Origin of the sequence: Sideroxyarcus emersonii, assembly GCF_021654335.1 — a bacterium.
Lineage (GTDB): Bacteria > Pseudomonadota > Gammaproteobacteria > Burkholderiales > Gallionellaceae > Sideroxyarcus > Sideroxyarcus emersonii.
The window spans coordinates 2,429,485-2,483,670 of the sequence record NZ_AP023423.1 but is presented as its reverse complement, the minus strand read 5'-3'; the positions used below and the strand labels follow the sequence as shown (position 1 = coordinate 2,483,670).

Annotated in this window: 65 protein-coding genes, 1 other RNA gene and 1 pseudogene (2 of these 67 cut by a window edge); 47 read left to right on the top strand and 20 right to left on the bottom strand. The window is 56.1% G+C overall.

The features are described from left to right. The 4 genes in view from L6418_RS12045 to L6418_RS12030 are tightly spaced (each overlapping or abutting the next) and all read left to right on the top strand, a layout consistent with a single transcriptional unit that may run on beyond the window. Positions 1-362: the 3' end of a branched-chain amino acid ABC transporter permease gene (locus L6418_RS12045; RefSeq protein ID WP_237247166.1), read on the top strand. The gene continues 562 nt to the left of window position 1, outside the view; the window shows 362 of its 924 coding nt (coding positions 563-924); the start codon falls outside the window, past its left edge; it ends in the stop codon at positions 360-362. Continuing rightward, positions 359-1,456, top strand: a complete 1,098-nt coding sequence (locus L6418_RS12040) for an ABC transporter permease subunit (protein ID WP_237247165.1) — start codon at positions 359-361, stop codon at positions 1,454-1,456. The genes L6418_RS12045 and L6418_RS12040 overlap by 4 nt, the downstream gene beginning before the upstream one ends. Next, positions 1,440-2,228 (top strand): ABC transporter ATP-binding protein, encoded by a 789-nt coding sequence (locus L6418_RS12035; RefSeq protein WP_237247164.1) that lies wholly within the window; start codon positions 1,440-1,442, stop codon positions 2,226-2,228. The genes L6418_RS12040 and L6418_RS12035 overlap by 17 nt, the downstream gene beginning before the upstream one ends. Then, positions 2,228-2,941, top strand: coding sequence for an ABC transporter ATP-binding protein (locus L6418_RS12030; RefSeq protein WP_237248740.1), 714 nt, complete (start codon positions 2,228-2,230; stop codon positions 2,939-2,941). The genes L6418_RS12035 and L6418_RS12030 overlap by 1 nt, the downstream gene beginning before the upstream one ends. Before the next feature lie 115 nt (positions 2,942-3,056). Here the strand turns inward: L6418_RS12030 and L6418_RS12025 are convergent, their stop codons facing one another. The 4 genes from L6418_RS12025 to L6418_RS12010 form a co-directional block, all read right to left on the bottom strand. Beyond that, positions 3,057-3,521 (bottom strand): EVE domain-containing protein, encoded by a 465-nt coding sequence (locus tag L6418_RS12025; protein ID WP_237247163.1) that lies wholly within the window; start codon positions 3,519-3,521, stop codon positions 3,057-3,059. Positions 3,522-3,567: 46 nt separating this feature from the next. Further along, positions 3,568-3,746: non-coding RNA, 6S RNA (gene ssrS, locus L6418_RS12020), on the bottom strand. A gap of 3 nt (positions 3,747-3,749) precedes the next feature. Beyond that, positions 3,750-4,064 (bottom strand): cell division protein ZapA, encoded by a 315-nt coding sequence (locus L6418_RS12015; protein WP_237247162.1) that lies wholly within the window; start codon positions 4,062-4,064, stop codon positions 3,750-3,752. Next, a complete protein-coding gene (locus tag L6418_RS12010) occupies positions 4,061-4,261 on the bottom strand; it encodes a hypothetical protein (protein WP_237247161.1) in 201 nt (66 codons plus the stop codon). The genes L6418_RS12015 and L6418_RS12010 overlap by 4 nt, the downstream gene beginning before the upstream one ends. Before the next feature lie 309 nt (positions 4,262-4,570). On the opposite strand from L6418_RS12010, the gene L6418_RS12005 reads away from it, so the two are divergent. Continuing rightward, positions 4,571-5,155 carry a hypothetical protein gene (locus L6418_RS12005; RefSeq protein WP_237247160.1) on the top strand — a complete coding sequence of 195 codons (585 nt, stop codon included), beginning with the start codon at positions 4,571-4,573 and terminating at the stop codon, positions 5,153-5,155. A gap of 27 nt (positions 5,156-5,182) precedes the next feature. Continuing rightward, on the top strand, positions 5,183-6,934 hold the full coding sequence (msbA, locus tag L6418_RS12000; protein ID WP_237247159.1) for a lipid A export permease/ATP-binding protein MsbA: 1,752 nt from the start codon (positions 5,183-5,185) through the stop codon (positions 6,932-6,934). Between the two features lies 1 nt (position 6,935). On the opposite strand, the gene L6418_RS11995 is transcribed toward msbA, so the two are convergent. Continuing rightward, positions 6,936-7,439, bottom strand: a complete 504-nt coding sequence (locus L6418_RS11995) for a bacteriohemerythrin (RefSeq protein ID WP_237247158.1) — start codon at positions 7,437-7,439, stop codon at positions 6,936-6,938. Positions 7,440-7,837: 398 nt separating this feature from the next. Between L6418_RS11995 and L6418_RS11990 the strand changes: the two genes are divergently transcribed. Beyond that, the gene (locus L6418_RS11990; RefSeq protein WP_237247157.1) at positions 7,838-8,440 is read left to right on the top strand and encodes a peroxiredoxin; all 603 of its coding nucleotides are present in this window, start codon (positions 7,838-7,840) and stop codon (positions 8,438-8,440) included. A gap of 96 nt (positions 8,441-8,536) precedes the next feature. On the opposite strand, the gene L6418_RS11985 is transcribed toward L6418_RS11990, so the two are convergent. Together L6418_RS11985 and trxB are read right to left on the bottom strand one after the other, a co-directional pair. Next, positions 8,537-9,052 carry a Smr/MutS family protein gene (locus L6418_RS11985; protein ID WP_237247156.1) on the bottom strand — a complete coding sequence of 172 codons (516 nt, stop codon included), beginning with the start codon at positions 9,050-9,052 and terminating at the stop codon, positions 8,537-8,539. A gap of 9 nt (positions 9,053-9,061) precedes the next feature. Continuing rightward, positions 9,062-10,012, bottom strand: a complete 951-nt coding sequence (gene trxB, locus L6418_RS11980) for a thioredoxin-disulfide reductase (RefSeq protein WP_237247155.1) — start codon at positions 10,010-10,012, stop codon at positions 9,062-9,064. Between the two features lie 100 nt (positions 10,013-10,112). On the opposite strand from trxB, the gene mltB reads away from it, so the two are divergent. Continuing rightward, positions 10,113-11,069, top strand: coding sequence for a lytic murein transglycosylase B (gene mltB / locus L6418_RS11975; protein ID WP_237247154.1), 957 nt, complete (start codon positions 10,113-10,115; stop codon positions 11,067-11,069). Here mltB and L6418_RS11970 read toward each other — a convergent pair. After that, positions 11,062-11,520 carry a C40 family peptidase gene (locus L6418_RS11970; protein WP_237247153.1) on the bottom strand — a complete coding sequence of 153 codons (459 nt, stop codon included), beginning with the start codon at positions 11,518-11,520 and terminating at the stop codon, positions 11,062-11,064. The genes mltB and L6418_RS11970 overlap by 8 nt on opposite strands. A gap of 132 nt (positions 11,521-11,652) precedes the next feature. Here L6418_RS11970 and apbC point away from each other — a divergent pair. The 11 genes and pseudogenes from apbC to mog form a co-directional block, all read left to right on the top strand. Next, positions 11,653-12,753: pseudogene (gene apbC, locus L6418_RS11965) on the top strand (iron-sulfur cluster carrier protein ApbC); the annotation flags it as partial. A 54-nt stretch (positions 12,754-12,807) separates the two neighbouring features. Then, the gene (gene tatA, locus L6418_RS11960; protein WP_237247151.1) at positions 12,808-12,987 is read left to right on the top strand and encodes a Sec-independent protein translocase subunit TatA; all 180 of its coding nucleotides are present in this window, start codon (positions 12,808-12,810) and stop codon (positions 12,985-12,987) included. Positions 12,988-13,082: 95 nt separating this feature from the next. After that, positions 13,083-14,174 (top strand): GTP 3',8-cyclase MoaA, encoded by a 1,092-nt coding sequence (gene moaA, locus L6418_RS11955; protein WP_408641578.1) that lies wholly within the window; start codon positions 13,083-13,085, stop codon positions 14,172-14,174. 20 nt (positions 14,175-14,194) lie between these two features. After that, complete coding sequence (locus L6418_RS11950; RefSeq protein WP_237247149.1) at positions 14,195-14,980, top strand: HesA/MoeB/ThiF family protein; 786 nt, start codon at positions 14,195-14,197, stop codon at positions 14,978-14,980. Then, positions 14,980-15,480: a cyclic pyranopterin monophosphate synthase MoaC gene (gene moaC / locus L6418_RS11945; RefSeq protein ID WP_237247148.1), complete on the top strand. Its 501-nt coding sequence runs from the start codon at positions 14,980-14,982 to the stop codon at positions 15,478-15,480. The genes L6418_RS11950 and moaC overlap by 1 nt, the downstream gene beginning before the upstream one ends. Next, positions 15,477-15,716: a MoaD/ThiS family protein gene (locus L6418_RS11940; RefSeq protein ID WP_237247147.1), complete on the top strand. Its 240-nt coding sequence runs from the start codon at positions 15,477-15,479 to the stop codon at positions 15,714-15,716. The genes moaC and L6418_RS11940 overlap by 4 nt, the downstream gene beginning before the upstream one ends. Before the next feature lie 214 nt (positions 15,717-15,930). Next, a complete protein-coding gene (locus tag L6418_RS11935) occupies positions 15,931-16,356 on the top strand; it encodes a molybdenum cofactor biosynthesis protein MoaE (protein ID WP_237247146.1) in 426 nt (141 codons plus the stop codon). Positions 16,357-16,364: 8 nt separating this feature from the next. Then, complete coding sequence (gene mobB / locus L6418_RS11930; protein WP_237247145.1) at positions 16,365-16,868, top strand: molybdopterin-guanine dinucleotide biosynthesis protein B; 504 nt, start codon at positions 16,365-16,367, stop codon at positions 16,866-16,868. Then, positions 16,865-17,443: a molybdenum cofactor guanylyltransferase gene (locus L6418_RS11925; RefSeq protein WP_237247144.1), complete on the top strand. Its 579-nt coding sequence runs from the start codon at positions 16,865-16,867 to the stop codon at positions 17,441-17,443. Before mobB ends, L6418_RS11925 begins: the two co-directional genes overlap by 4 nt. Positions 17,444-17,446: 3 nt before the next feature. Beyond that, the gene (glp, locus tag L6418_RS11920) at positions 17,447-18,685 is read left to right on the top strand and encodes a gephyrin-like molybdotransferase Glp (RefSeq protein WP_237247143.1); all 1,239 of its coding nucleotides are present in this window, start codon (positions 17,447-17,449) and stop codon (positions 18,683-18,685) included. Beyond that, complete coding sequence (gene mog / locus L6418_RS11915) at positions 18,685-19,230, top strand: molybdopterin adenylyltransferase (RefSeq protein WP_408641563.1); 546 nt, start codon at positions 18,685-18,687, stop codon at positions 19,228-19,230. Before glp ends, mog begins: the two co-directional genes overlap by 1 nt. Positions 19,231-19,239: 9 nt before the next feature. On the opposite strand, the gene L6418_RS11910 is transcribed toward mog, so the two are convergent. From L6418_RS11910 to L6418_RS11890, 5 genes are all read right to left on the bottom strand, one after another. Continuing rightward, positions 19,240-19,701, bottom strand: coding sequence for a hypothetical protein (locus L6418_RS11910; RefSeq protein ID WP_237247142.1), 462 nt, complete (start codon positions 19,699-19,701; stop codon positions 19,240-19,242). Between the two features lie 50 nt (positions 19,702-19,751). Beyond that, complete coding sequence (locus L6418_RS11905; protein ID WP_237247141.1) at positions 19,752-20,249, bottom strand: thioredoxin family protein; 498 nt, start codon at positions 20,247-20,249, stop codon at positions 19,752-19,754. Further along, positions 20,246-20,764, bottom strand: coding sequence for a cbb3-type cytochrome c oxidase subunit I (locus L6418_RS11900; protein WP_237247140.1), 519 nt, complete (start codon positions 20,762-20,764; stop codon positions 20,246-20,248). The genes L6418_RS11905 and L6418_RS11900 overlap by 4 nt, the downstream gene beginning before the upstream one ends. Then, positions 20,748-21,329 carry a c-type cytochrome gene (locus L6418_RS11895; RefSeq protein WP_237247139.1) on the bottom strand — a complete coding sequence of 194 codons (582 nt, stop codon included), beginning with the start codon at positions 21,327-21,329 and terminating at the stop codon, positions 20,748-20,750. Before L6418_RS11895 ends, L6418_RS11900 begins: the two co-directional genes overlap by 17 nt. 158 nt (positions 21,330-21,487) lie before the next feature. After that, a complete protein-coding gene (locus L6418_RS11890; protein ID WP_237247138.1) occupies positions 21,488-22,228 on the bottom strand; it encodes a c-type cytochrome in 741 nt (246 codons plus the stop codon). On the opposite strand from L6418_RS11890, the gene L6418_RS11885 reads away from it, so the two are divergent. The 17 genes from L6418_RS11885 (at position 22,227) to L6418_RS11805 (ending at position 34,930) form a co-directional block, all read left to right on the top strand. Further along, positions 22,227-22,514, top strand: a complete 288-nt coding sequence (locus L6418_RS11885) for a hypothetical protein (protein WP_237247137.1) — start codon at positions 22,227-22,229, stop codon at positions 22,512-22,514. The genes L6418_RS11890 and L6418_RS11885 overlap by 2 nt on opposite strands. Before the next feature lie 162 nt (positions 22,515-22,676). Then, positions 22,677-22,859: a hypothetical protein gene (locus tag L6418_RS11880; RefSeq protein WP_237247136.1), complete on the top strand. Its 183-nt coding sequence runs from the start codon at positions 22,677-22,679 to the stop codon at positions 22,857-22,859. Between the two features lie 9 nt (positions 22,860-22,868). Then, complete coding sequence (locus L6418_RS11875) at positions 22,869-23,150, top strand: hypothetical protein (protein ID WP_237247135.1); 282 nt, start codon at positions 22,869-22,871, stop codon at positions 23,148-23,150. 185 nt (positions 23,151-23,335) lie between these two features. After that, on the top strand, positions 23,336-24,742 hold the full coding sequence (locus tag L6418_RS11870) for a cbb3-type cytochrome c oxidase subunit I (protein ID WP_237247134.1): 1,407 nt from the start codon (positions 23,336-23,338) through the stop codon (positions 24,740-24,742). A 33-nt stretch (positions 24,743-24,775) separates the two neighbouring features. Continuing rightward, on the top strand, positions 24,776-25,732 hold the full coding sequence (locus tag L6418_RS11865; protein ID WP_237247133.1) for a cbb3-type cytochrome c oxidase subunit II: 957 nt from the start codon (positions 24,776-24,778) through the stop codon (positions 25,730-25,732). A gap of 16 nt (positions 25,733-25,748) precedes the next feature. Next, entirely contained in the window at positions 25,749-26,366 is a 618-nt protein-coding gene (locus tag L6418_RS11860) for a hypothetical protein (protein ID WP_237247132.1), read from the top strand. Positions 26,367-26,691: 325 nt separating this feature from the next. Then, a complete protein-coding gene (locus L6418_RS11855; RefSeq protein ID WP_237247131.1) occupies positions 26,692-27,012 on the top strand; it encodes a hypothetical protein in 321 nt (106 codons plus the stop codon). 24 nt (positions 27,013-27,036) lie between these two features. Continuing rightward, positions 27,037-27,321 (top strand): hypothetical protein, encoded by a 285-nt coding sequence (locus L6418_RS11850; RefSeq protein ID WP_237247130.1) that lies wholly within the window; start codon positions 27,037-27,039, stop codon positions 27,319-27,321. Next, entirely contained in the window at positions 27,318-27,800 is a 483-nt protein-coding gene (locus L6418_RS11845) for a cytochrome c (protein WP_237247129.1), read from the top strand. Before L6418_RS11850 ends, L6418_RS11845 begins: the two co-directional genes overlap by 4 nt. Then, complete coding sequence (locus L6418_RS11840) at positions 27,797-28,243, top strand: hypothetical protein (RefSeq protein ID WP_237247128.1); 447 nt, start codon at positions 27,797-27,799, stop codon at positions 28,241-28,243. Before L6418_RS11845 ends, L6418_RS11840 begins: the two co-directional genes overlap by 4 nt. An 8-nt stretch (positions 28,244-28,251) precedes the next feature. Next, the gene (locus tag L6418_RS11835; protein ID WP_237247127.1) at positions 28,252-29,301 is read left to right on the top strand and encodes a formylglycine-generating enzyme family protein; all 1,050 of its coding nucleotides are present in this window, start codon (positions 28,252-28,254) and stop codon (positions 29,299-29,301) included. Continuing rightward, positions 29,294-29,569 carry a hypothetical protein gene (locus L6418_RS11830; protein WP_237247126.1) on the top strand — a complete coding sequence of 92 codons (276 nt, stop codon included), beginning with the start codon at positions 29,294-29,296 and terminating at the stop codon, positions 29,567-29,569. The genes L6418_RS11835 and L6418_RS11830 overlap by 8 nt, the downstream gene beginning before the upstream one ends. Positions 29,570-29,575: 6 nt before the next feature. Next, a complete protein-coding gene (locus L6418_RS11825) occupies positions 29,576-29,956 on the top strand; it encodes a hypothetical protein (RefSeq protein WP_237247125.1) in 381 nt (126 codons plus the stop codon). Between the two features lie 125 nt (positions 29,957-30,081). After that, positions 30,082-32,721: a fused MFS/spermidine synthase gene (locus tag L6418_RS11820; protein ID WP_237247124.1), complete on the top strand. Its 2,640-nt coding sequence runs from the start codon at positions 30,082-30,084 to the stop codon at positions 32,719-32,721. Positions 32,722-32,744: 23 nt separating this feature from the next. Further along, positions 32,745-34,064, top strand: coding sequence for a 4Fe-4S dicluster domain-containing protein (locus L6418_RS11815; RefSeq protein WP_237247123.1), 1,320 nt, complete (start codon positions 32,745-32,747; stop codon positions 34,062-34,064). Between the two features lie 11 nt (positions 34,065-34,075). Further along, complete coding sequence (locus L6418_RS11810; protein WP_237247122.1) at positions 34,076-34,510, top strand: hypothetical protein; 435 nt, start codon at positions 34,076-34,078, stop codon at positions 34,508-34,510. A gap of 3 nt (positions 34,511-34,513) precedes the next feature. Beyond that, positions 34,514-34,930, top strand: a complete 417-nt coding sequence (locus L6418_RS11805; protein WP_237247121.1) for a hypothetical protein — start codon at positions 34,514-34,516, stop codon at positions 34,928-34,930. Between the two features lie 19 nt (positions 34,931-34,949). On the opposite strand, the gene L6418_RS11800 is transcribed toward L6418_RS11805, so the two are convergent. The 3 genes from L6418_RS11800 to L6418_RS11790 all read right to left on the bottom strand — a co-directional run bounded on the left by L6418_RS11800 (position 34,950) and on the right by L6418_RS11790 (position 37,560). Further along, entirely contained in the window at positions 34,950-35,453 is a 504-nt protein-coding gene (locus L6418_RS11800; protein WP_237247120.1) for a cbb3-type cytochrome c oxidase subunit I, read from the bottom strand. Between the two features lie 443 nt (positions 35,454-35,896). Continuing rightward, complete coding sequence (locus tag L6418_RS11795) at positions 35,897-36,097, bottom strand: hypothetical protein (RefSeq protein ID WP_237247119.1); 201 nt, start codon at positions 36,095-36,097, stop codon at positions 35,897-35,899. Beyond that, complete coding sequence (locus tag L6418_RS11790; protein WP_237247118.1) at positions 36,097-37,560, bottom strand: hypothetical protein; 1,464 nt, start codon at positions 37,558-37,560, stop codon at positions 36,097-36,099. The genes L6418_RS11795 and L6418_RS11790 overlap by 1 nt, the downstream gene beginning before the upstream one ends. 393 nt (positions 37,561-37,953) lie before the next feature. On the opposite strand from L6418_RS11790, the gene L6418_RS11785 reads away from it, so the two are divergent. The 8 genes from L6418_RS11785 (at position 37,954) to L6418_RS11750 (ending at position 47,892) form a co-directional block, all read left to right on the top strand. After that, positions 37,954-38,184 (top strand): hypothetical protein, encoded by a 231-nt coding sequence (locus L6418_RS11785; RefSeq protein ID WP_237247117.1) that lies wholly within the window; start codon positions 37,954-37,956, stop codon positions 38,182-38,184. A 161-nt stretch (positions 38,185-38,345) separates the two neighbouring features. After that, the gene (locus L6418_RS11780; RefSeq protein ID WP_237247116.1) at positions 38,346-38,576 is read left to right on the top strand and encodes a PP0621 family protein; all 231 of its coding nucleotides are present in this window, start codon (positions 38,346-38,348) and stop codon (positions 38,574-38,576) included. A gap of 5 nt (positions 38,577-38,581) precedes the next feature. Continuing rightward, a complete protein-coding gene (locus L6418_RS11775; protein ID WP_237247115.1) occupies positions 38,582-40,207 on the top strand; it encodes a nitrogen regulation protein NR(II) in 1,626 nt (541 codons plus the stop codon). Next, positions 40,204-41,565: a sigma-54 dependent transcriptional regulator gene (locus L6418_RS11770; RefSeq protein WP_237247114.1), complete on the top strand. Its 1,362-nt coding sequence runs from the start codon at positions 40,204-40,206 to the stop codon at positions 41,563-41,565. The genes L6418_RS11775 and L6418_RS11770 overlap by 4 nt, the downstream gene beginning before the upstream one ends. Further along, entirely contained in the window at positions 41,562-42,098 is a 537-nt protein-coding gene (gene ampD, locus L6418_RS11765) for a 1,6-anhydro-N-acetylmuramyl-L-alanine amidase AmpD (RefSeq protein WP_237247113.1), read from the top strand. Before L6418_RS11770 ends, ampD begins: the two co-directional genes overlap by 4 nt. A gap of 234 nt (positions 42,099-42,332) precedes the next feature. Next, complete coding sequence (locus tag L6418_RS11760; RefSeq protein ID WP_237247112.1) at positions 42,333-45,170, top strand: ribonucleoside-diphosphate reductase subunit alpha; 2,838 nt, start codon at positions 42,333-42,335, stop codon at positions 45,168-45,170. A gap of 113 nt (positions 45,171-45,283) precedes the next feature. Beyond that, positions 45,284-46,429 (top strand): ribonucleotide-diphosphate reductase subunit beta, encoded by a 1,146-nt coding sequence (locus tag L6418_RS11755; RefSeq protein WP_237247111.1) that lies wholly within the window; start codon positions 45,284-45,286, stop codon positions 46,427-46,429. Positions 46,430-47,307: 878 nt separating this feature from the next. Beyond that, a complete protein-coding gene (locus L6418_RS11750) occupies positions 47,308-47,892 on the top strand; it encodes a histone H1-like DNA-binding protein (protein ID WP_237247110.1) in 585 nt (194 codons plus the stop codon). 389 nt (positions 47,893-48,281) lie between these two features. On the opposite strand, the gene L6418_RS11745 is transcribed toward L6418_RS11750, so the two are convergent. Beyond that, positions 48,282-48,998, bottom strand: coding sequence for a trans-aconitate 2-methyltransferase (locus L6418_RS11745; RefSeq protein ID WP_237247109.1), 717 nt, complete (start codon positions 48,996-48,998; stop codon positions 48,282-48,284). After that, the gene (locus L6418_RS11740; RefSeq protein ID WP_237247108.1) at positions 48,995-49,855 is read right to left on the bottom strand and encodes a polysaccharide deacetylase family protein; all 861 of its coding nucleotides are present in this window, start codon (positions 49,853-49,855) and stop codon (positions 48,995-48,997) included. The genes L6418_RS11745 and L6418_RS11740 overlap by 4 nt, the downstream gene beginning before the upstream one ends. Positions 49,856-49,914: 59 nt before the next feature. Here L6418_RS11740 and L6418_RS11735 point away from each other — a divergent pair, with 59 nt between their 5' ends. From L6418_RS11735 to L6418_RS11725, 3 genes are all read left to right on the top strand, one after another. After that, positions 49,915-51,654: a serine hydrolase gene (locus L6418_RS11735; RefSeq protein WP_237247107.1), complete on the top strand. Its 1,740-nt coding sequence runs from the start codon at positions 49,915-49,917 to the stop codon at positions 51,652-51,654. A 1-nt stretch (position 51,655) separates the two neighbouring features. Beyond that, positions 51,656-52,336 carry a hypothetical protein gene (locus L6418_RS11730; RefSeq protein WP_237247106.1) on the top strand — a complete coding sequence of 227 codons (681 nt, stop codon included), beginning with the start codon at positions 51,656-51,658 and terminating at the stop codon, positions 52,334-52,336. A 75-nt stretch (positions 52,337-52,411) separates the two neighbouring features. Continuing rightward, complete coding sequence (locus L6418_RS11725) at positions 52,412-53,482, top strand: GGDEF domain-containing protein (protein ID WP_237247105.1); 1,071 nt, start codon at positions 52,412-52,414, stop codon at positions 53,480-53,482. Positions 53,483-53,511: 29 nt separating this feature from the next. Here L6418_RS11725 and L6418_RS11720 read toward each other — a convergent pair whose 3' ends face one another. Both L6418_RS11720 and L6418_RS11715 read right to left on the bottom strand, forming a co-directional pair. Next, positions 53,512-53,913: a hypothetical protein gene (locus L6418_RS11720; RefSeq protein ID WP_237247104.1), complete on the bottom strand. Its 402-nt coding sequence runs from the start codon at positions 53,911-53,913 to the stop codon at positions 53,512-53,514. A gap of 4 nt (positions 53,914-53,917) precedes the next feature. Further along, on the bottom strand, positions 53,918-54,186 hold the final stretch of the coding sequence (locus L6418_RS11715) for a S41 family peptidase (RefSeq protein WP_237247103.1). The gene runs 1,129 nt beyond the window's last position; 269 of the gene's 1,398 nt are visible here — the last part of the coding sequence; the start codon falls outside the window, past its right edge — the gene reads right to left on this strand; its stop codon occupies positions 53,918-53,920.

The window sequence follows — 54,186 nt, the reverse complement described above, 5'->3', positions numbered from 1 at the left end:
TGGGTGTGGACATCAATCGTGTCATTTCCGCCACCTTCATGCTCGGCTCGGCACTTGCTGCCATCGCCGGCTTCATGGTCAGCGCCAACTACGGCATCGTGCATTACTACATGGGCTTCATGCTCGGCCTGAAAGCCTTTACCGCCGCAGTGCTCGGCGGCATCGGCAACCTGCGCGGCGCGATGCTGGGGGGGGTGCTGCTGGGGCTGATCGAGAGTCTGGGGGCGGGTTACATCGGCGATCTCACCGGCGGCTTCCTCGGCAGCAATTATCAGGACGTGTTCGCCTTCCTCGTCCTGATCGCGGTGTTGATCCTGCGTCCGTCCGGCCTGCTCGGCGAGAAACTGGCGGAGCGCGCATGAGACTGCATCGTTCATCGCCGGGCCGTTTTGTGTTCGCCGCCATATTGCTGGCGCTGCCCTTCGTCATCGATGCGCTGCTAGGTCATGGCTGGGTGCGCATCGCCGACTTTGCCCTGCTCTATATCATGTTGGCACTGGGGCTGAACATCGTGGTCGGTTACGCAGGCCTGCTCGACCTTGGCTACATCGCGTTCTTCGCGGTGGGTGCGTATACCTACGCCCTGCTCGGTTCACCGCAGTTCGGGCTGCACTGGCCGATGTGGGTGGTGCTGCCGCTGGGTGCGCTGATCGCCTGCGGGTTCGGCGTGTTGCTTGGCGCGCCCACGCTCAAGTTGCGTGGCGACTACCTCGCCATCGTCACCCTCGGTTTCGGCGAGATTATCCGTATCTTCCTCAACAACCTGAATGCACCGGTCAACATCACCAACGGACCGCAGGGCATCAGTGCCATCGATCCGTTGCAGATCGGCGGCTTTTCATTCGGTAACTCATACCAGTGGCTGGGCATGCGTGCAGACGACGTGCACCTGCATTACTACCTGTTCCTCGCCTTCACCCTGCTGGTGATCTTCATCTCGCGCCGCCTCGAAGATTCGCGTATCGGCCGTGCCTGGGTGGCGATACGCGAAGACGAGGTCGCCGCCTCGGCGATGGGGATCAACACGCGCAATATCAAATTGCTTGCCTTCGCCATGGGTGCCACCTTCGGCGGTATTTCCGGCGGCCTGTTTGCCGGCTTCCAGGGTTTCGTCAGCCCCGAGAGTTTCAGCCTGATGGAATCCGTCATGGTGCTGTGCATGGTGGTGCTGGGTGGCATGGGCAACGTCGGCGGCGTGGTACTGGGCGGCGTGCTGCTGGTGATATTGCCGGAACTGTTCCGCAATGCGGCGGGACCGGTGCAGCAGGCGCTGCTGGGAAAAGTGGTGGTTGATCCGGAAAGTCTGCGCATGCTGATGTTCGGCATGGCGCTGATTCTGGTGATGCTGTGGCGACCCGCAGGATTGTGGCCTTCCACGCAGCGCCGCCGCGAATTCGCTGCCGAGAACAGCGTGTTGCAACAAGAGCAGGAGACGGTGTATGACGCCAGCAAGTGAGCGCCTGCTCGAACTCGCCGATGTGGGCAAGCACTTCGGCGGCGTGACCGCACTGGCTGGCGTGTCGCTACACATCCGGCGCGGCGAAATATACGGCCTGATCGGCCCCAACGGCGCCGGCAAGACCACGCTGTTCAACGTCGTCACCGGGCTGTATCAGCTGGACAGCGGTTCATTCGATTTCGCCGGCCAACGCTATACGCGCTGCAAGCCGCACTTGCTGGCGCAAGCCGGCATCGCGCGCACCTTCCAGAACATCCGCCTGTTCGCCAACATGAGTGCGCTGGAGAACATCATGGTTGGCCGCCATGTGCGCACGCGCACCGGTATCTGGGGTGCGCTGACGCGGCATGCTGCAGCCCGGGCCGAAGAGCGTGACATCGTGCAACGTGCCCGTGAACTGCTGGACTACGTAGGCATCGATTGCGCACACCAGACCCTTGCCAAGCATCTATCCTACGGCGAGCAGCGGCGGCTGGAGATCGCGCGTGCCCTGGCAACCGATCCCAAGCTGCTCGCACTGGACGAACCCGCAGCCGGCATGAACGCGACCGAGACGGCCGCGCTGAAAGCGTTGTTGCAGAAGATTCGCGCCAGCGGTACCACTGTTCTGTTGATAGAGCATGATGTCAAACTCATCATGGGCTTATGCGACCGGGTGGCCGTGCTGGATTACGGCAAGAAGATCGCCGAAGGCGTGCCCGAAGAGGTGCGTCGCGATCCGGCAGTGATCGCGGCTTACCTGGGCGGCGGCACCGGAGGGGGGGCGTGATGAAGCCATTGCTGGAAGTGGAGAACCTCAAAGTCTCCTACGGTGGCATCCAGGCGCTGAAAGGGATCAGCCTGAATATCGCCGCAGGGGAATTGGTCACGCTCATCGGCAGCAATGGTGCCGGCAAAACCACCACACTCAAAGCGCTGGCCGGACTGCTGCACCCGGCATCCGGCAAGCTGCACTATCGCGACAGGTCGTTGCTGCCTGTCCCGGCACACCGGAGAATCGCTGCAGGCATCGCGCTGGTGCCGGAAGGGCGCGGCATCTTTGCCCGACTCAGCGTGGAAGAGAACCTGTTGATGGGTGCTTATATACGCAACGACAAGGCCGGGATCGCCGTCGACCTGGAACGCCAGTATGTCTTGTTCCCGCGCCTGGCGGAACGTCGCGCGCAACTTGCCGGCACACTCTCTGGCGGCGAACAGCAGATGGTTGCCATGGCGCGCGCGCTGATGGGCAATCCGGCCCTGCTCATGCTGGACGAACCCAGCATGGGGCTTGCTCCGCTGATGGTGGAGCGGATCTTTGAGACTATCCGTACCATCTCGGCGCAGGGCGTCACTATCCTGCTGGTGGAGCAGAATGCCAGGCTGGCACTTGAGTCTGCACAACGCGGGTATGTATTGGAGAGCGGTGCGATCACCATGTCGGGCAAGGCGGAAGAGCTGCTCGGCAGCGATGCGGTGCAACAGGCTTATCTTGGGGCGTAAGCTGGGGGTAATGAGGGTCGCTGTGGCGTAGCCTGGTTGTGTTACGGGGCCCTGTTCCGATTCCCCGCTTTCTGGCGAGCCGGTCCGGCATCGCTCGTCGTCCTGCTGTGCTGGTTCAGTCCTGTACCAGTTTAGTGGTGATGAATTTCCATTCCGCAGGATCGAGCGGCGTGATGGACAGTCGATTGCCGCGCTGCAAGGTGCGCATGTTCTCCAGTTCTGGGTGGCTGCGCAGTTCCTCGATGGAAATCAGTGCGATCTTCTTCACCAGCTTCACGTCCACATTGAACCAGCGCGGCGTCTCCTGCGTTGCCTTGGGGTCGAAGTATTTATTTTTCCTGTCGAATTGTGTGGCATCGGGATAGGCGGTGCTGCTGACCTTGGCGATGCCGGCGATGCCAGGTTCCTTGCAGTTGGAGTGATAGAACAGCACGCCATCGCCGACTTGCATCTGGTCGCGCATGAAGTTGCGCGCCTGGTAGTTGCGTACGCCGTACCAGGCCACAGTTTGGTCCGGCAATGCGGCAAGGTCGTCTATGCTGCAATCGCCGGGTTCGGATTTCATCAACCAGTATCTCATGTCGAACTCGCTGCAAAGAAAATGCGGCTTGCGCCGCATTTGAATGGAGTCCCCCGCCTGTGCCGTTGACTCAATATCTTGAACCGGGGTTCAAGAGGGTCGGTTCCCGGTCACATCAGGTGCGTCCGCTGGGGACGCTCACAACAGTAACTTTAATGGGGCGCAACCTAAGCATTAGCTCATTGGTTCAAAGAATTATGAATCTGACGAACACCGCAGGGGACAAACCTAGAACAACTCATCCTGTTCCGCCAACGCGGCATCGATGGTTGCCTGCATGGATTGCATTCTACGCTTGAATTCGGCAAGGTCAAACCCGCCGCCGATGCGCGTGGTAAGCAGTTCGTGGGTGATGTTGAGGGCAGCCATGATGGCGATGCGCTCGATCGAGGCGATCTTGCCCGCATCGCGTATTTCGCGCATCTTTTTATCCAGATAGGCAACGGCGTCGAGCAATTCGGCGCGTTCGTCTTCGGGGCAGGCGACGCGGAGTTCGCGATCAAGGATGGTGACATCCAGCGAACTGACCTTGGCAGTGCTCATTGTATATCCTCGGGAAGTTGGGCCAGGAGTTTTTCCAGGCGCTGTGCCGCTTCGCTGACCTTGTCCTGGCTTTTGCGCTGCTGGCTCAATGCCGAGGCAATTTCCTGGCGCAGCTGCATGTTCTCCGCGCGCAGGCGTTGAGTGAGTTGTACCAATTGGGCCAATTTCTGGTCGAGGGCGTCGAGTTCGCTATCCATGAACGAACTATAAAATTAAAAAGCCTGTTAAGTCAATTGGTAACAAGGTATTTTGCAAGTGTTTTGGAATTCCTGGGCGCAAGTGCCGGTAAAACGGGTCTTGCCGCAATTTGCACGAGTAAGCCAAACCGCCGGTCGGTGTGCGGCCATTCGAAGGTGGGGATTGTGGTGACATGCAGGGCGCAACATTTCTGGATGCGGTCTGGCGGGTAGTTGCAGGCCTGCAACGGTAGGGCGCAGTCGCTTGCCCCCGCCTTTTCTGTTAAAGTTCGAGCCAGTTCTGGATTGGTGTTATATGGGGAGGGCAATATGAAAAAATTGCAGAATCGAGCGGTATGGATCGTCGCAGCGCTGATGTCGCTCATGGCGTTGACGCGCTTCAACCACTTCGGCTCTTCCGCGATGTTGCCCGACGCGTCTTATGCCGTGTTTTTCCTGGGGGGATTGTTCCTCGGGCGTCTGCGCAACGGTTTTGCGATACTGACGCTGTTGCTGGTCGAGGCGGCCATGGTGGATTATTTCGCGACCACTTTCCTCGGCGTCAGCGCATGGTGCGTGACGCCGGCATATGGTTTCCTGGCTTTCAGTTATGCCAGCTTGTGGTATGTGGCGCGCTGGTATGCACCGCGCCATGATTTGTCCGCTCAGGGCCTGCTCGGTTTGTTTGCCGCTGCAATCGCGGCAAGCAGCCTGGCTTTCGTCGTTGCCAATGTCAGCTTCTATATGCTGGCAGGATATTTCGGCAATATGAGTGCTTCCGAATATGCCACGCGTGTCGCGCAATACTACGGCTCCTACCTCGGAGTGGCGTTGCTTTACATCGGGTGCGGCGTCATTGCCCAAATGATATATACCTTGGTGACCGGCAAGCGGCACGATGCAAATGCAGTTTGAGTGCCGCTCGGGCGTAGTCGCTATTTGATGACCAGCCTCCAACTCTATCTGCGCCTGATGGGCTATGTACGCCCTTATTGGCGGGCGTTCGCGGTCTCGATACTCGGTATGGCGGTGGCTGCGGCCACCGAGCCCCTGCTGCCGGCATTACTCAAGCCTTTCCTGGATGGTACGTTTGTGCAGAAAGACGACTTGGTGATGCGCTGGGCGCCGGGGCTGATCCTGCTGATCTTCTTTGTGCGCGGCGTTGCCGGTTTCTTCGGCTCGTATGCGATCCACTGGGTGGGCAACAAGCTGGTGATGGATCTGCGCGCCGAGATGTTCGGCAAGCTGCTTGCGCTGCCTACGCGTTTTTATGACGACCACGCCACCGGTTCCCTCATCTCCAAGCTTACCTACGACGTGACCCAGGTGACTGCCGCAGCGACCAGCGTAGTCACGATCACGGTACGCGACTCCATCATCATCGTTGGCTTGCTTGCATGGCTTTTCTACTTGGATTGGAAGTTGACGCTGCTGTCCTTGCTGGTTGCTCCCGTCGTAGCCTGGGTCATCAGTACCATCAATCGCCGTCTGCGTTCATCCAGCCGTGACTCGCAACGGGCGATGGGCAGCATCACCCAGGTAATCGAGGAGAGCGTCACGGCGCACAAGGTGGTCAAGCTCTTCGGCGGGCAAAGCTACGAGTCGGCGCGCTTTGCGGTCGAGATCAACGGGGTTCGCCGGCATATGATGCGGCAAGCCGCCGCTGCGCTGGCCAACGTGCCCATCGTACAGATGGTCGCGGCGATCGCGCTGGCGGTCATCGTCTATCTTGCAACCATGCAGGCCAGGAGCGATGCCACCACGGTAGGCGGCTTCCTTTCGTTTGTCACGGCCATGCTGATGTTGACGGCACCATTGAAGCGGCTCACCAGCGTGAGCGAATTCACGCAGCGGGGCCTGGCGGCAGCCGAAAGCATATTCGAATTGCTCGACAGCCCGAGCGAGGTGGATGCCGGCAAGACAGAGATCGGACGTGCCACCGGCCATCTCGTTTTCGAGCACCTGGATTTTTCTTACCATGATGACGGACGCCTGGCGCTGGATGACATCTGCCTGGATATTCCCGCCGGCCAGTCGGTGGCCCTGGTCGGGGCATCGGGCAGCGGCAAGAGTACGCTCGCCAACCTGGTGCCGCGTTTCTACACCCCGACCGGCGGGCGCATCACCCTGGACGGACATGATATCCACGATCTGTCGCTGGCCAGCCTGCGGGCGAATATCGCGCTGGTCAGCCAGGAAGTGGTGCTGTTCAACGATACCGTTGCCGCCAACATCGGCTATGGACAGATGCGCGAAGTGCCGGAATCCGAGATCGTTGCCGCGGCCACGGCGGCGCATGCCATGGAATTCATTCGCGAGATGCCGCAGGGGCTGGAAACACTGGTGGGAGAGAAGGGAGTGCGTCTGTCGGGCGGGCAGCGCCAGCGCATCGCCATTGCCCGTGCCATCCTCAAGAATGCACCCATTCTCATTCTCGACGAAGCGACATCGGCACTGGATAGCGAATCCGAGCGGCATGTACAGGCCGCGCTGGAAACCCTGATGCAAGGACGCACCACGCTGGTCATCGCGCACCGCCTTTCCACCATCGAGAAGGCGGACCGGATCGTTGTGCTGCAAAAAGGCCGCGTCGTCGAAACCGGAACGCATGCCGAGCTGCTGGCAAAAGGTGGCGCGTATGCGCAGCTGCATCGCATTCAGTTCGCGACGGCGGCAATGCTGGAGAATGCCTGAATCAGGCGGCTTTCCACACCTCCCACCATTTTTTCGAGTTCGACATCAAGGCAAATTCTGCGCTGGCTTCGCGTTCCCACGCTGCAACGGAGAAACCGGCCTGCTGCAGCGCCTGGCTGTATTTCGTGTCCACGCCCTGGATATGTTCTTTGAGCCAGGTTTTCAGGAAACTCAGCATTTCGAAATAGATCGGTTTTTCCTCAAGCAGATGTTTCTTGCAGAGCTGATCGAGCTGTTCCAGCAGTTTCTTGTGTTCCAGCTTGTGCGCCTCGAAGTCTTTGTATTTTGCGTCACGCATCAGCCTTTCTTCCAGCGTGAAATGCGTTTGCGTATAACTCAAAAGCGCATCCAGTATTCCTGCTATGACTTTATCGCCTTCGCGCCTGGATACGGCGACGAACAGGCGGTTGAGGATGTTGACCAACTCCAGATGCTGATCGTCGATGGTTTTGATATTGACGCTGTAGTCGGAAGACCATTTGAAAAAGACTTCATCAGCTGACATTAGCTACCTCCAGAAATCACTTCGCAGTTATAAAAACATCCATTGAACTTGCAGCTTGGTATCGCCAATCATTTTCTTGCTGCCCCGGTAAATAGGCGTGTCATGAAAATGGCTATACAAGCTTACAATGCCAAGGGTGATTTGCAACAGGCCGTTAATCTGCTGCCAAGACGGGGACGAACGGTTCGATCGATGGATGCGCATGGCGAGCGTCTATCTGTGCATCTTCTTGCGGCAAATCTTCGGATTGGAATACCCCCATCCCTGAAATTCGAATAAAGTCGTGTTAATCTCGGGCAGTTCAGTTGACACTGCTGGCATATCTGGTAAATTTCATACCCTAGCGATTCAGTCAAGAAAAGCCCGCCACTTCCCCAACCATCTATTAGGAGATCATCATGGCAGTACTCGTAGGCAAGCAAGCTCCCGATTTCAACGCCGTTGCCGTCATGGGCAACAATGAAATAAACGAAACCTTCAATTTGAAGAAGCAGATTGCCGGCAAATATGCCGTGGTCTATTTTTACCCGCTGGATTTCACCTTTGTGTGCCCGTCCGAAATCATCGCGTTCGATCACCGCCTGGAAGAATTCAAGAAGCGCAATGTGGAAGTGATTGGTGTCTCTATCGACTCCCATTTCACCCACCTCGCCTGGAAGAACACCCCGGTGGAAAAAGGCGGTATCGGCCAAGTGCGCTACACACTGGTTGCCGACATCAAGCATGAGATCTGCAAGGCATACGACGTGGAAGCCGAGGGCGGTGTGGCTTATCGCGGCTCTTTCCTGATCGACCGCGCCGGTGTGGTGCAGCACCAGGTGGTGAACAATCTGCCGCTGGGGCGCAATATCGACGAAATGCTGCGCATGGTGGATGCATTGCAATTCACCGAAGAGCACGGCGAGGTCTGCCCTGCCGGATGGAGCAAGGGCAAGGCCGGCATGAACGCCTCGCCGGATGGTGTGGCCAAGTATCTGGCTTCGCACGCCAAAGAACTGTAAGCCGATCCGGTTCGATGCAACAAAAAGGCTCCTGCGGGAGCCTTTTTGTTGCCCTGTGAAAACTGAAATCGAAGCGGTCGAAAAGAGATCGATGAATTAACTGCTTTTCAGCAGTACCCATACCGCGCCACCGCCTCCCGCATATTGAGGCGCCTCGCAAAAGGCCAGTACTTGCGGATGTTGCGTCAGCCAATGGCGGGTGCGGGTCTTCAATATCCCGTCGCGCCCCTCGCTGCGCCAGCCTTTGCCATGGATCACGTTGATGCAGCGCAGCCCTCGTTGCGTCGCGTCATGCAGAAATTCCATGAGCAACCTTCTTGCGCCATCGCTGTCGAGGCCGTGCAGGTCGAGCGCGTCTTGCGGCGGCCATGCGCCTCGGCGCAGCTTGCGCAGCGTCATGCGATTGAGGCCGGGGCGCAGGAACTCGTTGAGCGCGATGTCGCCGGCACCATGGTCTGACAGGTCATCGGCGATCGGGGCTGGGGAGTGCGTCGGAATGGTGATCCGGCGCGGTTTGCGCACCGGTTCGATGCGGCTGGCAGGAGCGAGCGGCGTTACGCCTTCCAGCGCTTGCCGGAACAAGGCTGCATCCTGCTCCGGCTTTTCTTTCATCCGCTACACCTATGAAGCGAGGTATTTGTCCGCGTCCAGTGCTGCCATGCAGCCGGTGGCGGCACTGGTACACGCCTGGCGGTAGATGTAATCCTGGACATCGCCGGCAGCGAAAACACCATCGATGCTGGTTGCCGTGGCATTGCCGTTGCGGCCGCCGCGCGTGACGATGTAGCCGTTTTCCATCTCCAGCTGTCCGGCGAAGATGTCGGTGTTGGGTTTGTGGCCGATGGCGATGAACACCCCGGCGAGCTTGATCTCCTGGGTCGCGCCGCTTTGCACGTTTTTGATGCGCATGCCGGTGACGCCGCTGTCGTCGCCGAGCACCTCATCCAGGGTTTGATGCAACTGCAGGGTGATCTTGCCTTCCTTCACCTTCTCCATCAGATGGTCGACCATGATGCGCTCGGCGCGGAAGGTGTCGCGCCTGTGCACCAGCGTGACATGCCTTGCAATATTGGCCAGGTAAAGCGCTTCTTCCACAGCGGTGTTGCCGCCGCCGATGACGGCCACATCCTGGTTGCGGTAGAAGAAACCGTCGCAGGTAGCGCAGCCGGAAACACCTTTGCCCATGAACGCCTCTTCGGACGGCAGGCCCAGGTACTGCGCCGATGCGCCGGTGCAGATGATGAGCGCATCGCAGGTGTAGCTGCCCGCATCGCCGACCAGCAGGAACGGCTTTTGTTGCAGCCGGGCGGTATGGATATGGTCGAAGATGATCTCGGTGTTGAAGCGTTCCGCATGTTGCTGGAAACGCTGCATCAATTCCGGCCCCTGCACGCCGTTCACGTCGGCAGGCCAGTTGTCGACTTCGGTCGTGGTCATCAGTTGACCGCCTTGCGCCATGCCGGTGATGAGCACCGGCTTGAGGTTGGCGCGGGCGGCGTAGACCGCGGCGGTGTATCCGGCCGGGCCGGAGCCGAGGATGATGAGGCGGTGGTGCTGTGCGGTTTTTTCCATGGCGATAAAATGCTTTTCCTAGGGTGAGAATGGATTGAAATTTAACAGTGACCGGTGGTGCTGTCGAGTAGAATGCGACAACCACGAAGCCTGATGTGCCATGAAAAAAACACTATTTCTTGTTCTCCTGTTCATCCAGTGCGTTGCACATGCAGCCGATCTTCCGGGCATCCCGGCCTTCATCGACGAGATGGTGGCAAAACATCATTTCAAGCGCGAAGAGCTGCAGCAGGCTTTCAGCCGCGCCGAATATAAGCCGGAAGTGATCGATTCCATCACCAAACCTGCGATCCTCAAGCCCTGGATCGAATACCGTCCGAGTTTCATTAACCCGCAACGCATCGATGGCGGGGTGCAGTATTGGCAGCAGTATGCGGCGGCGTTGAAGCGTGCCGAACTGCAATACGGCGTACCGCAGGAGATCATCCTCGGTATCCTGGGGGTGGAAACCGCGTATGGGCGTAACCCGGGACGGTTCCGTGCGCTGGATGCATTGACCACCCTGGCCTTCGACTATCCGCGCCGCAGCGATTTCTTCCGCGACGAATTGGAGCAATACCTGTTGTTGGCCCGGGAGCAGGGATTCGACCTGCTGTCCATCCAGTCTTCCTACGCTGGCGCCCTGGGCATACCGCAATTCATGCCCAGCAGCTATCGGCGCTTTGCCGTGGACTTCAACGGCGACGGCAAGATCGACATCATGAACGAACCCGAAGATGCCATCGGCAGCGTGGCCAACTATCTGCGGCAGTACGGCTGGCGCATCAGCGAACCGGTGGCGCTACTGTGCAAGGTCGACGACGAGAAGCGCCTCGGCGTCATCGGAGAGGCCCGCCCGTATATGGTCTGGCGCGACGCCGGAGTGGTACCGGTGAAGAAACAGGACGGATTCCTGCCGCCCGCCTGGCTGCTCGATTTCACCGCGGAATCCGGCAAGGAGTACTGGCTGGTATTCAGCAACTTCAACGTCATCATGCGCTACAACAACAGCAATTTCTACGCGATGTCGGTCTACCAGCTGGCCGATGCCATCCGCCAGGCGCGGGGCGCTAATTGAGGATGCGCCGCGCCCCGTCGTACCGCGTTTGCCAGTAGCGCAGCTGCATTTCTTCGGTGCGCACGCGCTCGCCGCTTCTCGGCGCGTGCACGAATTTCCCGTCGCCCACATATATCCCGACATGCGAGAAAGACGCATGCTGGGTGTTATAAAACACCAGATCGCCAGGGTTGAGCTCGTCCCGCTCGATCGGTGTGCCGACCTGGCTGATCTCGCGGCTGGTACGCGGCAGCGAGATGCCCAGCGCATGACGATAGACATGATCGACGAAGCCGCTGCAATCGAAGCCGGCGGCAGAGTTGCCGCCATAGCGATAGGGGGTGTCCGCCAAGCTTATCGCATACATCACAAGGTCGTTTACCTGGTCGTCGGAGGCGGCGAATTGCCGCGTTGGCGCCGTACTGCAGGCAGCCAGCAGCAGGGAAAGGGAAACCAGCAGCAGTTTTTTCATGGGCGCAATTTAAGCTTGCGCTGCGCATGCTGTAAAGCCGGACTGGCTTGACGCCGAAATTGACCGTATCCGGAGTCGGGGCTATGGCCCCCCACTCTGGTATAAAATGGATGCTTTCAAAATCAGCAGGAGCAGACAATGAGCTTTACTGAAGCCGACGTACAGAATGCGTTGAAGAATCTGACCGACCCCAACACGAAGAAGGATTTCGTCAGCGGCAAATCCGTGAAGAACATCAAGGTCAGCGGCGCCGACGTGTCGCTCGACATCCTGCTCGGTTATCCGGCCAAAAGCGTGCTGGACGAAATCAGGCAACTGGTCGAGACGCATCTGAAATCGGCCCTGCCGGGTGCCGGCAAGGTCACCGCCAGCGTGAACAGCAAGGTGGTGCCGCACGCGGTACAGCGCGGCGTCAAGCTGGTCGATGGCGTGAAAAACATCATCGCCGTGGCGAGCGGCAAGGGCGGCGTCGGAAAGAGCACCACAGCCGTGAACCTGGCTCTGGCACTGGCCGCCGAAGGCGCCCGCGTCGGCATGCTGGACGCCGATATCTACGGGCCTTCGCAGCCGACCATGCTGGGGATCAGCGGGCGGCCGATCTCCAAGGATGGCAAATCCATGGAGCCGATGGAAGGCCACGGTTTGCAGGCGATGTCCATCGGGTTCATGATCGAGGGCGACGACGCACCCATGGTCTGGCGCGGGCCGATGGCGACGCAGGCACTGGAGCAGCTGTTGCGCCAGACCCGTTGGGACAACCTGGATTATCTGGTGATCGACCTGCCGCCCGGCACGGGCGACATCCAGCTCACACTGGCGCAAAAAGTGCCGGTGACCGGTGCGGTGATCGTGACCACGCCCCAGGACATCGCATTGCTGGATGCGAAGAAGGGGCTGAAGATGTTCGAGAAGGTGGATGTGAAGATCATCGGCATTGTGGAGAACATGAGTACCCATATCTGTTCCAAGTGCGGGCATGAAGAACATATCTTCGGTGCGGGCGGCGGGGAGAAGATGTGCGCCGATTACAACGCGGAATTCCTCGGCGGGTTGCCGCTCGACATCCGTATCCGCGAGCAGGCGGATTCCGGCAAGCCGACGGTAGTGGCCGATCCTGACGGCAACCTGGCCAGGGCCTACAAGCAGATCGCAAGGCGTGTCGCGGTCAAGGTGGCAGAGATGGCGCAGGACCACAGCGCGGCCTTCCCCAAGATCGTGGTGCAGAATACCTGACGCTTGGGAGCGAATGGCCTGTGCCATTCAGGCTTGGTTTGACGGGAGAGGGATATGGGTTCGTTCAGCATTTGGCACTGGTTGATCGTATTGCTGGCCGTGGTGCTGATTTTCGGCACCAGAAAACTGCGCAGCGTGGGCAGCGATCTGGGCGGTGCGGTCAAGGGGTTCAAGGACGGGATGCAAGCGGCAAGCAATGCGCCCGGTCGGCCGGAATCCGAAGGCCGACGGTAAAGTAAGGGGCGGAGCGTCCCGGCGTCGCCTGGTGGTTGTGCCGGATCGCCTTCTTGGATATCGCTATGAGTCATCGCATCTTTCGCATCGCATCCATGGGGCAGCAGCCTGCCCCGGCGGATTACCGTGCCCTGGACAAGGGGCGCGATCTTTCGGACACGCTGCTGGACAGCCTGCAGCGCCCGCTGCGCGACCTGCGCATCTCGGTGACGGACCGCTGCAACCTGCGCTGCACCTACTGCATGCCGCGCGAGGTATTCGACCAAAGCCACAGCTTCCTGCCGCGCACCGAATTGCTGACCTTCGAGGAGATCGAACGGCTGGCACGGCTGTTCATTCGCCTGGGAGTGAGGAAGATCCGCCTGACCGGCGGCGAGCCGCTGCTGCGGCGGGGTATCGAGCAGCTCATCGAACGACTCGCCCGCCTGCAGACCGCGACCGGCGAACCGCTCGAGATCGCCCTGACCACCAATGCCGTATTGCTGGCACGCAAGGCGCAGGGATTGAAGGATGCCGGATTGAGCCGCGTGACTGTCAGTCTGGATGGCCTGAGCGATGCCGCTTTCCGCCGCATGAGCGATTCGGAGGTCGACGTGGCTACCGTACTGGCAGGGATAGATGCTGCGCAGGCGGTGGGGCTGGGGCCGATCAAGGTCAACATGGTGGTCAGGCGCGGCGTGAACGAACACGAGATCGTGCCCATGGCGGAACGCTTCCGCCATTCCGGCATCGTGCTGCGCTACATCGAATTCATGGATGTCGGCAGCACCAATGGCTGGCGCATGGACGATGTCGTCACGGCAAGCGAGATCCTGCACCAAATTGCCGAACACTTTCCGCTGGAGCCTATCGATCCCAATTACAGCGGGGAAGTGGCGGCACGCTGGCGCTATGCGGATGGCGCCGGCGAGGTCGGCGTGATCGCCTCGGTCTCGCAGACGTTCTGCCATGAATGTACCCGGCTGCGGCTTGCCACGGACGGCAAGCTCTATACCTGTCTGTTTGCGGGCGAAGGGCTGGATCTGCGTGCGCCCCTGCGCCAGGGAGAAAGTGACCGGGTGCTGACCAACCTGATCGCCGATCGCTGGGAGCGGCGCACCGACCGTTATTCGCAATTGCGCCATGCCGCGGCTGGACAACCGGAACATCCGGTCAAGAAGGTCGAGATGTCCTATATCGGTGGCTGAGGATACGCATGGGAAATCAAATGAACGACCAGCAACTCCTGCGTTATAGCCGCCACATCCTGCTGCAGGAGATCGGCATCGAGGGACAGCAACGCCTGCTGGACAGCCGCGTGCTGATCATCGGCCTGGGAGGGTTGGGCTCGCCCGCGGCGCTCTACCTGGCTGCGAGCGGCGTCGGCCAGCTCACTTTGTGCGATCACGACACGGTGGATTTCAGCAATCTGCAACGCCAGATCATCCACCGCACCGGCATGGCTGGCCAGTCCAAGGTCGTTTCGGCACAGGCTGCGCTGCGCGAGATCAATCCCGAGGTGGAATGCGTCGCTGTGCCGATCCGTGCCGACGAAGCGCTTTTGCGCGAACTTGCCGCGCAGGCCGACGTCGTGCTGGATTGCAGCGATAATTTCGTTACCCGTTATGCCGTCAACCGAGCCTGTCTGGCCCGGCGCAAACCGCTGGTATCGGGGGCGGCCATCCAGTTCCACGGCCAGGTCGCCGTGTTCGATTACCGCCGTGACGATGCGCCCTGTTACAACTGCCTGTTCCCCGAGGACAGCGAGGCGGAGGAATTGCGTTGTGCGACAACCGGTGTTTTCTCCCCCCTGGTCGGCATCATCGGCACACTGCAGGCTGCAGAAGCGCTCAAGCTGCTGATCGGCATAGAGCGCGGATTGAGCGGCAAGCTGCTGTCCGTCAACGCGCTGGACATGAACATCCTGCGCAGCAATCTGAGCAAGGATCCGGCCTGCCGCACCTGCAGCGGAAACTCAGTCCGCGCAATCGCGGTAAAACAGGAAAACAGCTAATGGACAAGCTCACCCATTTCTCCGAAGCTGGCCGCGCCCGCATGGTCGATGTCTCGGAAAAAGCCAGCACCCAGCGCGTTGCCGTCGCCAGCGGTGTGCTGCGCATGCAGATCGCCACCCTGGAGCGCATCCGTACCGGGCAGGTCGCCAAGGGTGACGTGCTGACCGTGGCCGATGTCGGTGCGGTGATGGCCGCCAAGCGCACCCCGGACATCATCCCGATGTGTCATTCCATCGCGCTGTCGGGAGTGGAAATCGAGTTCAGCGAGATCGTCGAGCCGGATGCGCAGGGTTGCGTGGGTATCAAGGTCGTCGCCACCGCCAGTTGCGTCGGCCAGACCGGTGTCGAGATGGAGGCGCTATGTGCAGCCAACGTCGCGCTGCTCACCATCTATGATATGTGCAAGGCCATCGACCGTGGCATGCGCATCGAGTGCGTGCAGCTGGAAGAGAAACGCGGCGGCAAGAGCGGCGTGTGGAAGCGCGGAGACAGTAAATGATCAAGGTATTGTTCTTCGGCCCCGTCGCCGACCGCGTAGAAACACGCGAGATGCAATTCGAATACACGCCAGGGATTACCCTGCACGACATCACCGCCAAGATCGGCATGCAGCATCCCGGCGCGCTCAGTATCGTCAGTTTCATTGCGGTGAATCAGAATCAGGTACACGACAAGCAAATGGCGCTGCATGACAATGACGAGATCGCCTTGATGGCGAAGTTCTCGGGAGGGTGAGATGCATCCAAATTCCCAGCAAACCCGTCATTCCGGCGCAGGCCGGAATTCAGCGAAGACAACAAGTCCGCGCAGCGGACAAACCCGCATGATGTCCTGCTACGCAGGAACTTCCTTGATTATCTGGATTCCGGCCTGCACTAAAAGTAGGCAATTTGCTACTCGGCAAGTCGAGTGCAAAGTTGACACCGCCGGAATGACGGTGGAGGTTTAAATGAACGAACCCGTCCGCATCCAGGAAGCAGACTTCTCGCAAGACGAGGAAATCGCCGCCCTCAAAGCCACCTCGCAACGCATCGGCGGCATCGCCACCTTCCTCGGCTGCGCCCGCGATTTTTCCGAAGGACGCGACGTGCATGAGATCAGCTTCGAGGCCTACGGCAGCATGGCGCTGGCCGAGATGAACAAGCTGCGCGCAGCAGCCATCGCCCGCTTCAGCCTCATCGACGCGCGCATCGTGCATCGCGTCACCACCGTCGGCCCCGGCGACAACATCGTGTTCATCGCCGCCGCCGCCGAACACCGCGCCGCCGCGTTCGACGGTTGCCGCTGGATGATCGACGAACTGAAACAGCGCGTGCCAATCTGGAAGAAAGAGATCACGCCGCAGGGTGAATCCTGGGTGACACCGCATCCATGAGCGAAGCTTTGCGATCAGCGGTCCCGGTATTCAGCATCGTTGGCCATTCCGGTGCCGGCAAGACCACGCTGGTGGAAAAACTCATACGCGAGCTAAGTGCACGCGGCTTGCGGGTGGCCACGATCAAGCATGCCCACCACAAGGTGGAGCTGGATACCCCGGGCAAGGACAGCTACCGTTACAAGGAGGCGGGCGCGGTGATGAGCATGCTGCTCACCCGCGATGCACTGCAGCTGGTGGCCGATGCAAAGGTGCAACGCGAGCCGGAGCAGCTGGCGCAGCGCTTCCTGGGTGAAGCCGACCTGGTGCTGGCGGAAGGCTTCTCGCATGCGCCGGGTGCGAAGATCGAAGTATTGCGCCGTGCCTGCGGCCAGCCGCCGCGCTGCGCCATCGCAGACGGGCTGGTGGCGATGGTCACCGACATGGATGAGGCGCATCCGCAGTTGCCGCATTTCGCGCTCGAGGATGTGCCTGGCATCGCCGACTTCATTTTGCAGCGGGCTGTGCGATGATCGATGATTGCACCGCGCTCGTGCTGGCGGGCGGAGATTCTCGCCGCATGGGGCAGGACAAAGCAGCGCTGATCCTGGACGGGAAGACCTTGCTGGAGCGCGTTACCGCCGTCATGCAGCAGGTCTTCCCCAAGGTTATCGTCAGCGTGCGCCAGCTGCGCAGTGATGTGGGGGTGCCGCAGGTTTGCGACGCGCAGGCTGCGAGCGGGCCGTTGGCCGGCTTGATCGCCGGTTTGGCCGAGGCCGATACTTCATGGGTGTTTGCAGTTGCATGCGACATGCCCTTCGTGACCCGGGAGATCGTCCTCCATCTCGCTGCGTTGCGTGGCGGCTACCAGGCTGTGGTGCCGGTGGTCGGGGGCCACTTGCAGCCGCTGGCTGCCTTTTATGCGGCAGGCGCGCGGGACGCGATGCGTGCAAGCCTGGCGGCGGGCGACAGGAGCCTGCGCGGTGCACTGGAAAAGCTGGATGTGCGGTATGTGGACGAAGCGGAGTTGCGCGATGCGGATCCGCAACTGCGCAGTTTTTTTGACCTGGATACGCCGCAGGATCTGCAGGCGGCGCGGGAGAGATAGGCAGTGGAACACCTGACAGTGACGGCAGCGCAGCGATGCGTTATGGAATCGGTGAAATTGCTCGGCAGCGAGACTGTCCGGCTGGATCGCTCGCTTGGGCGCGTACTTGCCGAGGATATACATTCCAACCGCGACCAGCCGCCATATGATGTTTCGGCAATGGATGGCTTTGCTATTCGCAGCGCGGATGTGGCGAAGGTACCGGCAGTGCTCGAAGTCGTTGAGGATATCAAGGCGGGCGGCATGCCGAGCTGGACAGTGCAAGCCGGGCAGTGCGCGCGCATCATGACCGGGGCGCCGGTGCCGCAGGGTGCGGATGCGGTGATTCGCGTCGAAGACACGCATGCCGTATCGGATCTGCGGGTACGGATCGATTGCAGCGTAAAGGCCGGCAACGATATTCGCCCGCGCGGCGAGAGCATGCGCGATGGCGAGGTGGTGTTAAGGCGTGGAACCGAGATCACGCCGGGCGTGATCGGCATGCTGGCGATGGTGAAGCGTGCCAACGTGCTGGTTTATCGCCAGCCGCGAGTGGCCATCCTTTCCACCGGCGACGAACTGGAGGGGCTGAACGAACCGTTCGATGCGGGCAAGATCCCCGACTCCAATAGCCATGCCCTGATGGCGCAAGTGCAGGCCTTGGGGATCGAGCCTGTGTTACTGGGGATCGCGCGCGACGATCCGGACGAGTTGCGTCGCTATCTGCAGCAGGGCCTGCAGTTCGATGTGCTGCTGGTCTCCGGCGGTACCTCGGTCGGGGTGCATGACTATGTGCGGCCGACGCTGGAAGCGCTTGGCGTGCAGATGATGTTCTGGCGGGTGGCGATGAAACCCGGTCATCCGGTCGCTTTCGGCATCGCCGCCGATGCCTGTGTCTTCGGGTTGCCGGGCAATCCGGTCTCCAGCATGGTTTGCTTTGAACAGTTCGTGCTGCCTGCGCTGCGCGGCATGATGGGAAATCCGCGCCCATATCGTCGCACCATCGAGGCGACCCTGGGGCGGGAGGTGGGGCACCGCCCGGGACGTACCGAATTCATCCGGGTGACATTGGACCGGCAGGAGTGCGGCTATGTGGCCGTTTCGACTGGCGCCCAGGGCAGTGGCATGCCGTCTTCGATGGCCAGCGCCGATGGTTTGCTGGTGGTGCCGTCCGGCAGCGACGGTGTGGCGGCGAACAGCAAGGTAACAGTACAGCTGCTTGACGGAACAGCGTATCAGGAAGAGGCGGGCGGAGAATGGTGATGACGGCGCGCATCGGTATTGTGACGGTTTCTGACCGCGCCAGCCGCGGCGAATACGAAGACAAGGGCGGCCCGGCGATCCAGGCATGGTTGTCGCGCGTACTGATCAGTCCATGGCAGCCGGTAGCGCGGGTGATTCCGGATGAGCAGGCGCTGATCGAGCGGACGCTGATCGAGCTGGCTGACCGGGAAGGGTGCAGCTTGATCGTTACCACCGGCGGTACCGGTCCGGCACTGCGCGACGTCACGCCGGAGGCGACCGAAGCTGTATGCGAGAAGATGATGCCTGGATTCGGCGAGTTGATGCGGACCGCATCTCTCAAGTTTGTGCCGACCGCCATCCTGTCGCGGCAAACCGCAGGGATACGCGGCAGGAGTCTGATCGTGAATCTCCCCGGCAAGCCCTCTGCGATAGATGACTGCCTGAATGCGGTGTTTCCGGCGATCCCTTATTGCATCGACCTGATCGAGGGGGCGTACCTGGAATCGGATCCCGAGCAATGCAAGGTTTTCCGTCCTGCGCATGCGGTGCGCAAGAACGGATGATCGGGATGCCTATTTATTGAACTTGTTCTTGAAGATGGTCTGCAGCGAGTCGAATTTCTCGGCGGTCGGGAACTGCCCTTTATGGAATACGAATTGCAGCTGCTTTCCGGCACCGTCCAGGCCGGTGATCCCAAAAGACTTTCCCGCATAGTCGGCATAGTAACGAAGGTTCTTCACCAGGTTCACCTGTATCCCGTTGCGCTGGACCAGGCCCAGGGTGCCATCGCCAACCTTGATCGAAACAGGGGCGGAAGGTAACAGCATCAAGCGCGTCTTGAATACGCGATTGAAACCGGCGATGAAAAAGAAGCAGGTCAGAAAAAAGAACAGATAACCCATATTGTGGTCGTCACCGTACCAGAAGCTGGCTGCCAGCGAGGCGAGCGCCACGACGGTTGGGATGTAAAGCAACAAATCCCAGACCATGCCTTTGTGATCGGGAACCAGATCGAATTGCGTCGTTTCTGCCATTACCGCTAACTCACTAGAAATCGTTGTATTAACAAGGTCGTCTTGTTGTTCTACAAGACCTGTTTTACTGCGCTGTCCATCTCGCCGATCAGCATGCGGCCGGCGCGCTCGAATTGCACGACGCCATTCTTGTCGATGAGGAATGTCCAGGGATCGCCCATCACCCTGTAAGCGTTGTACGCCTGCGGATTGGCATACTGATCGATGTGGATGACGATCATCCGATCCTGGTACTCGTCCATCACGCCTTTCAGCATTTGCAGCTGCTGATCGCAATTGGTGCAATGTCCGGGGGTGGCGAATTCAAGCAGGATAGGCTTGCCGGCCAGCAGTGCCTTGTCCACCGAATACTGGTACATGCGGGCATCCGGTTGCCGGTAAGTCGTGATCTTGCTCAGGTTGCCGTCCACGTCGGCCAAGGTTTTGGTGGGCAGGCTCGGGGCATGCATTCCTACAGAGAAGCCTGCAGAAAGCTGCTGCTCGCAGCCCACCAACAGGCTTGCGAGCAACATCCCGGAAAATGCCGACAGAACCCCGAACTTTTTCATGCTGGTTTTTGCCATCCCGACGTGGTTGTCTTGTAAAGATTGTAGCCCCAGATGATATTGGCGGTGAGTACCAGCATTCCGAAAATGCCGACAAAAGCCATCAAATGCTTGACCACGCTTTCCGTATTGTCGCCCGTGCTGAGGCCGCCGATCAGGCCGGCAGCAAGGAAAAAGACCACCATGCCGATCAGGCCGAAGTTATGCATCCAGAAATGGATTTTAACCAGGCGCACGCTGTAGATCTGGCGGCGCGACAAGTTGGGAACGACGTAGTACAAGGCGGCGAAGATCGCCATCTCGACCCAGCCCAGCAGATTGATGTGGCCATGGGCGAGGGTAATCAAACGACCATGTGCACTGTAGTCGACGAAGTAACGGAAGGCGGGGACGCCGCCCATTACCGCGCCCCAGGAGAAGCCGATGATGCTGTAGATGATGCAGGCATAGACGAACCACAATGTGTATCTGGTAAAGTCTGCGCGTTGCGTGGCATCGTGCTCAATGCTTGCTGTCATGTTGTTCCTCTTGTGGTTTTGATTTCATCCATTCGCGAATGTCTTTGTACTGGGCTCTCCAGCCGTCTGGTGCCCACATGTCCAGCATCGCGTTAATAAAGCTCGAGTCGCCTTGCGGAGGTTCGAACGAAGAAGACGAGCCTTGATCGGCCTTCAGTTCGGACAGGAAAACCGCCATGGCCCGCAGATCCGCATCCGGCAGATCGGAAACATACGATGCGTCTTTGGGTGGTGCGCCATGATCCATGGTTTTGGCACCATAGACCGATTCCGGCTTTTTCAGGAAATTGTAGAAGTAATCGACATCATGTTTCGAACCCAGGCCATCTAGGCTGACGCCCATGCTGGTGCCGCTGCCGACCGCGCGATGACAGGTATAGCAATCTCTTTGCTGGTATATCTGGTAACCATGCATGCCCTCATCCGTAAAAACGAAATGCGTCAGGATCGGGAACAACGGTTTTTCTGAGTGGCGCCGAATGGCTTCCAGTACGGTAAAGTTGATGATGGTGACAACCACCAAAAACCCAATTATCCCAAAAAGGATCTTTTCTCCCTTTTTCATCTATCTCCAATCCTGCGGTAACGCTAGCCACGCACGGTGTTTCCTCGTTTATCGGAAACCCCAAAAACAAAAATACTGATCAGGCCTCGATCAGTACTTGTAAGACCTCCGGCACCTTATGGCCGGTGCCGGAGGGAGTCAAAATACCACAGAACAGCTTAGTGAACAGCTTTGATGTTCTTCAGGACTGTCTGGTTGTCCACATCCATGCCATCGCCGGCGGTGCTGTCAGGTGCTTGCGACAGGAAGGTGGCGACGTTGTTGATGTCGTCATCGGTCAGGTTGTGTGCCACGGCACGCATTTGACCCATTGGGTCATTTGTCCTGGAAGCCGAACGCCAATTGGTCAGCTGGCCGACCAGGTAAACGTATTTCTGCTGACCGATCTTCGGATAGACCGGATCTGCGCCGCGACCATTATATCCGTGGCACGACACGCAGGCGGACACTTTGTCTTTTGCAGCGACATCAGGCCCGTTGCGACCGTATTTAACCAGGATCTCGCCTTTATAGGCCTCGCCGATCTTTTTGCCGTCGGCTTTCAGCGCATTCAGGTCGGAAAGCTCGGAAGCTCTTGGGAAGCTGTTTTCGTATGCGGCCAGGTCGCGGCGATCCTGCTCGCTCAATCCTTTTGCAATGCCATTCATCTGTTGCATGACTGTGTCCATACGCTTGTCTTCAGCGAAATTGGTCAGCTGCTTGACAATATATACATAGCCAATGTTTGCCAGTCTCGGGGAGCCCATGCCGTCGTTCCCCATGGCCTTGTCGCCATGACATACGGCGCAAGCTGGCACGCCTGTGTCGGGCTTGCCGTTCTCATAAATGTTTTTTCCGTTGGTCAGATTGACCGATACACCGCCAGCTTCGGCAAAACTCGCGCCGGATACAGCCAGCATGGCAACCGCACCGCAACTTGCCATTGCCAATTTCGATAACATACGCATGTGCTCCTCCCCCTTGATTTATAAATACCCGCAGCAATTACGGGCCAACACTATTGCAACCTTGCGTTTTCCCGACGACAAGCGATCAGGAATGTTTCTTCATCAGAAGAAAAGCCAGGCCGAATATAAATACGAATATACCGATATACATGGTAATAACTTCACCGGTTGTCACATCTGGTTCAAGCATCTGTATCTCCTTGGTCGGTTTATGGTTATTGATTCAATTGCACTTTAAAACACCCTCTTAGGACGGCGCGATATTAGCACCAAGAAATCCCTGAGGCAATAGTGTCATTGCGCCCAACTAACGTTAAATTAACGTTAAATTATCGTCAATTCAGCATAAGTGGGGCTAAATATAATCCGTCGCCTATAATTCCCTTGACAAGGCGAGGGGATGCTATTTAACATCCGCAGAAGCAAATACGTGCGTCCTGGATTGCTTGGCGAAAGCCGTGGGGCGGGCTTTGGGGTTCTGGCTGAGAGGCTGGGCGGCTGCCGCGGGGTGCGGATTCTGGATTTTGTTTGGCGTGAAGTGTTGATTTTTGTTTCGAGCGAAGTATTGATTTTCATAACTTAGGGGGGGGTCATGAGTACAAAGAAAGAGACTAAATCTCTATCCATGTGGCTGATTGTGGTAAGCGGCATGCTGACGGGCATGGGCAATGGCAGCGTGTTTGGTGCTGCCTTGATGTGCCTGATGGGGCGTGGCGGTTTTGCGAACTGGGGTGGTGGTGGAAGTACTGCCTATGATCCTTCGACATTCACCGGTTTTATCGACTGGGCGATGATCGTTTTCGGTTTGGTGTTCTGCGTGATTCTGTATGTTGGATTGTCTCGGCACTACAAGCTGGAACATCGGGCTGCTTAACTGGCGCTGTATAAATTCTTCGGTATTTAATTTAGGGGAACGACTATGACTTTAATCGCAGGATCGCTGGGCGTGCTGCTGGCTTTTTCGAGTATGTTGCTTTCTTGGTACATTCTTATCCCGCACGAAGATAAAGATAGTGCCAATCACTGATTCAGTGTTCATTTGAGCTTAGGGGGAGATGCATGTTTAAATATCTATTTGCCAAGAACGAAGACATACCGTCTGGTTCGGCGGCAGTATTCTTTGGTTTTTCTTCAATTATCTGGTTTGTTATCGGTACCGGATTGGGGTCTTTTAATGCGGCCAAGCTCGCATTCCCCGATTTTGTAACGGGTAATATTTATTTCGCCTTCGGTCACATGCGTCAAGTGCACGTGATGGCGGTGATTTTCGGCTGGATCTCGATGGCGTTCGCCATGGCGATGATGTACATCACGCCTGCGCTGGGCAACACAAAGCTGTGGTCGGAAAAGCTGGGTCTGTGGAACTGTCTGCTGTGGAACGTTGGCCTGCTGCTGGGCTTGACTGTTCTGTGGGCGGGTGTCACTTCCGGCCGTGAGTATTCCGATTTCCCGTGGCCGATCGACTTGTACCTGGCATTCTTCGTATTCATCCCGCTGGCTATCAACGTCTGGATGACTATCCTGAATCGCCGCACGCAGGGTATCTATACGACCAACTGGTTCTTCGCTGCCGCCATCTTCATGGTGATCATCGTTTTCCTGGTGGGTAACTCGCCTGAATTCTTCCATCTGACCGGTTTGACCGAGGCGTATCTGACCTGGTGGTTTGCGCATAACGTGCTGGGTCTGTGGATCACTCCTGTTGCAGCTGCGATCGCTTACTACACCATTCCGAAGGTGACCGGTAATCCGCTGTACTCGCACCGCATTGGTCACCTGCATTTCTGGTCTGTGGTGGTGTTCTACTCCACACCGGCTGCGCACCACCTGATGTCGGCTCCGTTGCCTGAGTGGCTCAAGTCCTTTGCTTCCGTGGAAGGCGTGCTGATTCTGGTTCCGGCAATTGCATTCGTTTCCAATATCATGCTGACGATGAAGGGCAAGTGGCACATGTTCGTAGAGAACGTCGAAGTGCGCTTTACCATCACTGGTTGCTTGATGGCCATTCCGCTGAACATGCAGGGTGGTTTCCAGCAAACTCGCGCGATCAACTGGTACATCCATGGTACGGGCTGGATCGTTGCTCACGCGCACTTGGCCTTGCTTGGTTTCTCTACCTTCCTGGAGTCGGCAGCCGTTTACCTCGGCCTGCAAACAATCATGAAGCGCAAGCTGTATTCCTTGACGCTGGCTAACATGCACTTCTGGCTGCTGCTGATCGGATTCACCACATACTGGGTTTCCATGACGATCGCTGGTCTGATCCAGGGCGCGGGCAAGATTTACGAAGTTCCGTACATCGACGTCGTGATTGCCGAGCACCCATACATGATCGCCCGCTGGATCGGTGGTACCTTGGTATTCATCGGCAACGTCCTGTGGCTGTACAACATGTGGATGACAGCGCGCAAAGGAACTGAAGTTCCCCAGGGCCGTATGCCTCACGAGTTGGGATACGAGCGCTAATATTAGCCTGTGTAAAATTTAGGGAGATTAAGCATGGCTGGATTTAGGGAGTATAAGATAGGATCGAGGATTTTCGCCGTGGCGCTAGGCGGCTCGATGTGCATTACCTTGCTGTTGCCGAGTATCAATATTGCGGCAGTGTCATCCACCGAGGTTGCTCTTACCAAGCAGCTGTCGGTGGGTCATGAAACGGGTTTCAATCTTGATGACCCGTTCCTGCAGGGCAAGAACAAGCCGCTGGTTGTGGCGTTGAAGACTGATCCTAAGTCGAACAACCCACTGGGCGAAGCAGTTTCCGTGTATGTGTACCAGTCTGGAACTTCGTTCCCGGCTGGTGTGCTGCACCCGCGCATCCTGGGTGAGGGAATCCAGCAGTTGAGCGTAGAGCAGGGGCATATTACCGATGCGCAAAAGGCAACTGGTGCGGTTTTCGCGGTGAGCAAGGGTTCCTACCAGGGCAAGCAGTACAACTACATCGAGAACCTGACCGCAACCAAGGGTTGGACTCCGGCAGATGTGATGCGCGTGGCCAAGGATGAGGATGTTTCTCACGCGGGCGCAGGCAAGACAATGTTCGTGCGCGAGGGTTGCTGGTGGTGTCATACCCTGCTGCCTGAACAGACTCAGGACTGGCAGGTCTTCGGCGCTCCTCCGATGCTGGGTGACTTCAACGGCGAGTCTCCAACCGCGTTCGGTTCTGACCGCAAGGCTCCTGACCTGATGCATGTGGGTTCGCGCAACTCTTCCAAAGAGTGGATGATGATGCACTTCTTCAATCCGCGCCTGGTTCAGCCGCACTCGATCATGCCTCGCTTCGACTACCTGTGGGGTGAGAAGGATGCTTCCGGTCAAAAGATCGATTACGACAAGTGGCGTGCTGAATATAACGACTACCGCGAAGGCAAACGCGTAACGCCTCCGGAAGTTCCCAGCTACGCTAGCGATTCGGAGATCCGCAGCCTGATCGACTTCATGTTGAGTCTAAAGTAACGAGGGGGAGATAATAATGTCTTGGAATTTTAATAAGCCGCTAGTTACGATGGTCGACTCGGCGACAAATGAAGCAGACAAGCAGCTGTGGGAAAGGGAAGACCTCGGCGGTATCACGGAAGACAATCACCGCATGCCGATGCCGGTGGTATTGCTGGTTGTATTGACGGTATTCACCGCCTTTGCGATCACCTTCCCGCTCTGGGGTCAGCGTCCAACAGCGGCGATTTATGCCGGCTATGTAAAAGCAATGAACTCTCCTGAGATTGCATCGATTCAGGATGACGACGCTGCGATGAAGAAGATCGTTCAAATGAACGTGGGTGGTCCGTACGATGCACTGCTGGAGCGCCATCCGGTCACCATGAACGACCTGCGCATCATCAAGCCTCAAGTAGAGGCGCTGATGGCAAAAGGGGTTGATCTTGAGGAATACACCGTAGTCGGCGATCAGATCGTGCTGGCAAACTTCGAAGGAAACTTCAAGGCTGACGGCACGCGCGAGAGGAAACAGCCCTGGTGGGACAAGGGCTATACGATCGACATTTTCTACGTGATTTACTTCTTCGCGCTGGTGATTATTCTTATCAAGAGGCTTCCTCCTTCTACATGGCAGCCGAAGCATAAGCACTAATAGATTCGGACTGGCGAGAATTAGTCTCGACAGTCCGATTCCTGTGTAATTAATTGGGAGAATTAAAATGATTGAAGTTGACTACGGTCCTGGCGTGCTTTTCGGAATTATTGTTGTCGTGTTTGTGTGTCCAACCATATACGGCTTGTTCATCGACCGTATTAAGGGTTAATTACAAGCCAGAAACCGTCCACGCTTGAGCGCAAAATTGCTTCAAGCGTAGCACTGGATGCAGATGGTAGCTGGCTGACATGCATCAACTCCTTAGTTTGGAGAAATAAGCGCCTCGGCCTAGCCGGGGCCTTATAATTCAGTTAGTATCCAAATGATGCAGGAGTTAAAGATTTTATTTTCCGGAATTCAATTTACAAATCCCAGCATCTCGCAAATAGGCTCTGAAATCTCCCCCAAGCTTGATCTGAGCATCGAGGGAATGCGCAGTCAGCAATTCAGCGAGTGGATATTTGTTTTTTTGCTGGTCGGCATAGCTGTTTTCTCGGCGATCGTAATTGCCTTCATGTACAGCAAAAATCGTCCCACTGACATGCGGATGGGCGAACGATTTATGTTTTCAGCGATCATAATCGGTATAGTGGTGGCGATTATTCTGGGCGCCGTTCAAATGCTTAACGGCTATCTTTTCTAAGTCAAATACGTAGTTCGGGAGAACATGATGGCAAATTTCATAGAAACCCTTCCGGATGGTTGGACCATATATCTGTGGCTGATCATCGGGGCTGTGATCATTATGGCGGTGGTCTACTGGATACGCTGGGGTATCAAGAATGAGCAGTTTGATGAGGACATCAAATATGTGCTTTTTGATGAAAAGGACCAGGAAAAAATGGCGGCCGACGAATATGCAAAAAGTCGCTCCGTAATGAAGACACAGATTGAAAGTCGGAATCGTTTTTTGGCCCAGCAAAATGCGGGAAAGCATAAGTTAGGAGCATGAGGCGCGGGGAAAAAGCAGTTCTGGCCCTGATTGGGCTGGTGGTTGTGGGCGGGATGGTGCAATCGGCTTTCCATGTTGAGGACAAGCATGACCGGGATATTCCCTTCTACAGCACTGCTACTCCGGAAGTGGCAAAACAGGCGATGGATGTCATTCGCGACAATGGCTGCAAGAGCTGCCATAGTTTGTGGACGCTGAAAGATGTGCTGCAATCGGTGCCCGCTCCGATGCTGGACGGGATCGGGGCAATCCGCAGTGAAGCCTGGTTGTATCAATATTTATCTGCAACTGATCCCCAAGCCACACTACCCTCCCGCCTGAAAAAAGAGTACAGAATGCCCTCGTATGCGGGATTGCCGGATGAGCAACGACGCGTACTGGCTAAATATCTTGCCAGCCTGCAGGTCAAGGACTGGTATCTGGAGCAGACCAAAAAGGCAGAATACGAAAAACTGACTGGAAAGGAGCCGCAAAAATGAAGCACAGGTTTCTTACGGGTATGGTTGCACTGCTTGCAGGGGTGGCCCTTAACCATATGGGCGACAAACTGCTTGGGGTGAGATTGGAGCTCTTTTCAGGCTTGTCGACATTTAGCTTCGCCTGGATGGTGGATATTTTCATCGTTCCGTTCATTGTCGGCTTGGTGGTGTCCTGGATATTCGGCATGGGCGGGAAATGGTTGTGCTATTTTCCTCCGCTGATAGTGCGCAGTGTCAGTTACGCAGAAATTCTGTATGTCACAGGGACCCCGCATGGCAGCACGCTGAATCCGATGGGATGGTGGGGCTTCTACGTTATCCTGGCCATGGAAGCAGCTGGCATCGGCGGTATCGTGGGCGAAGTTGTGATCAAGAATGTATATGGCCGTTCAAGCAAGGCTGCGCAAATGGATACGCAGCCGGCCATGGAAAAGGAATCGTGATGCCCACCATGAACAAGAACACTGTTCAGACCCCGGCGGATTTGCAGCGGAAAAAGAAATATCTCTCTGCCACCATCATCACCTGCATCGCGCTGGTCATGATAGGGGGCAGCCTGCACGTGGTAAAACTGGGTTCCATCCGCATGGGAGAAATGCGGGCACTGGCAACCTACAACCTGAAAGAAGAGTCCTCCCGAATCCGTGCGGCCGGCGAAGATATTGCCCTGCACGAAGAAAACGAGAACCGGAAGAATCAGGCTGCAGGTTATACACCGGCTGAAGCCGATGCACTGCTCACGCCAGAGCAATGGAAAGAGCTTGGCTCATCAGTGCTTATTCCCGCCGGAAAATTCCTGATGGGAACCAACCTGAAAAATGCCGATGCGGCATCGCATCCACAGCATACCGTACAACTTAAGGCTTACCGGATCGACAAATATCTGGTGACCAATGCGCAATATGCGCGCTTCATTGCAGCGACAGGGCACAGACCGCCGTCAGACTGGAAAGATGGGAAAATTCCTCAAGGAACTGCGCTTTATCCTGTCACCTTGGTCAATTGGTACGATGCAACAGCATACGCCAAGTGGGCAGGCAAGCGTCTGCCGACAGAGGCGGAATGGGAAAAGGCGGCCAGGGGGACGGACGGCCGGAGATGGCCGTGGGGAAATGAAATGGATCCGGCGCGCCTGAACACTTATTACAATGTGGGCTCAGCCAGCAACGTAAATACCTATTCCAATGGCGTCAGCCCTTACGGCGTATACGACATGGCCGGGAACGTCGATGAGTGGGTCGCCGACGACTTTGAGCCTTATAAGGGAACGGATGCCGCTGCCGAAGTGTTCCAGGGCAAGATGGCACGGGTGCAAAGCGAAGAAGACAAGACGATGAAGGTGGCCGACCTGGTCCCGGTAAACAGGCAATACAAGGTATTGCGCGGCGGGTCCTGGAAAGGTGATCCGTTTTCAACCGCCACTTACCACAGGGACTATTCGTGGCCGAACTACGCTTCGGATTTCTACGGATTCCGTTGCGCATCGAGCGTGGATGAGTGACAGATTCCTGGAGACAGTGTTGAAACATTTAATGACGAAAATAGCCTTGATCACCTTCGGGATGGCCGAGATTCCATTGGCAGAAGCGTCGGTCGACAGTTACCGGTTCGCCCACGTTACCATCTCAACCCCTTGGTATATCTTCATCTTCCTGCTGATGGGTGTATTCGCGCCGTTCGTGCTGATGGTGGTGCTGGCATGGCGTAACGCAGCGAGAAAAAATACAGCTGAAACGGCCGATGAAAACCACAACCCTTCCATCAAGTAGAACATCATGCTGCAGAATATCAAACATCCAGTTCTTCGATCCTTGTTTATAACGCTGTTGGCATCACTCTCGATGATGTTCGTTTTGCCTGCACATGCAGAAGAAGCGGCGCACGAGGGGGAAAGCGCGCAGATCCTTCAGGCATTCAACAAGCAACATAGAGAAACTGAACACGCCAAATCGATCACCGACAACGACAAGCAGCGCATCATGTTCCTGCTGGGCGTCGTATTGATAACGCTGGTGATGATCACCGGGGGGTTGGGGATCGCCATGGGGGTATATGGCAAACAAGTTTTTGTGGCACACATGGTATTCGCGGCACTCAGCATGACCCTGGCGGTGGTCCATGCGATTGTCGGACTCGTATGGTTCTACCCCTTCTAGTATTCCGTGCCACTGAGCCGGGTTCTTTCATCGCAGATCAGTCTTTACGGCGCGAGCATATTCCCTGCAATTTGCTGATACCTGCGTTTTCTGGCCGCTGGGCCTGACGCAGGCAGTTCGCAAATATGTCATACCTCAGGCCGCAGGGCATCCAATCCAAAACATCCAGCGGCGCGAACAGGCTGTTGCTGCTGCTCTACTTGCTGTCGGGCGCAACAAGCCTGGCCTATGAAGTTTTGTGGTCGCGCATGCTGTCGATGCAGTTCGGGATCAGCATATTCGGGGTGGTACTGACCGTTACAGCCTATATGATAGGCCTTGGGCTGGGTAGCCTTGCTGGCGCAAGATGGGCACGGAAATGGAATAAACCGCTGCAGATCTTCGCGCTGCTGGAAATCGCCATTGCGCTGTATGCGCTGATTCTGCCCAAGCTGATTCATGCTGCCGGGAACTGGATAGAGCAGATATCGGCGCATCTTTCACTTGTTCAATGGTACATGCTGCAGAGCACGGAAGCGTTGGGTCTGCTGGTAATTCCGGCATTCGCAATGGGACTGGGATTCGCATTGATACTGAGATTCATCGAGCAAAGCGATATTTCGCTAGGGGAGCTCTATGGATTCAATACGATAGGCGGCGTTGCCGGCGCACTATATCCACTGTGGAGTTTGCCGATCATCGGCTGGATGGCATCGGTACAAACTGTTGCGGTGATCGGATTGCTGGTTGGCGGAGGGGCATTGGTCCTGTCGCAAAAGGCAAGGTTTGCAGGACAAATGGGAGCAAGCGGCAAACCTGCTCAGCCGCCGCTCACGATCTTGCTGATTTACGCTGGCATAGGCGCCGGCAGCATCATGCTTGAAATCGGCTGGATTCGTTTATACGGCATGGTAATGCTGCGGACTGAATACGTGCTCGGCCTGATTCTGGCGATTTTCCTGCTGGGGATCGCGCTGGGCAGCCTGATCCAGCAGAGACTGAAGCAGGAATGGCTGGCAGCGCTGATGCCGCTCATCGCGGGTGCCGGGGTCATGCTGGGATTGTGGCTGCTGCCTGCAACCTCGGCATGGGTCGAGCAAAGCGAATTCCGCTCGTTCTTTGGCGCAGTTTCTTCGCAGGCGCTGATACTGGGGCTGTTCACCTTGCCAATCACTTTGGTGCTGGGGGCGTGGCTGCCGATGCTGTCAGCACGCTTTGATGGCGCCGGCACAAGCGGTGTATGGCTGTATGGCGCGAACTGCCTGGGCGGCAGTATTGGTGCAGTCGTGGCTTTTCTGGTGCTGATCCCGCTGGTGGGCAGTACGGCCATGGTGGCGTTATCCGGTCTTTTTATTACGGCATTCGGTCTGATGTGGGTGAAACGGGCATGGCCGTGGCTGATATTCGCAGTGCTGTTGCTGGCCGCCTGGCAACTGAGATACATGCCGCAAGTGCACGAATTGCTGCCTAAGATAGAAGCCGAAAGCCGAAATCTGTATCTCTACGAAGATGCAATTTCCCTGACGCATGTCGTGCAGCAGCAGGATGGGCAGCGCGTATTGCTGAGCGATCTGCAACGTATGGACGCTTCCAGCGATCCAAGCGCTGCAGAAATCCAGATGGATCAGGCGCGGCTTGCACTGCTGCTTCATCCGGAGCCCCGCAGCGTTTTATTCCTTGGGCTGGGCACAGGCATCTCGGCGGCAGGATCAATGCCTTTCCCGAGCCTGATCCGCAGCGCGGTGGAATTGTCGCAAGGCGCAATCTATTCTGCGAAACACTGGTTTTCCCCCGTCAATGGCAATGTCACGGACCAGATGCAGATTCAGCGTGACGATGCGAGGCATTATCTGAGCACGACAGAGCGTCGTTACGATGTCATCGTGGGAGATCTGTTCCATCCGGATATGGCTGGGATGGGGGCGTTGCTGTCCGTGCAGCAATTCCAGCGCGCCAAAGATCACCTGAATCCGGAAGGCATATTTGTACAATGGCTGGCGCTTAACCAATTCGACATTCAATCGTTGAATGCAGTTTTCCGCAGTTTCAGACAGGTATTTCCGGACGCGCAATTATTCATGGACGGGATGCATCTTGCGCTGGTCGGCCCCAGAGATAGATTTACAGGCGCCGCCGCCGTGTTAAAAAACCTGAGTCGAATGACGCCGGACGCACAGCAACAGGCGACAGGAGGCGAGGGGGCCTGGACATGGTTGGGCCGGTATTGGGGCCCCATTCCTGCAACCAGCGGTCCGGTCCAGGACGAATGGGAGCCGTATATCGAATTCAAGTTGCCGCGAGCGCGCTACGATGGAGATGTCAATCTGTCATCGTTGATATATTGGTTGTTGCAGCGTCATTCCACACCGGAAGAAGCGATGAAAATTCTGGGGGTGGCCGAGCGGGACAAAAGTCAATTCGGGCGTGCCTATGTCGCAACCGAATTCACGGTGAGAGCTTGGGCCGCATCCATCCGGGATGAGGCGGCAAAATCGGGTAATCTGATATGGCTGGCTTATCAGGCCAATCCGCAGGATCACTGGATTGCCAATGCGCTAGCTGATAGCATGATGCAGTCGCTCCCCTTGGCAGGCAGGCAGGGGTTGAGCGAAAAGGACGCATTGCTGCGTATCCTGAAAGTTTACCCGAATCATGTAGCTGCGTTGCGCGCACTCTGGCATCTGGAAACGGCAGAGGGCAACCTGCAGGCAGCTGAACTCTACCGTTCACGTCTCCGCGCCATAACGCCTATGGATGTGGAAGTAAGAACAGCCTCGACGCAATAACGAGCGCAGCAGAAAAGGTACTCATGTCCTCTGGAACCAACAAAACGCTTTCTGGCATCCCGATCAAGGTTGTTGATGCGGGAGCAAAAAAAGATGTGGCCAATTACCGCTGGAAAAGGCGCACTGTCCAGATCGTCATATTGATCCTGCTGGTGCTTATTCCGGTGACGGGTTTGTTCCGCATCGATCCCGAGAACGGGGCGCTGGTCGTATTGGGCTGGCAAATCTGGTTTGCCGATTTCTTCCTGATATCGGGATTATGGATCGTGCTGGCAAGCGCGCTGGTTGGCTTGTACTCGCTTGCGGGCACGGTTTTTTGCGGCTGGGCGTGTCCGCAGAACTCCCTGGCGGAATGGGCGAATCACATGACGCACAAACTGCTCGGCAAGCGGGCTGAGGTGAGCCTTACCGGAGAGGCGCCCAAAGTGGCGGCCGCCAAGAACAAGGTGTTGAACTGGACATTGCTGGGGCTTTCGTTCCTGGTCGCAGCGATGTTCTTCGCACTGTTGCCGCTTTTGTATTTCTACCCGCCGGATGTGGTCTGGTCCTTCCTGATCTTCAGGGAAGACAAAAGGTTGGCCGGCTCTTTATATTGGATATATTCGGTTTGGGTGATGATCATTCTGCTGGATATTTCGGTGCTGCGGCATTTCTGGTGCCGGTTCGCATGCGTATATAAAGTCTGGCAGCATTCGTTCAAGACCCGGGAAACCCTGCATGTCGCCTACGATGCCAGCCGGGCAGACGAGTGCGAGAAATGCAATTATTGCGTGACGACCTGCTTCATCGAGCTGGACCCCCGCAAGACCGAAATTTACGATAGCTGCATCAATTGCGGCGATTGTATTGATGCCTGCAACCGGCTTCATGCCAAGAAGAATGAAACCGGGCTACTGCGATTCGAGTTGGGGCAGCGTGCGACGACCAAGAACGTCCAGCGTCTTCGCGATAACACTATGCGGTTGTTGTCCAGATTTCGCTGGACTGCTCCTTTCGCGCTCCTCGGCAGCATAATGCTGGCATGGGGGATCTGGTCTTATGAGCCGTATCATATCGCTGTGGGGTATCTGGAAACAGCCAGGAATCATTCGACGCGGGATTACCGCATCGAGATTTCCAGCAAGCGATACCGCCCGGCAGAGTTGAGCGTGGAGGTCGAGGGGTTGCAACATGACGATTACGTCTTGAGCGACCTTAAAGTAAATATGAAATCGGTCGGAAGGACTTCAGTAACCCTGACCATGTCGCCCAACCTGAAGCATGGTTTGCACCCGTTCGCAGTTGTGGTCAGATCGAATGACGGCTGGGTTGGCCGTTTTAATCTTCAGCACTTTGTCGAATAGGAGTAAGTGTGATGGAACAATCAGATAAGAAAACAGCAGCTTCCACAGAAGAGGCGCGCTGGGGTGAACCGCGCGCGGACAATTTCGGCTACGCATCGGATAAGGAACGGCTGGAAAAGCGCGGGATGGAAGACTGGGAACTGGTGGAAAAAATCCCTGAATCGCAGCAGAAAGTGCCTTATTGGTTCATGTCGGTCGTAGTGATCGTTCTGCTGGTGGGCGTAGGGCTCAGTTTCCCGTTCTGGGGCTTGCGTCCCGGAGTGGTTGTGAAATGGACCGATTGGGTGACGGAGCCGGGCTTTCTCGGTTCTCTTGTGTATATCACAGTCGCTGCGGTGTTCGTGTATTACATGGTCAATCTGTATGGTTCATCTGCTGCCGGAAGACTGGATTCTGACAAAGAGAAGCAAGATGATGCACAGGACGAGACGCAAAAGAAGGAATAGAGAGTGACTTGTCCTATTTCCATCCGCTTCAGTCGATGGCTCCTGCCGGCTTTTCTGGGACTGCTGACAGCAAATCTGGTTGCCTGCAGCGACGAAGCCAAGCAGGCACCGATCGCCGCACAGCACTGGAATGATATCGATGTGCGCATCGAAACCCATCCTAACCCTCCGCAAGCGGGGATGTCCGAGATTGTCGTGATCGTAACCGGGCCGCGTGGCCGGCCGGTCCAGGATCTGCTGGTGTCTTTGCGTGCAGCGAAAGACGTACCTTGGGTGCAGGCCATTCAGGACGGGCTTATCGGGGTATATCGACGCGCAATTGATCTTGGCGATAACGATGCGACAGAACTGCAGGTACGGCTACAGCGTGGTACGGATGAACAAGTGCTGTTTTTCCCGCTGAAGTTGGCCGGAAGCTAGCACAGAAGCTCTTCCGGCACTACTTTGGATCTGACTTGAATGTCAGGATCACGTTGGCCAGATAAGTGCAAAAACCTACTGCCATCGTAGTTCCTGAAATTGCCATGACGGGGCCGTAAAACCGGTGCACGGCAGACATCGCTGCCGGATTGCTGATCAGAATGCCTTCCCAAATGCCGAATACCATCTGGATGATGTAAAAGCTGTATACGCCTATGCTTACCCACCAGAACGTATGCTGGACCAGCTTTATCGAATAAATGGCTTTACCGGTGAAAATTGGCAGCAGATAGTAGGTCACGCACATGGCCAGCAGAACCACGCCGCCGACCAGATTCATATGAGCGTGGGCCAGCGGGTCGATCATATGCCCGGGCCCGCCATATGGGCTGCCAATCGAATCCAGCCAGGCGCGAACAGGCGGCATGACCTGGAACATCCCGTGGATGGTTCCAATAAAGAATGACAGAGCAGAAAGAAGCAGGAACTTCAAAAGGTGGCGATGCAGAACATTTGTGGTCATCTTGGGAAGCTCAAATTATTTACGGGCCTCTGACGACGTAGATCTGAATGATTAGGTGTCTGACCGCGGGTTAAAATGAAACATCAGAAAATGTCCGGGATACCCAGAATTTTCTGATGTTATTTGAATGGCAAGCTGGTGATTCTTATTTCTCAGTGATGCGCTCGATACCCATGCTGCCGAGCGACATTGCAACTACAACACCCAAACCAAAAATCACGATCGGCACTAACAGTTCAACTGGCATGCTATACCCTCCCCTTTTATAAAAATACTCCATTCAAAGGAAGCCGACAAAACCCTTCCTTTTCATTATTAAGTCTAACGGAATCCGCTACCTCATGCAACTTCCAAGCCGGGTTTTCTGCGGCATATGGTCGACTATTTTTGATGGATATGCAATCCGGATTTTCCCGATTGCGGTCAGCCACTTGCTTTGATTGCTACGGTCTCTGGATGCGACGACGCTTGATAACATCCCATGCCATATAAGCAATGCCGCATGCGACCACAAAGCAGACCAGCGCGATCAGCTGGAACTCGGTATCGGTGCTGACCAATCCGCCAACAAGCATATGAATCGCGTATCCCGTTATGAACAGGCCGGATATCGCGGCGACAACGAAAATTAATATTTCGACCATTATGTTTTCTTTTCCTGAGGATTGGCGGGTAGGGGAGTCTGAGTTTTTACAACTTGCAGAATCACTCCGCCGGATCGCAACGCGACGGTTTCGACTTTCCCGGTCTCCATGGTGGCAAGATTTCGGGAAAGTGAGCTGTTTGCCGGATTGCGCGGGTCGAATATCAAATAATCTATGCCCCGCAACATGGCAAACAGTGCCTCGCTGTTCTGTGCGGCAGGGGGCAATGGGAGCGCATCACAGCGACAGGCCAGCATGGTAAGGCCTGGCCACTGGCTAGCTACACGGATCGGCTTTTTGGTGGGAGAGTCCTGATCTGACTCTTCGTTCAAGAACAGGCCGCTGTCTTCCGCCAGTGTCTTGATCAAGCTGTCTCTGGGGGAAAGATACCCAGTCAGCACCAGCTCATAGCGAGCTTTATTGACCATCATGAAAGTGGTGGACAGGGCAAAGATGAGAATCAGGGCTGCTCCTCGTTGTCCCCAGAACCCGCCGCTGGAATTTGCGTTGCTGCGCAGCAGCAAGGGCAAGCCCCAATATAACAGGATCGTCAAGGCGGCAATGCCAAATGTCTCGTCGCCTACCAGCAAGCCGATCACGACGGCGAGCAGGAGTATCCGGCCCAAGAAATCAGCCCATAACCGATTTGCCTGCCTCAAAATTACCAGCAACAGGACGGTAAGCATCGTGATTCCGACCAGCCAATGGAAGATGCCGAATTCTTCGCCTTCAGCATGCCCAAGAATGGTGCTGGACAGGCTTCTGATGGGGTTGGAGAACCATTCGATATGGCCCCAGCCCGGTACCAATGCGAAGGCCATCAAGATGGCAAATGAGATCCCGACAAAGAAATAGTTGCGATGGCTCTGATTGATCGGATTTTTATACCAGGTCCAAAGCAAGGCAAGCGGATAGGCAAGGCCGACAGGGTGGAGGGTGATGGAGACCAGGCATAAGAAGATCTGGGCAAAATACATTCCGCCGAATGCCAGCTTTGACTCTCGATAGATCGAGTCCGACCAGGCGCCAAGCGAGAATGCAAGCAGCAGGTACACTCCCACTGAAATAGTATCGATTTGCTCCAATACCAGCGGAGAGATCAATAGCAAGCCTGTCGCCAGCAATGCCCCTTCGGTGTCTCCGCTGCGATATCGCCAGGCATGGAATGCCCAGGCTGCGATTGACATGATCAAAAGAGTCATCACTTTGGCTGCGATCACATTGCCGGTCCACAGGATGCCGACAGGTACCAGAAATAACGCACGGAAATCCGGAAATCCTAAAGTCACGATAGGACTGACGACGTTATCCGATACGGACCATACCAGTAGTAAGGCTCGGGCCGCCCCCTCATCAATTCCGTAGGGGGTCTTATGCATCAACATTAAACTTAATCCCCCCCAAATTAAAAGAGCGAAATAGGCCCAGTATCGATTGGGGATTCGTGATAACAGGTTGTTCATTTTGGAATAAGCCTTCGGGAATAAGTTAAGAAATCAGTAGTTCAGCAACTTGTTACAAGTCCATCAATAAAATGCCTAAAAATCGGCAGGGCGGCGTTTCATCGTCAATTTCCTGATGCGGCATTGATGGCTTGGCTCGGCGATATCCTGACCGCGCGGCCGGCAATGCATGCCGATACGGAGGCGCCAGTGCAGGGGCGACATCAACGATAAATGATAGCAGAAAGCCATTGCTGACCAATAACCAAGTCTCGGTCTTTACACGGGCTACGGTCGAGGCTGCAATTGACAACCCACAACTCGGCCCATAGTATGAAACTGCATCAAAAATGAAATCAGCAATCGCTAATTGTTGGCAATTGTCGTTATAACATACGTTGCGAGGTGCATAACATGAATCAGAAAAATGATGCGGATGCGTTACGGGAGAACCGGCAGGCGAAATTGAAAGAGTTGCAATTGCAGCAGGCGAAGCTGAAAGAACTTCAGGCTGAATTGGAAAGAATAAATACAAAAATCAAGAACAATGAAAAACTTTCGCTGGATGACACAAAATTCCTGGGCGATCTGGGCTGGCTGACTGCTTTGTCGGTCACGATCGCCAGCATCGCTTCCAGCCTTTGAGCCTGCCACAAGCAAATGAAGGGCCGAGAACCCGATTGAGGCGGCCTTCCTCAAGCAATAGAAACCGGTGGCGCCAGAAGGGTTTGTTGCCTTTGTATATTGCCTTTACAATGAACATAAGTTTTTGTCGCCGCTGAGCGGCGTTATGTGGAGCGTGGCGCATGAGTCGCTTACTGTTTTTGCTGGCAGTCATCATCGTTGTCTATTTGCTGTTGAAATCATTGCGCGGGCAAACTCCCAAGCACCCCCCAAAAAATGACGCATCCGCCGATGCTGAGGAAATGGTTCGTTGCGCTCAATGCGGCGTGCATCTGCCTAAGAGCGAAAGTATTCTGGCGGGTGGAAATTTCTATTGCAGTGATGCACACCGCCGCGCACATGGCTCTAAGTAGTTCCGATGCGGGATAGCCTGTCCCTGACCGGTATCTTTCCTGCCTTGCAAGTGGCGGCGCCGCTGTCGCAAGAGAGTCAGTGGCGTTCAATCAGCCTGTTCAATCTATACCGCATGGTGTTGGGCGGGCTGATGTTGCTGGTCCCGACATTGTTCGGCGATATGTTCTCGCTGAACATCCATAACCAGGCGTGGTTCTTCTGGGTTGCGGCAGTCTATACCTTGCTGGTGATGGCTTCGGTCCTGGCTGTCGGATTGCGCAGACCCCGTTCCAGCCTGCAATTGGCATTTCAGGTATGCACGGATATCGTCGCGATCGCGTCCCTGACATATTTCGGCGGCGGGGTGCAGAGCAATCTCGGTATGCTGCTGCTGGTGTCATTGGCGCTGGCGGGCATGATCGCGCGTGGCCGGATCACCCTGTTGTTTGCGGCGCTGGCAAGTATTGCCATGCTGTTGCAGCATGGTTATTCCGTATTGACCCGAGATGCTTCGGCAGGGATGTTCTTGCAGGTCGGCATCCTGAATACCTCCTATTTTGCCGTGGCATGGTTGGCGCATACCTTATCCAAATATGCCGTTGCCAGTGAAAAGCTGGCTTTTCGGCGAGGTGTGGATCTGTCCAACATGGCGGAAGCCAACCGATTGATGATTCAGGATATGCCCGATGGGGTGCTGGTGGTGGATGAGCGCGGCTTGGTAAGGCAATCGAATCCCGGCGCAGAAAGAATGCTGGGATATACATTCTCGTTCGATGGGAGGGTTCATTTGGCCGATTGTTCGCCGGTGCTGGATGCGATGTTTGCGGCTTGGCGCCAAAACAAGGCGCTTGGGCATGAGGCATTGCGCTTGCCTGGTACCAATCACCCGGTGCGCGTACGTTTCCTGCCGGTGCAGCGGGAGGGTTTCTGGGGGGCGGTGGTCGTGCTGGAGGACATGCAGCGAGTTCAGGAGCAGGCCCAGCAGGTGAAGCTTGCTGCGCTCGGTCGGCTGACCGCGAATATTGCGCATGAGGTGCGAAATCCGCTTTCTTCGATCAGTTATGCAACCGAGTTGCTGAAAGAACAGCAACACGATTCTGCACAAGCACGGCTATTCCAGATCATTCTTGATAATACGACGCGCCTGAATCGCATTGTGCAAGATGTGATGCAGGTCAACCGGCGTGACCGGTTGCAGGCGGAACGCCTCAATCTGTCGGTGCTGATGGAGGAACTCATCGTGAACATCTGCCAGGTTGAACAGGTGCCGCGCCCTGTGTTCGACTTGCGGGTAGCGCCGGATTGTTCGGCACGCTTTGATCGCGGCCACTTTGAGCAGGTGTTGTGGAATCTGTGTCGTAATGCTTTGCGTTATTGTCAGCGGCAGTCTGGGAGCGTACGTTTGCGGGCATTCACTTCAGAAGATGGCAGGACGGTGATGGAGGTTTCTGATGATGGGCCCGGGGTGAGCGCCGATGCGGCACAGAAGCTGTTTGAACCGTTCTTTACTACCGACACCAAGGGAACTGGGCTGGGGCTGTATATTGCGCGCGAACTTTGCGAAGCTAACGGCGCGATGATTGAATACCGGCGAGCGCCAGACGGAGGGGCGTGTTTCCGTATCGTTTTTGGAAGCGGAAATGAGATATGAAAAATGAAAATAAGGCCAATCCCCGGGTTCTTGTGGTGGATGATGAGGCGGATATATTGGAATTGCTGGAACTGGCCCTAAGCCGCATGGGGCTGGATGTGGCCAGGGCAAGCAATGTGAAGCAGGCCAGGCAGCTTCTGGACGCTGAAACATTCGACTTGTGCCTGACGGACATGCGTATTCCTGACGGTGATGGGCTTGAGGTGGTGCGCCATATCAACGAGCGCGGCATGGATGTCCCGGTGGCGGTAATCACTGCACATGGCAATCTGGAAAACGCGGTGGCGGCACTCAAGGCGGGGGCATTTGACTATCTGTCCAAGCCGGTGGCGCTGGATCAATTGCGTACACTGGTTGCCTCTGCGCTCAAATTGCCTGCCGCTAATGCGAGAGCGAGGGATGGCGGGCGTATTTTGTCGGGCAATTCACCGGCCATGGCCCAAGTGCGCGAATTGATAGGGCGGGTGGCGCGTAGCCAGGCCCCAGTGCACATCAGTGGTGAATCGGGCAGCGGGAAGGAGTTGGCTGCCCGCCTGATCGTGGAAAAAAGCGCGCGTAACGAGCAAGCGTTCGTTGCGGTCAACTGTGGCGCGATCCCGGAAAACCTGATGGAAAGCGAATTCTTCGGTTATCGAAAAGGCGCATTCACAGGTGCGGACAAGGATAAAGAGGGGTTCTTCCAGACGGCAAATCATGGAACCTTGCTGCTGGACGAGGTAGCTGACCTGCCGATGGTGATGCAGGTCAAATTGTTGCGGGCCATCCAGGAAAAGAAAGTGCGCCGGGTAGGTGCGACCCAGGAGGAATCGGTGGATGTGCGTATCCTGAGTGCAACCCATCGCGATCTGGGGAAGTGCGTGCAACAGGGTACATTCAGGCAGGATCTTTATTATCGACTGAACGTCATTTCTATCCACATGCCCTCTCTGCGAGAAATGCGCGAGGATGTGCCGCAAATCGCAAATCAGATTCTGGAGCGTCTGCGCGGAGATTCCCCTGCCCGCTTTTCGCCGCAAGCTCTGGAAGCGCTGATGCGCTACGACTTCCCCGGAAACGTGCGGGAGATGGAGAATATCATCGAGCGTTCATTGGCCCTGTGTCAGGAAGGGGTGATTATGCCTGCCGATTTGCAATTGATGCCGATGTCGGCGGCGCAGACCGAAGAGGCGAGCGGCGGAGCGGGAAAGTACCCGCTCACCGACTATCTTGACAGGATTGAGCGGGAGGCGATACTGGAGGCGCTGCGTCAGACCCACTTCAATCGCACTGCCGCTGCCAAGATTCTGGGGGTGACGTTCCGTGCCTTGCGGTATCGCATGGAGCGACTGTCAATTACCGACAAGGACGGCGCCGATTGAAGTCCGATGCTCTGGGATGGCTGAGTGGGGTGCGGCATGTGGCTTCGCCCAATCATGATGGCCGGCCGCCTGGCGTGCACGTCGATTTGCTGGTCATCCATAGCATCAGCTTGCCGCCCAATGAGTACGGGGGGCGCGCGATTGAGCAGTTTTTTACCAATTCGCTGGATCATGCGGAGCATCCGTTTTTCGAGCAGATCAAGGAGCTGCGGGTGTCATCCCACTTCCTGATACGACGTAACGGTCAGGTGGTGCAGTTCGTTCCATGCGGCAAGCGAGCCTGGCATGCCGGTGTCTCCAACTGGCGCGGTCGTACCCGTTGCAATGACTTTTCCATCGGAATCGAACTCGAGGGTAGCGACTTCGAGCCATATGCTGAAATTCAGTACGCTGCGCTGGTGCGTTTGACGAGGCGGCTTAAACGCATCTATCCGATTGCCGATATCGTCGGACATTCCGATATTGCTCCTGGACGCAAGACAGATCCGGGGCCCTTTTTTGACTGGGACGGGTATTTTTCCCGCCTGAAATAGGTCGCGATCCCGAGCTGTCTTTGCAAAGAAAAAGTGAAAAAGATATAGGCCAAAATTTTTCTTGCATAAATCCAGTGATGCACTAGAATTAGTTCCAATTCACAGGGTGTACCACTAGATGTAGTGGTTTTTGATTTTTTAGCCGTGTCGGCTTGAATGCTGGTCCGGCTCAAGCAATTAAAGGGGAGTTGTATGTTGCTTGCTTCTGAAAGTGTTTCTTCATCTGTTACATCCATGCTTGTGCATCAAGATTCCGAATCTGTCACGTCCTCCGGTAGTCTGCCTTTAGATCAATATAAAGTGATTCGTCGCAACGGTTCCGTTGTTGCGTTCGAGCCCGCGAAAATCTCCATTGCCATGACCAAGGCTTTCATTGCTGTGAACGGCGGGCAAGGTGCGGCGTCGGCGCGGGTGCGCGAACTGGTTGAGCAATTGACGGCGAATGTGGTGAATGCGCTGATCCGTCGACAGCCGCATGGTGGAACCCTGCATATAGAGGATATCCAGGATCAGGTTGAATTGTCGCTGATGCGATCCGGGGAGCACGACGTCGCGCGCTCATATGTGCTGTACCGGGAGCAGCGGACGCGCGAGCGCGGCAAAGCCAAGAAAGAGGCTGAAACGGCGCATGTGCTGAACGTAAAAGATGGTGAGGTGGTTCGCCCTCTGGATGTGGCGCAGCTGATTGCGCAGATCCAGTCCGCCTGCGTCGGCCTGGGGGCTGCTGTCGATGCGGAGAAGATCCTTAAGCTGACTTTGAAGGATTTGTACGATGGCGTCGCCATCGAAGAGGTGCGCAAATGCGCCATCCTTTCGGCGCGTACGCTGATCGAGCAAGATCCCGCTTATAGTTTCGTTACTGCGCGCTTGTTGCTGGACAACATTTTCTGCGAAATCCTCGGGGAGGAGGTCGCGCAGGCAGATATGGCTGCGCGATATGTGGAATATTTCCCGAAATTCATCAAGCGGGGCATCGAAGCTGAGCTGTTGAACGAAGAGTTGGCCCATTTTGATCTGGATCGTCTTGGCAGGGCGCTCGACGCCTCGCGTGACCTGCAGTTCAATTATCTCGGGTTGCAGACGCTATACGATCGTTATTTCCTGCATGTGGATGGCAAGCGCATTGAGTTGCCGCAGGCGTTCTTCATGCGCGTGGCGATGGGTTTGAGTCTGAACGAGATCAACCGCGAGGAACGTGCAATTGAGTTCTACCGCCTGTTGTCCAGCTTCGACTTCATGAGCTCCACGCCAACCTTGTTCAACTCGGGTACGCGCCGTTCGCAACTGTCTTCCTGCTACCTGACCACCGTGGCGGATGACCTCGATGGAATCTACGAAGCGTTGAAAGAGAACGCGCTGCTGTCCAAGTTCGCGGGCGGTCTGGGTAACGACTGGACCAATGTGCGCGCGCTGGGTAGCCACATCAAGGGCACCAATGGCAAGTCGCAAGGAGTGGTGCCTTTCCTCAAGGTGGTGAACGACACCGCAGTGGCTGTGAACCAAGGGGGCAAGCGCAAGGGGGCGGTGTGCGCCTATCTGGAGACTTGGCACCTCGACATCGAGGAATTCCTTGAGCTGCGCAAGAACACTGGCGACGACCGCCGCCGCACCCACGACATGAACACCTCGAACTGGATCCCCGACCTGTTCATGAAGCGTGTGATGGAAGGTGGCGAATGGACGCTGTTCTCGCCCTCGACCTGCCCCGACCTGCATGACAAATTCGGTGCCGAATTCGAAAAGGCCTATCTTGGCTATGAGGCCAAGGTCGCCACTGGCGAACTGAAGCTGTTCAAGAAAGTGCCGGCGCAATCGCTCTGGCGCAAGATGTTGACCATGCTGTTCGAGACCGGCCACCCCTGGATCACCTTCAAGGATCCTTGCAATATCCGCAGTCCGCAACAGCATGTGGGCGTAGTGCATAGTTCCAACCTGTGCACCGAGATCACGCTGAATACTTCCGATAGTGAGATCGCCGTTTGTAACCTCGGATCGGTCAATCTGGCCGCACACCTGTTTCCCAAGGGGCATGCCAAGGCGGGGCAGATCGATCATGACAAATTGAAGCGTACCGTGAGTACGGCCATGCGCATGCTGGATAACGTGGTTGATATCAACTACTACGCAGTCGCCAAGGCGCGCAACTCCAATCTCAAGCATCGTCCGGTCGGCCTCGGCATCATGGGCTTTCAGGATTGTCTGCATGAATTGCGCATTCCCTATTCGTCCGAGGCGGCGGTCGAGTTCGCTGATCGTTCCATGGAGGCGGTCTGCTACTACGCCTATTGGGCTTCGACCGAACTGGCGGAAGAACGTGGCCGTTATGCTACCTATCGTGGCAGCCTGTGGGACCGCGGTATCCTGCCGCAGGACAGCCTGAACCTGCTGCGCGAGCAACGCGGCGGTTTCGTTGAGGTGGATATGTCGTCCAGCATGGACTGGGATGCGTTGCGTTCCCGTATTTGGCAGTACGGAATGCGCAATTCGAATTGCGTGGCCATTGCGCCGACCGCCACCATCTCCAATATCATCGGTGTTTCGGCATGTATCGAGCCGACATACCAGAACATCTTCGTGAAGTCGAACCTCTCCGGTGAGTTCACCGTCATTAACGATCACCTGGTGAGCGACCTGAAGGCGCTGGGTTTGTGGGATGAGGTGATGATTGCAGATCTCAAGTATTTCGATGGCAGCCTGTCGAAGATCGACCGTATTCCTGCGGAGTTGCGCGAGTTGTATGCCACCGCATTCGAGGTCGAGCCGAAATGGTTGATCGAAGCGGCTTCGCGTCGCCAGAAATGGATAGACCAGGCGCAATCGCTCAACATCTATATGTCCGGCGTGTCTGGGCGCAAGCTCGATGAGACATATAAGCTGGCATGGGTGCGCGGTTTGAAGACGACATATTACTTGCGTGCTTTGGGGGCGACGTCGGCGGAGAAGTCCACATCCCGTGCGGGAACCTTGAATGCGGTGTCGAATGTTGCCGATAGTGGCGCGTCCGCTGCACCGGCGGTAGAGGAAGCGAAGTTCTGCTCGATCGACAACCCAGAATGCGAAGCTTGCCAGTAGGGAGCAGGCGCAGGGAACGGCGGTAAGCCCTGTGATCGCCGGCTTGCTGTCTGCCAATGAGAATAACTTGTTCGTCGCGCAATGCGGCAAACGTTAAGAAGTAAGGGAATACTATGCTGAATTTTGAAGATGACATGATGCCAGCGGCAGTTCAGACCGGGGTGCGTATGGCCGCGATGGGTGGCGACGTTGCGGGCGATGATAAGAGCGGGCACGCATATACGATCGCCTCCACCTCCACCGGACGCATTCGCGTGGAAGACAAGCGAATCATCAATAGCAGCGCCGATGTGAACCAGTTGGTGCCATTCAAGTACAAGTGGGCATGGGAAAAGTATCTTGCGGGCTGTGCCAACCATTGGATGCCGCAAGAGGTCAATATGTCTGCCGACATCGCATTGTGGAAGAACCCGAATGGGCTGACCGAGGACGAGCGCCGCCTGGTCAAGCGCAATCTGGGCTTCTTTACCACGGCCGATAGCCTGGCTGCGAATAATATTGCTTTGGGCACTTATCGCCACATCACCAATCCGGAATGCCGCCAGTTCTTGCTACGCCAGGCATTCGAGGAGGCGATCCATACCCACGCTTACCAGTACATCGTGGAAAGTCTGGGTCTGGACGAAGGGGAAGTGTTCAACATGTACCACGAAGTGTCGAGCATTCGTGACAAGGACGAGTTCCTGCTTCCCTTTATCGACGTGTTGACGAACCCTGACTTCAAGACCGGCACGCCGGAAAATGACCAGAAATTGCTGCGTAGCCTGATTGTGTTCGCATGCATCATGGAGGGGTTGTTTTTCTACGTCGGTTTTGTGCAGATACTGGCGCTGGGGCGGCAGAACAAGATGACCGGCGCAGCCGAGCAATACCAGTACATCCTGCGGGACGAGTCCATGCACCTGAATTTTGGCGTGGATGTGATCAATCAGATCAAATTGGAGAATCCTCATCTGTGGACGCCGGCCTTCCGCGAAGAAGTGCGTGGCCTGATCCAGAAGGGGGTGGAGCTGGAATACCGCTATGCTGAAGATACCATGCCACGCGGTGTGCTGGGGTTGAATGCCGGCATGTTCAAGGAGTACCTGCGTTTCATCGCGAATCGTCGTTGCCAGCAAATTGGTATCGATGTGCTATATCCGGGGGCAACGAATCCGTTTCCCTGGATGGCCGAGATGATTGACCTGAAAAAAGAGAAGAACTTCTTTGAAACGCGGGTCACTGAATACCAGACGGGCGGGGCGTTATCCTGGGATTGATGTGCGGGCGCGCATAACCCCGTTTCAAGGTTGGCACAGATATAGAAGTAAATGGTATTTATCCGGCCCGAACGGCCTGGCTTGATTAGCCAGGCCGTTTTTCTTTGATACCCCCCCTGGATTGCTGGCCGGTATTTCAATGCAGCAGCTTGGCAATAATTAGGTCCAATCAACTACCCTTGGGGGGATGACCGCGGTACCACACTCTCTGGAACGTATGCATTGATGCACGCGAGGCTCATCCGTGCTGGTCGAACTGGCCTGAACTATCATCATCGATACCGGAGATTTTCAATCAAAGTGAAGCAATCGATCCGGCAAGACGGTGCCAATTCTCGTGCATGCAGAAATTTCAATGAAGCGGTGACCTGCTAAGCAAAAAAATGCACAAACATCAAGAAAAATGTTGACAGCAACCATAATTCGGGTAAAGTTTCAACCGCTATATATAGTTAAAAAAACTTGAATAATTACTAACTGTAGTGAATGAAATTCCGAGGGGAATCCGCTTGCTCGATTACGATTTGCAAAGATTAAGTAGTTTGCCAATGCAATTGGCGCCACATGGCGCGGCGAGTGAAGGGCTGTCTTTGGATTCGGTTTTCAAATTGGCTGGCTTGCCGACAAGGTTTGTATATACGCGGGCCGGCGGTCTTAGTGGCCACGTCTGACTATATGGGTTATAGCCAATTAGTGGATTTCAGCATCGAAAAAAATAATTGCGAATTGGGCAAGGGTGGAATCTTTCCCCCGGGGATGTTGACAGAGGCTGCTTCGGCAGCCTCTGTTGCAAGGGCTCGGTCATGCCGCTCTGCGGTGTGCTGAGGGTGTAGTAGTTGTTAGTGTTTTGTTAACTTTCATCACTCAAGGAGGTTGAAATGGTAGCAGCAAAGAAAGCTAAACCAGCAGCAAAAAAAGCGGCTGCAAAGAAGCCCGCAGCCAAGAAGGCAGCAGCAAAGAAACCCGCTGCTAAAAAGGCTGTAGCGAAGAAGCCAGCAGCCAAGAAGGCCGTTGCCAAGAAGCCCGCAGCCAAGAAGGCAGCAGCAAAGAAACCCGCTGCTAAAAAGGCTGTAGCGAAGAAGCCAGCAGCCAAGAAGGCCGTTGCCAAGAAGCCCGCAGCCAAGAAGGCAGCAACAAAGAAACCCGCTGCTAAAAAGGCTGTAGCGAAGAAGCCAGCAGCCAAGAAGGCCGTTGCCAAGAAGCCCGCAGCCAAGAAGGCAGCAGCAAAGAAGCCCGCTGCTAAAAAGGCCGCAGCGAAGAAGCCGGCAGCCAAGAAAGCGGCAGCAAAGAAACCCGCTGCTAAAAAGGCTGTAGCGAAGAAGCCGGCAGCGAAGAAGGCTGTAGCGGTGGCTAAGCCTGTTGCGGCTCCGGCTGCGACGACATTGGCTCCTTCTGCGCCAGCTCCTGTGCGTCCGGCTGCGACTTGGCCTTTCCCCACACCAGGCATCAGCAAGCCAAACTAATGTGGTGTGAGGCTGTGAAGGCAGCCCCGATCAGATTGTACGGTAGGGGCTGATTCACGGTTGTCGGATGGCGAGCCGGGCAGGCTCTGTGCTATTTTTCGTGCTGAAAGAGTGCGCGGGGCATTGTCCCCTCTAGGAAACGTTTGGTCGTTTTGCTTGGCGTATCGTAGTTGGTCTGCGTAGTGCAAAGGCTCGCATCGCTATCTGACGACAGACTCGCGTTTTTTGCCATGTAATTGTGGAGGGATTCCTGCCCTCTATGAATTGCATGGTATATCAAATATCCAAATAGCTGGAGGGGCTGGTTTCCCTCCGACAAAATGGATGCTGTTTATCCTTGATCAATAATGCGGCTTCGATGGAGTCCGAAGGGCTGAGGGGCTGATCGCTTATTCGCCGGTTTTCTTGGCAATCAGCATAACGTTGCGGAATGGGGTGCCTTTATGCATTGCCAGCGGCCTGACCTCAAAGCCGGTAGATCGTAATACTTCCAACCATTCGTCAAGCGTACGGCAGTAAATCCGGTTAAGGCGATGGCCGCGCAGGAAGAAGATGGTGCGGTCGACCCAGTTGCTATAGTAAAAAGGCAGTCCGCCGGCAGCATCTCCAACCCGGGTAATGAATGTGCCCCCCGGTGGCAGTGCAGCCCAGATCCGTTTCAGCACCTCTTCCTGCGCCTCGTAGCTGATGTAGTGCAACACATCAAGAACGACTGCAACATCCGCTTTGCCATAATCTGCGGAACGGATGTCGCCTTGATAGAACTGAGCACTGTCGCCGAGCGCCGCGCGGGCACGATCCACATCTTTCTGCATCAGCTCCAAACCCCAGATGTGATTGATCTTGGGGGCGGGAGGCCAATGTGGCGGCCAGTTCCCGCATTCGTGAAGTTTTCGTGCCTCAAGCAACCATGAGGCGAGCAGACCTTGACCGCAACCCAGGTCGATCAGACGTTCAGCGTTGGGAAGCAAACCGTTTTCCAGCAGGCCAAAGAACGCCGGGTCGCTCTTGAGCTTGCCCTCTGCAAACTTGTAAGCGAACAGGCCCGCTGAGCGATAAGGTCGCGTAGCATAATCGAGCAAAGTGCGGCGGAATTGAACGTTCATGGGATGGCCGATCGCAAAGTTACTGAATGCAGGTTTGCCTGTGCAAGGCGCTCCAGCAGGCGAGGAAGAACTTCGAGAATGACCGGTTTCCCATTGGCTGTACGAGCTGCACTGCCGTCATGCAGCAGCAGGATGTCACCGCCTTTGAGGTCGCATGCCAATCGGCTCAGCACCATATCCGCATCGTTTACCCGCGTGTCGAATCCGCGCCTGCTCCAGCTGCACAGCCGCAATCCGCAATGCGCGAGCACGGGCTCCAGCCCAGGATTGCGCAAGCCTGCCGTTGCCCGAAAGAAGCGGGGAGCGGTTCCACAGATGTTGCTTAACACCATTTGTGCGCCATGCACTTCGCGGTGGATACGCCAGGGGCCGAACAAAGAGAAATGCCAATGGTGCGAAAGACTATGATTCTCGATGGCATGACCACGGCGCATTATCTCGCGGCATAGCTCCGGATACTGCTGGGCGAGTTTCCCGATACAAAAAAAAGTTGCTTTGGCTTGATGCTGATCCAGGATATCGAGTACAAGCGGAGTAACTTCCGGGTCCGGGCCATCATCGATGGTGATGGCGACTTCCCCTCGTTCTGCGGCCGATTGTGGCAAGCAGGTGATGTTGGGGCCCAACAACGAACTGCGCGGAATCAGGCCGGTCACCGTAAGGAACATATGGTCGAGGAAAACGATGCCCAGAACCCACTTCCACCATGCAGGTTGCAGCAATATGACAAAAAGGCCGCCAACAAGAAGAAATATCGAGAGCCGGATGGCGAAAGCAGGTTTCCAGTTGCGGCAGGGGAAAAACATCATGGCATTCTGTTTTGTATTTTGGCGGGCATTATACAATGCTGATTTCATATAAATACCTGTCGAAGGGTTCCGTTGTGCTATTGCGTAAAACAATCATCGCTACCTGCGTGTTAACTCTAGTTGCCTGCGCCGCACCACCAAAGAAGCCATCGAATGTTCCGCGCGGCGATTACTCATATACCAAAGAATACATCTCCTGGCTGGTCGAGCAGGAGATGGCCGATGCCGATGTGACGGGCATGAGTATCGCCCTGGTGGACGATCAAAATATCGTATGGCAACAGGGGTTTGGCTATGCGGACAAACGGGCCGGCATCTTGGCTTCGCCGGACACGGTGTATCACCTTGGCTCCATCGCAAAAGTATTTACCGCGACAGCGGCGATGCGTCTCGCCGAGCAGGGAAAACTGGACATAGATCAGCCGCTGCAAGAATACCTGCCCGAGTTTTCGATCAGGAGCCGCTTTGGGGATACCCGGAGAATTACCCCCCGCAACATCATGACGCACCATTCCGGATTGCCATGCAACTGGCTGCATGGCATGAGCGAACGGCATCCCCGCCCGTTTACCGAGGTGGTGAGTGCAGTACAGAACGAATACATGGCTTATCCGCCAGACTACGTATTTGCATACTCGAATCTTGCCGTGACGCTGCTTGGTGCCGCGATCGGCAGGGTAAGCGGGCAGGATTACGCCGGTTATATGGATACGCAACTGTTGCAGCCGCTTGAGATGACTCATTCTGAGTTCGCTCCGCGTATCCCGGGAAAGAGCTACGACAAAGGCAAAGAGGTTGAAGCCATACCGCTGCGCGATCTGCCTTCCGGGGGGCTGAACTCCAGCGCAAGCGATATCGCGCATTTCATGCAGATGATATTCGCGGATGGCAGTTACCACGGACACCAGATTGTCAGCCCGGCGTCACTGCATGAGATGTTCAGGGTGCAGAATGCGCAAGTGCCATTGGACTTCGACTTCAAGATGGGGCTTGGCTGGATGCTTAGCGGCGTGGATGTTCCGCGTGCCGGCTTGGTGGCAAGCCATGGCGGCACCACGCTCAACTACCATACGCTGATGGTGGTATTGCCGGAAAGCAAGCTGGGAGTGGTGGTATTGTCGAATTCGACTACAGCGCAAGGTATCGTCGGCAAGATCGCAACGGAGACGCTGCAGTTGGCGCTGGAAGCTAAACGCGGGATATCTCCGCCGGTGACGGTCGTAAAGGAGGTAAAGAGCGTTCCGCTGACTGCAGATGATGTTCGAGCATATGAGGGTTATTTCGACACATTGATCGGCTTGGTCAAGGTCAGCGGCAAATCAGGCGACTTGGTGGCCGAAGTGATGGGCCAGAAGCTGGAGCTGATGCCGCGGGAAGGGCAGCAGTTTGGTGCGCGCTTCAAATTGTTCGGCTTCATCCCGATCAAGATCAGCATGCTGGAGGAGCTGAATTTGTCGTTGCATCGAATCGATGGGCACGATGCGCTGGCATTGAAGAGCAATGGGCAGACCATGCTCATCGGCGAGAAGATCGCGCCGGTCGAGATCCCGCAGCAAATGCTCGAATATGTCGGGGAATATGAAATCGTCAACAAGCATGATGGTCCCATGCCGCAATCGGTCCGCTTCCTGCATGAGGACGGATTGCTCATCGGTGCCTTCACGTTTGCCGAGAAGCCCGGCTTCGTGTTCCGGGTCGCACTAAAGCCGGTTGCCGCTGATGAGTTGGTGCTGGAAGGGTTAGGCCCGGGAAAGGGCGAGACCTTGCACCTGAAAAAGGTCGGCAACGAGTTGCGCATAGATTTCTCCGGATTCGAGCTGCGCAAAATATCTTCCGACAAGGGGTGAGATGCGCCTGCCAGCGAATGCCGTCTACGATGTTGCACCCGTCGATCAGGCTGGGCGCATATTGCTACTGATGTTGCCGGGGGCGAAGCATGCGCCGCAACATCTGGTTGAAAACGGATTCATCCGCGCCCTGCGCGAACGCAAATTGGCCGTTGATGTGCTTGTGCTGGATGCACACGCTGACCTGTATCTGGATGGCGAACAGATTGAGTGCATGCTGCATGACGCCTTGAATGAGGCGCGCTCGCATGGTTATTCCCGCATCTGGGTGCTGGGCATATCGCTTGGAGGGACGGGCGCAATACTGTGTACTGTCCAGCGTACGGCAGAGATAGAAGGCGTATTCCTGTTGGCGCCTTTTCTGGGCACGCGCGGGATCATCGCAGAAGTTTCCGCTGCGGGTGGCCTGGCGCATTGGCAGGCCGGCGAGATAAGCAGCCGCGACCGGGAGCGGGCATTACTCGCCGAGCTTAAGAGCAGCTTGCTGGATATGGCTGGATTCCCGCCAATCTATCTCGGTTACGGCAGTGCAGACCGCTATCGCGGGGCAAGCGATCTGCTGGCCAGGCATCTGCCGTCGCATCAGGTGGAGGTGATGCCTGGAGGGCATGACTGGGAGACATGGGCTGGACTGTGGCGGATGCTGCTTGATAAGCGGCCATTCCCCAACGCCGAAGCGTAGCCGAGATTAAGCTTTCACAGCGATTGACTTAGGAGTAGGCTACCGCGAGACAGTCGCATCCTGGGAGTCTCCGGCATGACCCGATATTCCGTTGAGCGTTTCAGAGCAGCCGTATTCCATATGTACCTGCGTGTGGCAGTAGCGGTCACCTTTCCCCTGTCGGTTCTTTACTTTCTGTTTGTGGCAACACCCGACAAGGGCGGAGTGCCGTTTGCCTTTGCGCTGTTTGCTGCGTGGCTGAAATGGCGTACGCGACACGACAGTGAAGAATCCCTGCGTTACGCAGGCTGGTTTTTGCTGATGCTCATGTGCTTGATGCTCTATGGCACATATGTCAGCAATGAAAAACTGCATCAGGAAGTCTGGATGATGATATTCCCGATCGCTTTCGCACCCATCGTGGCGGAGCGCGAGCGTATTATCTGGATCGTGGTAGGGGCGCTGAGTCTGTCAGCGGTCTCGATGCTGCGCCTGGAACCGCTCACCTTGATGTCTACCTTTGTGTTTTTGAGCGCATACCTGACCCTGGGCTTGATCACCATGATGCTGGTGCGGCACAACGAGCAGAATATCGAGCGCCTGGCGCACCTGACGATCACCGATCCGCTTACCAGAACCTTTAACCGCGGCTACCTGAAAGAGGTGATGGCAAGCGAGATCAATCGCTGCAGGCGCGGCGGCCAGGCGCTGACAGTGATCATGCTGGATATCGACCACTTCAAGATGTTCAACGATACCTATGGTCACCTATTTGGCGATAGCGTACTTGAACAAGTGGCGGAGTCGCTGATGAAGTCGGCGCAACGGGCCGGCGACTACGTATTCCGTTACGGCGGCGAGGAGTTCTGCATCCTCACTTCCGGGCTGGATCGCGATGAATCCTGGCAATTCACCGAGAAGTTGCGCTTGAGCATCTATGCCTTGAATATCGAGAATCGGCAATCTCCGCATCGCCGCCTGACTGCATCGGCTGGTTTTTGGTGTGTGACAGAACTGGACGAAATTACAACGAGCGCGTTGCTGCTGAATGCCGACAATGCGCTATACCGGGCCAAGGAAGCGGGCCGCGACCGGGTGGTTGATTTCGAGGATATCCCGACGGCAGAAAAGACCGGATCGACCAGGTTGCAAGGCTCGCCAGCCTGAACGGCCGGCATGCCTTGGGCCGGGCGATTCTATTTGAATTCGCGCAGTTCTTTCGGGGTGTCGTCGTGATTGCCGTGCGGATGCAGTTCGTAGGCCTTGACGAATATCTCTTGCGAATTGTTCTTGGTGCGGGGTTCGGGGGTTTTCAGGTTGTGGTACTGCACGTCTTCGCAGTAATAGATCATCTGCTTCTTGATGTTGCCGAGCAGGCTGGACTGCAGGCGAAAGCCTTCCCGTATCAGCGCTTTTTCCAGGGCCTCCAGCGAGTAATGCTGGAGGCTGTAGCGGATCAGCAGGCTGTTGGGATACGGTCCCATCTCGACGTGAAAATTATCCAGTCCGACCAGCAGCAGGTATACCGAGAAGAGCTGGTTGGCCGGCTCTTCGCAGAAGAACAGCAAACGTTCCTTTTGCAGTTCGAACGGATTCATTGCATCATTTCCCGCGCAATATGCTCATTCCCTTAAGCAGATTCAAAGCCTGATTCAGCTGGTAATCGTTCTTTGCGCCGAATTCGGCGACCTCGACCTTGCCAGCGTCGCCGTCCTTGGCCTTGGTTTGTTGTCCCTTGGCGGGCTTGGCTGTCGGCTCGCTCTTGTCTTCTCCCTGGCTATTGCTCAGGTGCTTGTCCAGATCGACCTCGCGCAAGCGGAAGGCGTTGTCGAAGCCGGCAGTGGCCGGATCTTCCACCACGATGTCCGGCA

Excerpts from the sequence above, each read along its gene's own strand:
- L6418_RS11970 (WP_237247153.1), bottom strand. The coding sequence starts at position 11,520 with ATGAAAAAACTGCTGCTGGTTTCCCTTTCCCTGCTGCTGGCTGCCTGC.
- L6418_RS11750 (WP_237247110.1), top strand. The coding sequence starts at position 47,308 with ATGGTAGCAGCAAAGAAAGCTAAACCAGCAGCAAAAAAAGCGGCTGCA.
- L6418_RS11760 (WP_237247112.1), top strand. The coding sequence starts at position 42,333 with ATGCTTGTGCATCAAGATTCCGAATCTGTCACGTCCTCCGGTAGTCTG.
- L6418_RS11940 (WP_237247147.1), top strand. The coding sequence starts at position 15,477 with ATGATCAAGGTATTGTTCTTCGGCCCCGTCGCCGACCGCGTAGAAACA.
- L6418_RS11890 (WP_237247138.1), bottom strand. The coding sequence starts at position 22,228 with ATGCTGGCTGTATCCGGCGCGAGTTTTGCCGAAGCTGGCGGTGTATCG.
- L6418_RS11885 (WP_237247137.1), top strand. The coding sequence starts at position 22,227 with ATGGCAACCGCACCGCAACTTGCCATTGCCAATTTCGATAACATACGC.
- L6418_RS11745 (WP_237247109.1), bottom strand. The coding sequence starts at position 48,998 with ATGAACGTTCAATTCCGCCGCACTTTGCTCGATTATGCTACGCGACCT.
- L6418_RS11870 (WP_237247134.1), top strand. The coding sequence starts at position 23,336 with ATGTTTAAATATCTATTTGCCAAGAACGAAGACATACCGTCTGGTTCG.
- L6418_RS11880 (WP_237247136.1), top strand. The coding sequence starts at position 22,677 with ATGCTATTTAACATCCGCAGAAGCAAATACGTGCGTCCTGGATTGCTT.
- L6418_RS11935 (WP_237247146.1), top strand. The coding sequence starts at position 15,931 with ATGAACGAACCCGTCCGCATCCAGGAAGCAGACTTCTCGCAAGACGAG.
- L6418_RS11835 (WP_237247127.1), top strand. The coding sequence starts at position 28,252 with ATGAACAAGAACACTGTTCAGACCCCGGCGGATTTGCAGCGGAAAAAG.
- L6418_RS12005 (WP_237247160.1), top strand. The coding sequence starts at position 4,571 with ATGAAAAAATTGCAGAATCGAGCGGTATGGATCGTCGCAGCGCTGATG.
- msbA (WP_237247159.1), top strand. The coding sequence starts at position 5,183 with ATGACCAGCCTCCAACTCTATCTGCGCCTGATGGGCTATGTACGCCCT.
- L6418_RS11740 (WP_237247108.1), bottom strand. The coding sequence starts at position 49,855 with ATGAAATCAGCATTGTATAATGCCCGCCAAAATACAAAACAGAATGCC.
- L6418_RS11895 (WP_237247139.1), bottom strand. The coding sequence starts at position 21,329 with ATGAAAAAGGGAGAAAAGATCCTTTTTGGGATAATTGGGTTTTTGGTG.
- tatA (WP_237247151.1), top strand. The coding sequence starts at position 12,808 with ATGGGTTCGTTCAGCATTTGGCACTGGTTGATCGTATTGCTGGCCGTG.
- L6418_RS11845 (WP_237247129.1), top strand. The coding sequence starts at position 27,318 with ATGAGGCGCGGGGAAAAAGCAGTTCTGGCCCTGATTGGGCTGGTGGTT.
- L6418_RS11755 (WP_237247111.1), top strand. The coding sequence starts at position 45,284 with ATGCTGAATTTTGAAGATGACATGATGCCAGCGGCAGTTCAGACCGGG.
- L6418_RS12040 (WP_237247165.1), top strand. The coding sequence starts at position 359 with ATGAGACTGCATCGTTCATCGCCGGGCCGTTTTGTGTTCGCCGCCATA.
- L6418_RS12015 (WP_237247162.1), bottom strand. The coding sequence starts at position 4,064 with ATGAGCACTGCCAAGGTCAGTTCGCTGGATGTCACCATCCTTGATCGC.
- L6418_RS11900 (WP_237247140.1), bottom strand. The coding sequence starts at position 20,764 with ATGACAGCAAGCATTGAGCACGATGCCACGCAACGCGCAGACTTTACC.
- L6418_RS11865 (WP_237247133.1), top strand. The coding sequence starts at position 24,776 with ATGGCTGGATTTAGGGAGTATAAGATAGGATCGAGGATTTTCGCCGTG.
- L6418_RS11860 (WP_237247132.1), top strand. The coding sequence starts at position 25,749 with ATGTCTTGGAATTTTAATAAGCCGCTAGTTACGATGGTCGACTCGGCG.
- L6418_RS11990 (WP_237247157.1), top strand. The coding sequence starts at position 7,838 with ATGGCAGTACTCGTAGGCAAGCAAGCTCCCGATTTCAACGCCGTTGCC.
- L6418_RS11830 (WP_237247126.1), top strand. The coding sequence starts at position 29,294 with ATGAGTGACAGATTCCTGGAGACAGTGTTGAAACATTTAATGACGAAA.
- L6418_RS11985 (WP_237247156.1), bottom strand. The coding sequence starts at position 9,052 with ATGAAAGAAAAGCCGGAGCAGGATGCAGCCTTGTTCCGGCAAGCGCTG.
- L6418_RS11720 (WP_237247104.1), bottom strand. The coding sequence starts at position 53,913 with ATGAATCCGTTCGAACTGCAAAAGGAACGTTTGCTGTTCTTCTGCGAA.
- L6418_RS11810 (WP_237247122.1), top strand. The coding sequence starts at position 34,076 with ATGGAACAATCAGATAAGAAAACAGCAGCTTCCACAGAAGAGGCGCGC.
- L6418_RS11725 (WP_237247105.1), top strand. The coding sequence starts at position 52,412 with ATGACCCGATATTCCGTTGAGCGTTTCAGAGCAGCCGTATTCCATATG.
- L6418_RS11995 (WP_237247158.1), bottom strand. The coding sequence starts at position 7,439 with ATGTCAGCTGATGAAGTCTTTTTCAAATGGTCTTCCGACTACAGCGTC.
- L6418_RS12035 (WP_237247164.1), top strand. The coding sequence starts at position 1,440 with ATGACGCCAGCAAGTGAGCGCCTGCTCGAACTCGCCGATGTGGGCAAG.
- L6418_RS12025 (WP_237247163.1), bottom strand. The coding sequence starts at position 3,521 with ATGAGATACTGGTTGATGAAATCCGAACCCGGCGATTGCAGCATAGAC.
- moaA (WP_408641578.1), top strand. The coding sequence starts at position 13,083 with ATGGGGCAGCAGCCTGCCCCGGCGGATTACCGTGCCCTGGACAAGGGG.
- L6418_RS11875 (WP_237247135.1), top strand. The coding sequence starts at position 22,869 with ATGAGTACAAAGAAAGAGACTAAATCTCTATCCATGTGGCTGATTGTG.
- mog (WP_408641563.1), top strand. The coding sequence starts at position 18,685 with ATGACGGCGCGCATCGGTATTGTGACGGTTTCTGACCGCGCCAGCCGC.
- moaC (WP_237247148.1), top strand. The coding sequence starts at position 14,980 with ATGGACAAGCTCACCCATTTCTCCGAAGCTGGCCGCGCCCGCATGGTC.
- L6418_RS12030 (WP_237248740.1), top strand. The coding sequence starts at position 2,228 with ATGAAGCCATTGCTGGAAGTGGAGAACCTCAAAGTCTCCTACGGTGGC.
- L6418_RS11825 (WP_237247125.1), top strand. The coding sequence starts at position 29,576 with ATGCTGCAGAATATCAAACATCCAGTTCTTCGATCCTTGTTTATAACG.
- L6418_RS11850 (WP_237247130.1), top strand. The coding sequence starts at position 27,037 with ATGATGGCAAATTTCATAGAAACCCTTCCGGATGGTTGGACCATATAT.
- L6418_RS11840 (WP_237247128.1), top strand. The coding sequence starts at position 27,797 with ATGAAGCACAGGTTTCTTACGGGTATGGTTGCACTGCTTGCAGGGGTG.
- L6418_RS11950 (WP_237247149.1), top strand. The coding sequence starts at position 14,195 with ATGAACGACCAGCAACTCCTGCGTTATAGCCGCCACATCCTGCTGCAG.
- L6418_RS11770 (WP_237247114.1), top strand. The coding sequence starts at position 40,204 with ATGAAAAATGAAAATAAGGCCAATCCCCGGGTTCTTGTGGTGGATGAT.
- L6418_RS11910 (WP_237247142.1), bottom strand. The coding sequence starts at position 19,701 with ATGGCAGAAACGACGCAATTCGATCTGGTTCCCGATCACAAAGGCATG.
- L6418_RS11815 (WP_237247123.1), top strand. The coding sequence starts at position 32,745 with ATGTCCTCTGGAACCAACAAAACGCTTTCTGGCATCCCGATCAAGGTT.
- L6418_RS11780 (WP_237247116.1), top strand. The coding sequence starts at position 38,346 with ATGAGTCGCTTACTGTTTTTGCTGGCAGTCATCATCGTTGTCTATTTG.
- L6418_RS11775 (WP_237247115.1), top strand. The coding sequence starts at position 38,582 with ATGCGGGATAGCCTGTCCCTGACCGGTATCTTTCCTGCCTTGCAAGTG.
- L6418_RS11790 (WP_237247118.1), bottom strand. The coding sequence starts at position 37,560 with ATGAACAACCTGTTATCACGAATCCCCAATCGATACTGGGCCTATTTC.
- L6418_RS12010 (WP_237247161.1), bottom strand. The coding sequence starts at position 4,261 with ATGGATAGCGAACTCGACGCCCTCGACCAGAAATTGGCCCAATTGGTA.
- L6418_RS11820 (WP_237247124.1), top strand. The coding sequence starts at position 30,082 with ATGTCATACCTCAGGCCGCAGGGCATCCAATCCAAAACATCCAGCGGC.
- L6418_RS11925 (WP_237247144.1), top strand. The coding sequence starts at position 16,865 with ATGATCGATGATTGCACCGCGCTCGTGCTGGCGGGCGGAGATTCTCGC.
- L6418_RS11855 (WP_237247131.1), top strand. The coding sequence starts at position 26,692 with ATGATGCAGGAGTTAAAGATTTTATTTTCCGGAATTCAATTTACAAAT.
- mltB (WP_237247154.1), top strand. The coding sequence starts at position 10,113 with ATGAAAAAAACACTATTTCTTGTTCTCCTGTTCATCCAGTGCGTTGCA.
- L6418_RS11800 (WP_237247120.1), bottom strand. The coding sequence starts at position 35,453 with ATGACCACAAATGTTCTGCATCGCCACCTTTTGAAGTTCCTGCTTCTT.
- L6418_RS11730 (WP_237247106.1), top strand. The coding sequence starts at position 51,656 with ATGCGCCTGCCAGCGAATGCCGTCTACGATGTTGCACCCGTCGATCAG.
- L6418_RS11905 (WP_237247141.1), bottom strand. The coding sequence starts at position 20,249 with ATGAAAAAGTTCGGGGTTCTGTCGGCATTTTCCGGGATGTTGCTCGCA.
- trxB (WP_237247155.1), bottom strand. The coding sequence starts at position 10,012 with ATGGAAAAAACCGCACAGCACCACCGCCTCATCATCCTCGGCTCCGGC.
- L6418_RS11795 (WP_237247119.1), bottom strand. The coding sequence starts at position 36,097 with ATGGTCGAAATATTAATTTTCGTTGTCGCCGCGATATCCGGCCTGTTC.
- L6418_RS11785 (WP_237247117.1), top strand. The coding sequence starts at position 37,954 with ATGAATCAGAAAAATGATGCGGATGCGTTACGGGAGAACCGGCAGGCG.